This is a genomic window from Thermoanaerobacter sp. A7A (assembly GCF_000445185.1).
In the GTDB taxonomy this organism is placed as follows: Bacteria; Bacillota; Thermoanaerobacteria; order Thermoanaerobacterales; family Thermoanaerobacteraceae; genus Thermoanaerobacter.
The window spans coordinates 1-57,671 of the sequence record NZ_AVAF01000093.1; the positions used below are offsets into that span (position 1 = coordinate 1).

General features: G+C 33.1%; 69 protein-coding genes, 1 pseudogene and 1 riboswitch (1 of these 71 running past the window's edge). All 70 genes and pseudogenes read right to left on the reverse strand.

From position 1 onward, the window contains the following. Nucleotides 1–89: 89 nt before the first annotated feature. On the reverse strand, nt 90–446 hold the full coding sequence (gene spoVAE, locus M663_RS0105730; protein WP_003867997.1) for a stage V sporulation protein AE: 357 nt from the start codon (nt 444–446) through the stop codon (nt 90–92). Between the two features lie 10 nt (nt 447–456). Beyond that, nucleotides 457–1,470, reverse strand: a complete 1,014-nt coding sequence (gene spoVAD / locus M663_RS0105735; protein ID WP_029688273.1) for a stage V sporulation protein AD — start codon at nt 1,468–1,470, stop codon at nt 457–459. A 15-nt stretch (nt 1,471–1,485) separates the two neighbouring features. Next, nucleotides 1,486–1,932, reverse strand: coding sequence for a stage V sporulation protein AC (gene spoVAC, locus M663_RS0105740; protein WP_029688274.1), 447 nt, complete (start codon nt 1,930–1,932; stop codon nt 1,486–1,488). Nucleotides 1,933–1,984: 52 nt separating this feature from the next. Further along, nucleotides 1,985–2,344, reverse strand: coding sequence for a dodecin family protein (locus M663_RS15840; protein ID WP_004396317.1), 360 nt, complete (start codon nt 2,342–2,344; stop codon nt 1,985–1,987). Between the two features lie 61 nt (nt 2,345–2,405). Further along, nucleotides 2,406–3,146, reverse strand: coding sequence for an RNA polymerase sporulation sigma factor SigF (gene sigF / locus M663_RS0105750; RefSeq protein WP_003870636.1), 741 nt, complete (start codon nt 3,144–3,146; stop codon nt 2,406–2,408). Between the two features lie 9 nt (nt 3,147–3,155). Then, a complete protein-coding gene (gene spoIIAB, locus M663_RS0105755) occupies nt 3,156–3,587 on the reverse strand; it encodes an anti-sigma F factor (protein ID WP_003870635.1) in 432 nt (143 codons plus the stop codon). Between the two features lie 13 nt (nt 3,588–3,600). Continuing rightward, nucleotides 3,601–3,936, reverse strand: a complete 336-nt coding sequence (gene spoIIAA, locus M663_RS0105760) for an anti-sigma F factor antagonist (RefSeq protein WP_004396318.1) — start codon at nt 3,934–3,936, stop codon at nt 3,601–3,603. Between the two features lie 115 nt (nt 3,937–4,051). Next, on the reverse strand, nt 4,052–5,197 hold the full coding sequence (locus tag M663_RS0105765) for a D-alanyl-D-alanine carboxypeptidase family protein (RefSeq protein ID WP_029688275.1): 1,146 nt from the start codon (nt 5,195–5,197) through the stop codon (nt 4,052–4,054). A 64-nt stretch (nt 5,198–5,261) separates the two neighbouring features. After that, nucleotides 5,262–6,134, reverse strand: a complete 873-nt coding sequence (locus M663_RS0105770; protein WP_003871247.1) for a site-specific tyrosine recombinase — start codon at nt 6,132–6,134, stop codon at nt 5,262–5,264. An 82-nt stretch (nt 6,135–6,216) separates the two neighbouring features. Next, on the reverse strand, nt 6,217–6,840 hold the full coding sequence (gene spoIIM, locus M663_RS0105775) for a stage II sporulation protein M (protein WP_003871246.1): 624 nt from the start codon (nt 6,838–6,840) through the stop codon (nt 6,217–6,219). Nucleotides 6,841–6,907: 67 nt separating this feature from the next. Continuing rightward, on the reverse strand, nt 6,908–8,080 hold the full coding sequence (locus tag M663_RS0105780; protein WP_029688276.1) for an endonuclease Q family protein: 1,173 nt from the start codon (nt 8,078–8,080) through the stop codon (nt 6,908–6,910). Next, on the reverse strand, nt 8,077–8,616 hold the full coding sequence (locus M663_RS0105785; RefSeq protein WP_029688277.1) for an NUDIX hydrolase: 540 nt from the start codon (nt 8,614–8,616) through the stop codon (nt 8,077–8,079). The genes M663_RS0105780 and M663_RS0105785 overlap by 4 nt, the downstream gene beginning before the upstream one ends. Before the next feature lie 174 nt (nt 8,617–8,790). Continuing rightward, the gene (locus M663_RS0105795) at nt 8,791–9,867 is read right to left on the reverse strand and encodes a DUF3866 family protein (RefSeq protein ID WP_029688278.1); all 1,077 of its coding nucleotides are present in this window, start codon (nt 9,865–9,867) and stop codon (nt 8,791–8,793) included. A 1-nt stretch (nt 9,868) separates the two neighbouring features. Beyond that, nucleotides 9,869–10,681, reverse strand: a complete 813-nt coding sequence (locus M663_RS0105800) for a UDP-N-acetylmuramyl pentapeptide phosphotransferase (protein ID WP_029688279.1) — start codon at nt 10,679–10,681, stop codon at nt 9,869–9,871. Between the two features lie 11 nt (nt 10,682–10,692). Further along, nucleotides 10,693–11,379, reverse strand: coding sequence for a glycosyltransferase family 2 protein (locus M663_RS0105805; protein ID WP_029688280.1), 687 nt, complete (start codon nt 11,377–11,379; stop codon nt 10,693–10,695). 10 nt (nt 11,380–11,389) lie between these two features. Beyond that, entirely contained in the window at nt 11,390–12,316 is a 927-nt protein-coding gene (locus tag M663_RS0105810) for a copper transporter (RefSeq protein WP_003871239.1), read from the reverse strand. A gap of 12 nt (nt 12,317–12,328) precedes the next feature. After that, on the reverse strand, nt 12,329–13,450 hold the full coding sequence (gene steA, locus M663_RS0105815; protein ID WP_003871238.1) for a putative cytokinetic ring protein SteA: 1,122 nt from the start codon (nt 13,448–13,450) through the stop codon (nt 12,329–12,331). 238 nt (nt 13,451–13,688) lie between these two features. Beyond that, complete coding sequence (spo0A, locus tag M663_RS0105820; RefSeq protein ID WP_003868016.1) at nt 13,689–14,471, reverse strand: sporulation transcription factor Spo0A; 783 nt, start codon at nt 14,469–14,471, stop codon at nt 13,689–13,691. Between the two features lie 85 nt (nt 14,472–14,556). Next, complete coding sequence (gene spoIVB / locus M663_RS0105825) at nt 14,557–15,870, reverse strand: SpoIVB peptidase (protein WP_029688281.1); 1,314 nt, start codon at nt 15,868–15,870, stop codon at nt 14,557–14,559. 118 nt (nt 15,871–15,988) lie between these two features. Next, nucleotides 15,989–17,689 carry a DNA repair protein RecN gene (gene recN, locus M663_RS0105830; protein ID WP_029688282.1) on the reverse strand — a complete coding sequence of 567 codons (1,701 nt, stop codon included), beginning with the start codon at nt 17,687–17,689 and terminating at the stop codon, nt 15,989–15,991. A 17-nt stretch (nt 17,690–17,706) separates the two neighbouring features. After that, a complete protein-coding gene (locus M663_RS0105835; protein WP_003868019.1) occupies nt 17,707–18,162 on the reverse strand; it encodes an arginine repressor in 456 nt (151 codons plus the stop codon). Between the two features lie 25 nt (nt 18,163–18,187). Continuing rightward, nucleotides 18,188–19,039, reverse strand: coding sequence for an NAD(+)/NADH kinase (locus M663_RS0105840; protein WP_003868020.1), 852 nt, complete (start codon nt 19,037–19,039; stop codon nt 18,188–18,190). 57 nt (nt 19,040–19,096) lie between these two features. Further along, entirely contained in the window at nt 19,097–19,897 is an 801-nt protein-coding gene (locus tag M663_RS0105845; protein WP_029688283.1) for a TlyA family RNA methyltransferase, read from the reverse strand. Nucleotides 19,898–19,899: 2 nt separating this feature from the next. Continuing rightward, on the reverse strand, nt 19,900–21,762 hold the full coding sequence (gene dxs, locus M663_RS0105850) for a 1-deoxy-D-xylulose-5-phosphate synthase (RefSeq protein ID WP_029688284.1): 1,863 nt from the start codon (nt 21,760–21,762) through the stop codon (nt 19,900–19,902). Nucleotides 21,763–21,772: 10 nt separating this feature from the next. Next, nucleotides 21,773–22,372, reverse strand: a complete 600-nt coding sequence (locus M663_RS0105855) for a hypothetical protein (RefSeq protein WP_029688285.1) — start codon at nt 22,370–22,372, stop codon at nt 21,773–21,775. A gap of 755 nt (nt 22,373–23,127) precedes the next feature. After that, entirely contained in the window at nt 23,128–24,012 is an 885-nt protein-coding gene (locus M663_RS0105860) for a polyprenyl synthetase family protein (protein ID WP_029688286.1), read from the reverse strand. Next, nucleotides 24,005–24,232, reverse strand: a complete 228-nt coding sequence (gene xseB, locus M663_RS0105865) for an exodeoxyribonuclease VII small subunit (RefSeq protein WP_003868778.1) — start codon at nt 24,230–24,232, stop codon at nt 24,005–24,007. Before xseB ends, M663_RS0105860 begins: the two co-directional genes overlap by 8 nt. Further along, nucleotides 24,225–25,430 carry an exodeoxyribonuclease VII large subunit gene (gene xseA, locus M663_RS0105870; protein WP_029688287.1) on the reverse strand — a complete coding sequence of 402 codons (1,206 nt, stop codon included), beginning with the start codon at nt 25,428–25,430 and terminating at the stop codon, nt 24,225–24,227. Before xseA ends, xseB begins: the two co-directional genes overlap by 8 nt. Further along, on the reverse strand, nt 25,411–26,244 hold the full coding sequence (locus M663_RS0105875; protein WP_003868780.1) for a bifunctional 5,10-methylenetetrahydrofolate dehydrogenase/5,10-methenyltetrahydrofolate cyclohydrolase: 834 nt from the start codon (nt 26,242–26,244) through the stop codon (nt 25,411–25,413). The genes xseA and M663_RS0105875 overlap by 20 nt, the downstream gene beginning before the upstream one ends. After that, complete coding sequence (nusB, locus tag M663_RS0105880; protein ID WP_003868781.1) at nt 26,234–26,656, reverse strand: transcription antitermination factor NusB; 423 nt, start codon at nt 26,654–26,656, stop codon at nt 26,234–26,236. Before nusB ends, M663_RS0105875 begins: the two co-directional genes overlap by 11 nt. A 98-nt stretch (nt 26,657–26,754) precedes the next feature. Then, nucleotides 26,755–27,162, reverse strand: coding sequence for an Asp23/Gls24 family envelope stress response protein (locus M663_RS0105885; RefSeq protein WP_029688288.1), 408 nt, complete (start codon nt 27,160–27,162; stop codon nt 26,755–26,757). 101 nt (nt 27,163–27,263) lie between these two features. Continuing rightward, nucleotides 27,264–27,809 carry a SpoIIIAH-like family protein gene (locus M663_RS0105890; RefSeq protein ID WP_003868783.1) on the reverse strand — a complete coding sequence of 182 codons (546 nt, stop codon included), beginning with the start codon at nt 27,807–27,809 and terminating at the stop codon, nt 27,264–27,266. Nucleotides 27,810–27,827: 18 nt separating this feature from the next. Next, entirely contained in the window at nt 27,828–28,409 is a 582-nt protein-coding gene (gene spoIIIAG, locus M663_RS0105895) for a stage III sporulation protein AG (protein WP_003868784.1), read from the reverse strand. Nucleotides 28,410–28,428: 19 nt separating this feature from the next. After that, on the reverse strand, nt 28,429–28,995 hold the full coding sequence (gene spoIIIAF / locus M663_RS0105900) for a stage III sporulation protein AF (protein WP_003868785.1): 567 nt from the start codon (nt 28,993–28,995) through the stop codon (nt 28,429–28,431). 8 nt (nt 28,996–29,003) lie between these two features. After that, on the reverse strand, nt 29,004–30,161 hold the full coding sequence (spoIIIAE, locus tag M663_RS0105905) for a stage III sporulation protein AE (RefSeq protein ID WP_029688289.1): 1,158 nt from the start codon (nt 30,159–30,161) through the stop codon (nt 29,004–29,006). An 11-nt stretch (nt 30,162–30,172) separates the two neighbouring features. Next, on the reverse strand, nt 30,173–30,559 hold the full coding sequence (spoIIIAD, locus tag M663_RS0105910) for a stage III sporulation protein AD (RefSeq protein ID WP_003868787.1): 387 nt from the start codon (nt 30,557–30,559) through the stop codon (nt 30,173–30,175). Nucleotides 30,560–30,567: 8 nt separating this feature from the next. Next, nucleotides 30,568–30,765 carry a stage III sporulation protein AC gene (spoIIIAC, locus tag M663_RS0105915; RefSeq protein WP_003868788.1) on the reverse strand — a complete coding sequence of 66 codons (198 nt, stop codon included), beginning with the start codon at nt 30,763–30,765 and terminating at the stop codon, nt 30,568–30,570. Nucleotides 30,766–30,777: 12 nt separating this feature from the next. Further along, on the reverse strand, nt 30,778–31,290 hold the full coding sequence (spoIIIAB, locus tag M663_RS0105920; protein ID WP_003869831.1) for a stage III sporulation protein SpoIIIAB: 513 nt from the start codon (nt 31,288–31,290) through the stop codon (nt 30,778–30,780). Beyond that, entirely contained in the window at nt 31,287–32,285 is a 999-nt protein-coding gene (gene spoIIIAA / locus M663_RS0105925; protein ID WP_029688290.1) for a stage III sporulation protein AA, read from the reverse strand. Before spoIIIAA ends, spoIIIAB begins: the two co-directional genes overlap by 4 nt. A 96-nt stretch (nt 32,286–32,381) precedes the next feature. Further along, nucleotides 32,382–32,843, reverse strand: coding sequence for a CD1247 N-terminal domain-containing protein (locus M663_RS0105930; RefSeq protein WP_003868440.1), 462 nt, complete (start codon nt 32,841–32,843; stop codon nt 32,382–32,384). A 48-nt stretch (nt 32,844–32,891) separates the two neighbouring features. After that, entirely contained in the window at nt 32,892–33,449 is a 558-nt protein-coding gene (gene efp / locus M663_RS0105935; protein ID WP_009052330.1) for an elongation factor P, read from the reverse strand. An 18-nt stretch (nt 33,450–33,467) separates the two neighbouring features. Continuing rightward, nucleotides 33,468–34,532, reverse strand: a complete 1,065-nt coding sequence (locus tag M663_RS0105940) for an aminopeptidase P family protein (RefSeq protein ID WP_009052329.1) — start codon at nt 34,530–34,532, stop codon at nt 33,468–33,470. Nucleotides 34,533–34,536: 4 nt separating this feature from the next. Then, nucleotides 34,537–34,983, reverse strand: coding sequence for a type II 3-dehydroquinate dehydratase (aroQ, locus tag M663_RS0105945; protein WP_009052328.1), 447 nt, complete (start codon nt 34,981–34,983; stop codon nt 34,537–34,539). Between the two features lie 29 nt (nt 34,984–35,012). Further along, nucleotides 35,013–36,257, reverse strand: a complete 1,245-nt coding sequence (locus M663_RS0105950) for a glutamate-5-semialdehyde dehydrogenase (protein ID WP_029688291.1) — start codon at nt 36,255–36,257, stop codon at nt 35,013–35,015. Beyond that, on the reverse strand, nt 36,247–37,365 hold the full coding sequence (gene proB / locus M663_RS0105955) for a glutamate 5-kinase (protein WP_029688292.1): 1,119 nt from the start codon (nt 37,363–37,365) through the stop codon (nt 36,247–36,249). Before proB ends, M663_RS0105950 begins: the two co-directional genes overlap by 11 nt. Further along, a complete protein-coding gene (locus tag M663_RS0105960) occupies nt 37,362–38,240 on the reverse strand; it encodes a TIM barrel protein (protein ID WP_009052325.1) in 879 nt (292 codons plus the stop codon). Before M663_RS0105960 ends, proB begins: the two co-directional genes overlap by 4 nt. Further along, on the reverse strand, nt 38,237–38,752 hold the full coding sequence (locus M663_RS0105965) for a shikimate kinase (RefSeq protein ID WP_009052324.1): 516 nt from the start codon (nt 38,750–38,752) through the stop codon (nt 38,237–38,239). The genes M663_RS0105960 and M663_RS0105965 overlap by 4 nt, the downstream gene beginning before the upstream one ends. 13 nt (nt 38,753–38,765) lie before the next feature. Next, nucleotides 38,766–39,530, reverse strand: a pseudogene (pilO, locus tag M663_RS0105970) (type 4a pilus biogenesis protein PilO). Further along, entirely contained in the window at nt 39,531–40,064 is a 534-nt protein-coding gene (locus M663_RS0105975) for a PilN domain-containing protein (protein WP_029688294.1), read from the reverse strand. 1 nt (nt 40,065) lies between these two features. Then, nucleotides 40,066–41,025: a type IV pilus assembly protein PilM gene (pilM, locus tag M663_RS0105980; protein ID WP_029688295.1), complete on the reverse strand. Its 960-nt coding sequence runs from the start codon at nt 41,023–41,025 to the stop codon at nt 40,066–40,068. 10 nt (nt 41,026–41,035) lie between these two features. After that, nucleotides 41,036–41,296 carry a late competence development ComFB family protein gene (locus M663_RS0105985; protein WP_003869819.1) on the reverse strand — a complete coding sequence of 87 codons (261 nt, stop codon included), beginning with the start codon at nt 41,294–41,296 and terminating at the stop codon, nt 41,036–41,038. A gap of 19 nt (nt 41,297–41,315) precedes the next feature. Continuing rightward, entirely contained in the window at nt 41,316–41,975 is a 660-nt protein-coding gene (locus M663_RS0105990; RefSeq protein ID WP_029688296.1) for a pilus assembly PilX N-terminal domain-containing protein, read from the reverse strand. After that, complete coding sequence (locus M663_RS0105995; protein ID WP_029688297.1) at nt 41,965–42,474, reverse strand: prepilin-type N-terminal cleavage/methylation domain-containing protein; 510 nt, start codon at nt 42,472–42,474, stop codon at nt 41,965–41,967. The genes M663_RS0105990 and M663_RS0105995 overlap by 11 nt, the downstream gene beginning before the upstream one ends. Nucleotides 42,475–42,557: 83 nt before the next feature. Continuing rightward, nucleotides 42,558–42,950, reverse strand: coding sequence for a prepilin-type N-terminal cleavage/methylation domain-containing protein (locus M663_RS0106000; RefSeq protein WP_029688298.1), 393 nt, complete (start codon nt 42,948–42,950; stop codon nt 42,558–42,560). A gap of 10 nt (nt 42,951–42,960) precedes the next feature. Further along, the gene (locus M663_RS0106005; RefSeq protein WP_009052320.1) at nt 42,961–43,419 is read right to left on the reverse strand and encodes a prepilin-type N-terminal cleavage/methylation domain-containing protein; all 459 of its coding nucleotides are present in this window, start codon (nt 43,417–43,419) and stop codon (nt 42,961–42,963) included. 4 nt (nt 43,420–43,423) lie between these two features. Further along, on the reverse strand, nt 43,424–44,182 hold the full coding sequence (locus M663_RS0106010) for an A24 family peptidase (protein ID WP_029688299.1): 759 nt from the start codon (nt 44,180–44,182) through the stop codon (nt 43,424–43,426). 80 nt (nt 44,183–44,262) lie between these two features. Next, the gene (locus M663_RS0106015; protein WP_029688300.1) at nt 44,263–44,616 is read right to left on the reverse strand and encodes a prepilin-type N-terminal cleavage/methylation domain-containing protein; all 354 of its coding nucleotides are present in this window, start codon (nt 44,614–44,616) and stop codon (nt 44,263–44,265) included. Nucleotides 44,617–44,640: 24 nt separating this feature from the next. Beyond that, the gene (locus M663_RS0106020; protein ID WP_029688301.1) at nt 44,641–45,852 is read right to left on the reverse strand and encodes a type II secretion system F family protein; all 1,212 of its coding nucleotides are present in this window, start codon (nt 45,850–45,852) and stop codon (nt 44,641–44,643) included. A 10-nt stretch (nt 45,853–45,862) separates the two neighbouring features. Further along, entirely contained in the window at nt 45,863–46,912 is a 1,050-nt protein-coding gene (locus M663_RS0106025; protein ID WP_012269299.1) for a type IV pilus twitching motility protein PilT, read from the reverse strand. A 5-nt stretch (nt 46,913–46,917) separates the two neighbouring features. After that, nucleotides 46,918–48,594 carry a type II secretion system ATPase GspE gene (gene gspE, locus M663_RS0106030; RefSeq protein ID WP_029688302.1) on the reverse strand — a complete coding sequence of 559 codons (1,677 nt, stop codon included), beginning with the start codon at nt 48,592–48,594 and terminating at the stop codon, nt 46,918–46,920. Between the two features lie 26 nt (nt 48,595–48,620). Beyond that, a riboswitch (cyclic di-GMP riboswitch) is annotated at nt 48,621–48,703 on the reverse strand. A 3-nt stretch (nt 48,704–48,706) separates the two neighbouring features. Beyond that, nucleotides 48,707–49,561, reverse strand: coding sequence for a shikimate dehydrogenase (gene aroE / locus M663_RS0106035; RefSeq protein ID WP_029688303.1), 855 nt, complete (start codon nt 49,559–49,561; stop codon nt 48,707–48,709). Then, complete coding sequence (locus M663_RS0106040; RefSeq protein ID WP_009052315.1) at nt 49,551–50,051, reverse strand: YqeG family HAD IIIA-type phosphatase; 501 nt, start codon at nt 50,049–50,051, stop codon at nt 49,551–49,553. Before M663_RS0106040 ends, aroE begins: the two co-directional genes overlap by 11 nt. 63 nt (nt 50,052–50,114) lie before the next feature. After that, nucleotides 50,115–50,810, reverse strand: coding sequence for an RNA polymerase sporulation sigma factor SigK (gene sigK, locus M663_RS0106045; protein WP_004396450.1), 696 nt, complete (start codon nt 50,808–50,810; stop codon nt 50,115–50,117). 68 nt (nt 50,811–50,878) lie between these two features. Further along, the gene (locus tag M663_RS0106050) at nt 50,879–52,486 is read right to left on the reverse strand and encodes a penicillin-binding transpeptidase domain-containing protein (protein WP_029688304.1); all 1,608 of its coding nucleotides are present in this window, start codon (nt 52,484–52,486) and stop codon (nt 50,879–50,881) included. A gap of 52 nt (nt 52,487–52,538) precedes the next feature. After that, a complete protein-coding gene (locus tag M663_RS0106055; protein WP_003868465.1) occupies nt 52,539–53,756 on the reverse strand; it encodes a U32 family peptidase C-terminal domain-containing protein in 1,218 nt (405 codons plus the stop codon). 7 nt (nt 53,757–53,763) lie between these two features. After that, on the reverse strand, nt 53,764–54,402 hold the full coding sequence (locus tag M663_RS0106060; protein WP_003868466.1) for an O-methyltransferase: 639 nt from the start codon (nt 54,400–54,402) through the stop codon (nt 53,764–53,766). A gap of 12 nt (nt 54,403–54,414) precedes the next feature. Continuing rightward, nucleotides 54,415–55,470, reverse strand: a complete 1,056-nt coding sequence (gene mltG / locus M663_RS0106065; RefSeq protein WP_029688305.1) for an endolytic transglycosylase MltG — start codon at nt 55,468–55,470, stop codon at nt 54,415–54,417. Between the two features lie 84 nt (nt 55,471–55,554). Further along, entirely contained in the window at nt 55,555–56,025 is a 471-nt protein-coding gene (locus M663_RS0106070; protein ID WP_029688306.1) for a QueT transporter family protein, read from the reverse strand. Continuing rightward, nucleotides 56,026–56,355 (reverse strand): YlbF family regulator, encoded by a 330-nt coding sequence (locus tag M663_RS0106075; RefSeq protein WP_003868470.1) that lies wholly within the window; start codon nt 56,353–56,355, stop codon nt 56,026–56,028. Between the two features lie 17 nt (nt 56,356–56,372). After that, on the reverse strand, nt 56,373–57,671 hold the 3' portion of the coding sequence (locus M663_RS0106080; protein ID WP_337954491.1) for a ribonuclease J. 366 nt of this gene lie beyond the right edge of the window; only the last 1,299 of its 1,665 coding nucleotides appear in the window; its start codon lies beyond the right edge, outside the window — the gene reads right to left on this strand; it ends in the stop codon at nt 56,373–56,375.

The window sequence follows — 57,671 nt, forward strand, 5'->3', positions numbered from 1 at the left end:
TTTACCAACAAAATAATTCCTTGCTTTTTATATTATACCATAGGAAAAGATAAAAAAATAAGTATAAGTTAAAATTCATTAACCTATACTTATTTCTTAGTCTTTGAATTAAAAATTAAAGAAAAAATGTACCCAAAAAATACTGCAGCAGAAATTCCTCCGGCAGTGGCTGTCAATCCTCCTGTAAAAACTCCAATCAATCCATCTTTCTCAACAGCTTTTATTACACCTTGGGCAAGGGAATTTCCAAAGCCCAAAAGGGGTATTGTAGCTCCTGCACCACCTATATCTATCAATTTTTTATAAACTCCAAGGCCTCCAAGTATTGCTCCTAATGTCACATATGTTACTAATATTCTTGCAGGAGTCAATTTAGTCTTATCAATCAAAATTTGTGCAATAGCACAAATCAAACCTCCCATTAAAAACGCTTTTATATAATCCATATTGACCTCCTTATAATGTTGTCGATATTGTAATAGCATGGGCAATCCCAGGAATAGATTCCCCTTGCTGGCTGCTGGTAGGAGATAAAAGAGCTCCCGTCGCCATAAATAAAACTTTTTTATAGACTCCATTTTGTATTTGAGATAACAGCCATCCATTCAAAACCACTGCAGAACAAGCCGCACCGCTGCCACCAGAGTGAACGTCTTGTGATTCATCAAAAATTTCTATTCCACAATCTTTATACTTACTCTCTATATCATAGCCCTCTTTATATAATAACTCTAAAAGTATGTCTCTCCCTACTCTTCCCATGTCTCCCGTCATAATAAGGTCATAGTCTTCTATTGTAAAACCTGTATCTGTAAAATGAGTGATAATTGTATCTGCTGCAGCAGGTGCCATTGCCGCTCCCATGTTATTGGCATCCTTCATCCCCAAATCTACAACTTTGCCAGTAGTAGCATGGGTAATATAAGGGCCTTCTCCTGTGGAGGCTAAAATTGTAGCTCCTGCACCTGTCACCGTCCACTGTGAAGTAAAAGGCCTTTGAATGCCTTGTTCTAAAGGATATCTAAACTGTCTTTCTGCAGTAGAAAAATGGCTGGAAGTTGCCGCTATTATATAGTCAGCATAGCCTCCATCAATAAGCATAGCCCCTAAAGTCAATCCCTCTGTCATAGTAGAACAAGCACCATACAATCCGAAATGTGGCACATTCAGTTGTCGCGCAGCAAAATTTGCACTTATAATTTGATTTAACAAATCACCACCTAATAGGTAATCAATTTCTGAAATCTTGAGATTGGCCTTTTTTAATGCTAAATTTACAGCATCTTGAAACATTTTTGACTCTGCTTTTTCCCAACTTTTTTCTCCATAAGTATCGTCTACTAAAATCATATCAAAATAATCTCTTAAAGGTCCTTCTCCTTCTTTAGGTCCTACAATAGTGCCTCCAGCTATTATAGAAGGAGGATTTTTAAACTTAACAGTTTGTGTGCCTAATTTTTTTTTTGCCATATCTAACTTCCCCTTTTACTTTAAAAAATAATATATCGAACCTATAATAATTGAAGTACTGACCCCATATACAATAACAGGTCCTGCAATTGTAAACATCTTTGCTGCCGCCCCAAAAACAAAACCTTCCCTTTTAAACTCCATTGCCGGTGACACAATAGAATTTGCAAAACCTGATATTGGCACTATAGAACCTGCCCCTGCAAACTTCCCTATATCGTCATAGACCCCAATTCCAGTTAAAAAAGCCCCAAGAAATACCATAGTAATTGATACAAGAGTATTGGCATCTTGCATAGAATAACCTCTTGATAGGTAAAAATTTAAAAAGAACTGCCCTATGTCGCTTATCAATCCTCCTACTACAAAAGCCATCACTACGTTTTTAAGCAAAGCAGGTTTAGGCTCATATTTCTGTGCTATGTTTTTATATTCTTGCTCTTTTTTTACATCTCTTTCCATTAATTTCACCCTTCCTTATGACAAGAGCACCATAGACGGTGCTCCTTTATTTTCAACCTAATTCTTTATCTGCTCTATAAGCTATTTGTATATTAGCTTTATATTCTACTATTTTACCGTTTTTTACATTTGCTGTTTGATTGACAACTTCAATTCCTGATATATTGTCAATAGACTTAGCTGCCTCTTCTACAGCTTTGTGTATTGCATCTTCCCAGCTCACTGTTGAATCCCCTACAACATTTAATACTTTCACAACTGCCATACAATTTCCTCCTCCCTTATATACCAAATCAGCACTGTCAGGTATTTTTTTATTGGTTTTATGCATATAAAAATAGTTAACAGCAAAAATTAGCAATATTGCCACGATTATAATTAACATCTTTTTCATTTTCATTTCACCAGCCATTATTAGTATGTGAAGATAAGCAAAATTAATTCAAAAAAAGTGTAGTATTTGTGTTAAAATACTACACTTCTTCCAATTCTTTTCTTAGTTTTTGTAAAACTTTTTTCTCAATTCTAGATACTTGCACTTGGGAAATTCCTAAAACACTTGCCACCTCCATCTGCGTCATATCCTTGAAATATCTCAAAAATATTATTTGTTTTTCTCGTGGTTTAAGTTTATTTATAACCATCTGTAAAGCTAATTTATCGTCTATATCAACTTCTTTTTCCTCTTCACTCACCATTTCAATTAAAAGCCTGTCATCTTCGTCATGAGTTGCGTTGTCATATAATGACTCAGCAGTAGCAGCCGATTCAAAAGCCATAGCAATTTCTTCAGGACTTACATTTAATCTTTCAGCAATTTCATTAATAGTTGGCTCTCTATTTAATTCATTGCTTAAAATCTCTTTAACATAAAAAGCTTTTGTAGAAAGCTCCTTTAAAGAACGACTCACTTTTATTAATCCATCATCTCTTAGAAATCTCTTAATTTCTCCCATTATTATAGGTACTGCATAGGTTGACAATTTTACATTGTAAGATTCATCAAATTTTTGAATTGCCTTTACAAAACCTATACAACCTATTTGATACAAATCCTCCAATTCATACCCTCTATTAGAAAACTTTTTAACAATACTCCAAATAAGGCCACTATTTTCTAAAATTAATTTTTCCAAGCTTTCTTTATCATTTTTTTGTGCCGCTCTTATCAATTCCAAATTCTCATCACTTTTTTCAAAATTCCCTTCTTTCATAAAGTCACCTCATTTATCAGACCTTATATACTTTGTCATTCGGACAAGAGTTCCCTTTCCTGGAGTTGATTCAACTTCTAATTCATCCATAAAGGTCTGCATGACAGTAAAACCCATTCCTGCTCGCTCTTCTTCTAAGCGAGTAGTAAAAAGAGGTTGCATAGCTTTCTCAATATCGTCAATCCCTTTTCCCTCATCTATGACTTCAATTGTTATTTTGTTACCTGAAATAAAAGCTTTAATAGTAATGATGCCGATTTTATTCTCATATCCGTGAATTATGCAGTTAGTAACTGCTTCTGAAACAGCAGTTTTTATATCTGCAATTTCCTCAATTGTCGGATCTAGTTGAGCAGCAAAAGCTGCAACAACAGTCCTTGCAAAAGACTCATTTTGCGACTTACTTAAAAATTTTAACTCCATCATGTTTGTGTATTCCATGATAATCCCCCTTCTATATTTCCTTTAAGGCTTCTTCAATGTCATTATAACATTTAATTATACGCAACAATCCAGAAACTTCAATAATTTTATGTAATTGATTATTGGCATTTACTATAGCTACCTTACCATTATTCTCTTTGATTTTTTTATATCTTCCTATTATAACGCCAATTCCTGAACTATCCATAAAATTTACATTTTTAAAATCAAAAATTAAATTTTTACACGACTTTTTTTCATACTCGTCATCAATAACACTTTTTATGCTCTCCGCCACATGATGGTCTAACTCACCTTCAATTTTTACTATCAAAGCATCCCCTTTTTTTGCAAATTTTACTCTCATTTTATCAACCTCCCCCTATTATATTCGATGTAAATTTTAAAATTCCTCCTTTTTTGTGATATTTTTCTAAAAAATATAAAAAAGCACTAAACGACTGTTTAGTGCTTAAAGTAAATTACTGATATTTTAGCCAACCAATAAAAACTTTATTGAGATTTTCAAAAAAGTTCGCTTTTTCTACTGTTTCCTGAGGATATATGTTAAATGTCTTTATAATCTTGCCATCCTGTGTTATTTTTACAGTGCCTATTGGGACCTCTTTGGCCAGAGGAGCTAATACAGCATTCTTTAGCTCCACCTCTGTTTTTATATTTTTACCTTCTCCTTTTTTAATCAGTATATACTCATCATCGCGGCACAAAACACTAACAGCCTGCTTTTTTCCTTTAAAAACTTTGACGTTGCCAAAACTTTGCCCCTTTGAAGCTACTTTTACACTTTCATAATTAGCAAATCCGTAATCTAATAACTTAGCCGCTTCACTAAACCTCGTCTCAGAATCAGGTGCTCCAAATACCACCGCTATTAGCCTTGTATCTCCCCTTTTAGCTGTTGCTGCCATACAATAAAGTGCTTCCGAAGTAGATCCTGTTTTAATACCATCTGCTCCTTTATAGCGCCATAATAATTTATTAGTATTTATGAGACTAAATTTTCCATTTCTTAAAGAATCTAATTTATTGGTTAGATATTTAAATATGCTCTCGTGTTTTACTAATTCCCTTGAAATCATTGCAATATCATATACGCTTGTCAAGTGCCCTTCCTCAGGTAGTCCAGTTGCATTTTTAAAAGTAGTATTTTTTGCTCCCAATTCCTTAGCCCTTTTATTCATCATTTCAACAAAATTTTCCTCTGTACCCGCAATATACTCAGCTAAAGCAACAGAAGCATCATTTGCCGAATTCATCGCTATAGCCTTCATTAAATCATCTACTGTCATTTCCTCTCCTACTTCTAAATATATTTGTGTACCTCCCATATCAAAGGCATGTTTACTTGTGACAACTTTATCTGTTATTTTAATTTTACCAGAATCTATTGCTTCAATCGCCAGTAAAAGAGTCATTACTTTGGTAACACTGGCAGGCGGCAAGGGCTTATGGCTATCTTTTTCATAAAGAATTTGTCCAGTATTAGTCTCTATCAAAATAGCAGATTTTGACTTTAAATTTAAAGTATCAGCATATACTGTGCCATTTAAGACAAAAGAAATAGCTAGTATCACACTCACTAATAATGTTAAAAGCCTTTTAAACATAAAATCACCCTCCTCATCACTATTTATTTTGCGCTGGAGGGTGAATATTATACTTTTTATATTTTTAAGCACGAGGGTGAAATTTATTATAAACTTCTTTTATTTTTGATTTTGAAATTAAAGAAAGTAAATTTGTATTTAAATCTGTTTGATAACCTAACATTTCTTGAACAGCTCGAATATCTGCACCATTTTGAAGCATATGCTGCGCAAAAGATTGTCTTAGCGTATTTGGAGTAACAGGAAAGCCAGGATTAATTTTATCAGTGTATTCTCTTATTATTTTCCAACATCCTTGTCTTGTAAGTTTTTGCCCTCGCAAATTTAAAAAAAGAGTATTTTCTCCATTTTTTGCTTTTCTTCCTTTTTCAATGTAATTTTTTAAGGCCTCAATTGCATGAGAGCCTATTGGAATAACTCTTTCTTTATTAGAGCGAATAACTACATAGCCATAAGAGAGATTCACATCTTCTAATTTTAAAGAAATAACTTCGGAGACTTTAAGTCCTGTAGCATAAAGTAATTCAATAAGAGCTTTATCTCTAAGTCCTTTTTCATCATCACCAAAATCTAGTGAAAGTAACATATCTACCTGTTCAACTGTTAAAGTAGTAGGCGGCTTTTTTTCTACTTTCGGGGTATTAATCATGTACGTTGGGTCTTCTTCTATTTTCTTTTTCATAAATAAATAATGATAAAAGGCTTTAAGAGAAGAAAGATTTCGAGAAACAGTTGCTTGTGATTTGCCTTTTTTCTTCAAATAGTAAAGATAATTTAATATTGTCGATTTTTTGACATTATAACAGTTTATTCCGATTTCTTCGAGATAATTTAAAAACTGGTTTATGTCTCTGTTATAAGATTCAAGAGTGTTTTTTGACAGTTTTTTGTTCTTTGTTAAAAAATCCAAAAACTCCCCAACCACATTATTTAACATATTCTTTACCCCTACAATTCTTGAATTTTATAATAAATCCATTAATTATAAATATTCAACATAAATCGTCATTTTCCTTCTTTTATGGTGAAAAAATCGGTAAAAGTAATATATAAGGTGAAAGATAAGATTCTATCAAGCAGCCTATTAATATAACTAAAAACCCTGCATATACCATAAAAGTATAAGATACGAATTGTGATACTAATTCTTCTAAATAAAATTTGCGATTTTTCAAAAGATATAAAGAAAAATTAATAGCCGTTACAGATATAAACAAGATTCCTAATAAGATAAAAATATTTTGAGGCAAAATTCCCATCAATACGAGTAGTATCCCTTTTGTTTCAAATTCTTTTATCAAAACTCCAATAGAAAATCCTAAAATAAAACCTCTTATCCCCACAAGCAAAAATATAAAAGGAATCCCTATAATTGTAGCCCCTAAAATCCATAAAACAAAAACAGTGACAAAATTATTTAGAAGGGATTGTTTAAAAATTTGGGCAGAATTCAAGTCTACAGATTTTGCAATTTGATAAAATTTCGAAATATATCCTATTATTTGCTCCATCTGTATGTCAGTGAGGTTATTAACAGTAAAAGATCCTGCTGCTATTCCTATCATTAAAGACATTACAGCCAACACATACAATAAAAAATTATTTTTAATATGCAAATAAAGATTTCCTTTTAAAAACTTCAAGAATATTGCCCCCTATTTTTTATAAAGCTAATTTAAATTTATGATTCAAAAGGGGACAATATTCCTTTTAAGTTATAGTAACTTTGCCGTATATTCCTCCTCCTCCCGCTGAAACATCCAATTTCCCTTCTCTTCCTCTCAAAATATTTAATGCCTTTGAAGTTCCTATCACTTTCTCTAATTCTTCATAAGGTACATGATGCAAAGCATACAATTCACTTCCAAAGTAATTCACCAATTTTTCGATAGTCTTACCTCCAATATTAGGAATAAATTCTAAGGGAATTTGATAGACATATAAAGGTCTAAAAGGAGGATGTTTTGTATCATAATCTTTAATTTCCTCTATTCTGTCCTTTACACCTAAAACTATATTTGAACTTCCACATTTTAAGCATTTTTTTACAGGAGGTCCTTCCTTCGCAATATAGCCACAATCCAAGCAAAAAGTTCTGTGGTATTTCCCTAATTTAGGATTTAAGCCATAATTTTTTACAATTTCTCTTCCCTTTTCTCTTTTTATAGCCAACAAAATCTCCTCAAAATTTGCCTCTTTTATATCAAAAACATTAAACTCTCTGCCTATTTTTTCTAAAGAATGGGCATCTGAATTGGAAAGAAAAGTTTTATTTTGTAACTCCTCAATCTGATCAGCCATATCAGAGTCCGCGCTAAGGCCTAACTCTACTCCATAAATATATTGATAAAAATCTTTAAAGACATATTTAAGCCTATCAGTAGAACTGCCATAATAACTTTTAAAGGGAGTAAAAACATGGGCGGGAATCACAACCCCGCTGTATTTTTCTGCGATTTCAACAACTTGCACACTTGTAAGATTTACTCGTTGAGAGCTTAGATTTATATTTTTAATGTATTTAGAAATTTCTTGAGAAAACAAAGAAATACTCTCAATATCTCTAAAATAACATGTTAAATGAGGAGAACCCTTTTCCTCTTTGCCAATTTCTATTTCACTGCCTAAAATCAAAGTAACTTTATTTTTATACCTAAATCCTCCTTCTTCAAGGGAGAATAATATTCCTTCTTGTATATATTCTTTTAGCTCCTCCAAAATAAGAGGAGAAGCACCATCTACAATGCCAACTATATCAATTCCCTTTAATATACTTTTTTCCAATATATTTAAAACAGTTAAATTTTTTGAGGCCGCAATTTTTACAGGAGCTCCTTTTATACTCCTTGCAACATGAACATGCAAATCTCCGTAAAATCTCATAAACTACTCCTCATTTTTAAATAATATAAAATTCCAATTATCGTTTTAGAATCTTTTATTTGATTTTGTAAAATCATTTCCCACAATTCCTCTGGAGTATATTCATATACTTCTAAAAATTCATCCTCATCAGGTTGAGCAGTGTATTTTTTTAAATCTTTTGCAAAATACAAATACATTTTTTCATTAGAAAAACCGGGAGTAGTATAAAAAGTAATCAACTGCTTTATAAAACCTGCTTCATAACCTGTCTCTTCTAATAACTCTCTTTTAGCACAAATCAAAGGGTCTTCACCCTTTTCTAATTTTCCTGCAGGTATTTCTAATAAAGACTCCTCTGCAGGTTTTCTATACTGTTTGACTAATAAAATCTTTCCTTTTTCATTAACTGCTACTATGGATACACCGCCAGGATGCTCAACTATTTCTCGCGTAGTAACTTTTCCATTAGGCAGTTTTACCTCATCTACTCTTAAATTTATTATTTTCCCTTCAAAAATCTTGTTGGTGTTAACTGTAACTTCTTTTTGTTCCAAAATTCATCTTCCTTTCTATGTATAATTTTAGCAATAAATATATACTATAGAAATGAGGTGAGAAAAATGATTATAGTGGGAAACACTCTTTATTATGCTGGAAAATTTTCCACACTATTATTTTTATTAAAGAAACTAAATAAAAAATACAAAACTTTAGGAGAAGTAATTAAATCAGCTTTCCAATAATTTAAAAGACACATAAAGGGCTGCAGCTCCACAAGCATTAAAAAAGTCTGGCTCCTTTTCATAACCTCTTCCCATTGTTGACAAGTTAAAGTCAGCTTCTTCTATGTATTTTCTTATAATTTCAGCTTCAATAAATTCTATTTTATATCGCGAAAATACAGGATTTGAATTTATCTGCTCCTTTATTATTTTTTCTTTTTCTTCTTCCATTGTAGGAAAAGTCAAAACACAGGAACTGTTACACAGCTCTAAAACAGTTATAGTATGGTGACTAATCCCTTGATGTCTCTGCCTTTTATCATTAAACCCAATTCTTGGGATAAGTACAGGCTTACCTCCTAATTTATTTGTAGCATCTATTATATGGGCTTGTTCTACCCCTGAAAACCCATATTTGGTGCCTGTGCCTACTATTCCCGGTCCCATCGCTACTATAACAACATCTGTTTTTAACACTTCCTTTGCACCTATCAAAGCAGTATAAATATTTACACACTCATAATCTCCTCCAAAAGCATGTCCAATTGTAACTGTTTTATCTATTATTCCCCTCTTTTTAAGCTCAAAAACTGTATTGCTGAAACTAATAGGCAGACATCCTCCATCTGTCATCACATATGTAATTTTAAGGTCAGGATTTGTACTTTTTAGCACTAGGGCTACAGGCGCTACCATACTGTGAAGTTCTCCAACTATTACAGGTAAATCTTCTAAACTTTCAAACTCTTCAAAAGCAGTATGATAAGGACTGTTTTGCTCCTCCATAGTCAACATATTTATCTGAAAAGGCGTGTATCTCAATTTCATAATATGCCCATTTCCCACAGCATCGTATTCAGAGTATTTGAGATTTACAACTATAAAGTCATAGCCACCTGTCCCAAGATTTAAAAGGCGAGCAGTTCGGTTTACATAAACTTTATCTCCTACTTCTATTTTACCAGTTATATCGTCATAATTTAAAGCTAACGCCTTTTCTCCCTCTGACTCAACTTCCACAACAGTTATACCTTCTCTTTGTGCAACAATTTTACTTACTTTAGCTAAATAAACGCTAATCACATTATCTTTCTCCTTTTCTTCCTAACATATCGAGGTAATTTAAAAATTTATTTTTTTCGATTAAAGCAGTTAAAGAATATTTTTCTGCAAAAATATGTAATAAAATTAGCAATGCCAATATTATCAACTTGCCATATAAATCAAAAATAAGAATACTGCTTATTCCCAAAGACATTCCTAAAACATTTGATCCAGTGTCCCCCATCATCACATTTGCTTTTAAATCTTCTGGAAAATACACTAAAAGAATCATAGTCAGCAAGACTAAGAAATGGGGATGGGTTTTCCCGATTATTAGAAAAATTAAAGAAATAACCAAAAAAGTTTTTCCGCATCTTCCAGGTCGCAAGTCTACAAGGTTTAAAAAATTCGTAAAAAGTGCAATTATCAAGGTATTTATTATCAATTCCTCTATATTATTTTTTCCAACATTAAAACTCACATAAAAAGCAATTAAAATTCCTGATAAAGCCTTTAAACTGCCTGTAGTAGGCTTTCCTTTTAAAAGCATAGTTATATGACCCTTTAGCCCTCTTACACTTCTGTCTCCTAATACATCATCTATAAAACCGACAAAAGAAATCAGTGATAAGCTCAATAAAATTACCTCTTGATATTCTATTCTAACTCCAAATAAATTGAGAAGTACAATTGACACAAATAAAGCAGGAACAAATACAATACCACCACAAACAGGTATCATAACTTTTTTATAGTTTTCCTTCAAACACAAAGGCTTGTTAATAATGCTATAAAAAAGCTTTTTTGTTATAACTGTCATTATTAAAGGAATTAATATTTTAGTCCAAAACACTATCTCACCTGCTATTCTTTAATATTCTTTGAAAACAACTTATACACTAATACTTTTAGTATATCCCAAAACTGCTTACCTCTGTGCAGGAAGCCTTTCAAGTTTCTCCCTGTAACAGAGTGCGTCATATTCACTTCTACTTCTTTTATTTTATACCCTTTCTTTAATATATCTATTGTCATACCAACTTCTATTCCAAAACCTTTATAAAAAGTTTTTAAACTCTCTAAAACCTCTTTTTTAAAAGCCCTTTGACCTGACAAGACAGATTCAATTTCATATCCTGTAAAGTATTTTACTCCTTTTCTGGCTAAAGTTTTAACAAAGCCAAATCCAGCTTTTATATTTGTCTTTGGAAATTTAGCAATTGTAACATCTGCTTCTCCCTCAAGAACAGGCAATATAAGTTTTTTGACTTCTCGTGACGAAAGACCTACATCTGCATCTAAAAAAACTATCACATCATTTTTTGCATATTTCAAGCCTTCTTTTAAAGCTGTCCCTTTGCCAACATTTCTCTTCATATTGACTATTTTAGCTCCTGCTTTTCTTGCCTTTTCAGCAGTACTATCAGTTGAGCCATCATTTATTACGATGACTTCATCAACTTCTTCAACATCTTTTAATCCCTTTATGGTATCAATTATTCTTTCTTCTTCATTGTAAGCAGGTATCAGCACACTAACTTTTTTCTTCATCTATCTACCCTCACTTTTTAGAATTAGCAGAGGAATTATGTGTAGAATTGTCAGTATTCATAAAAGAATCTGGCATTAAGCTCATTGCACTTTGCTTAATTCCATAATTGCCTTCTTTACCCTCCATTACCATTATAAGCGACGTCTGCCCTATTATATCCTCCACATTATCTATTGTGGAAATATGCTGTTTTTTATACGCATCAATATAGGAATATTTAGTATCACTTTGTTCAACACCTACAATAGGAACATTAAGTAGCTTCACTTGTTTTATAATGGGAATATCTATAGAAGCTACATTATTATCTTTATTATTACTTCCTCCAGCTATAATTACAAAATCTGTATTACCTGGAATCCCTGTAAAATCTATATAACCATTTGTCTTTAAATAATTAATAAGGTCCACATCCTGACCTGTTACAATTGCATTAGCTAATTTTGAAACTACAAATTCATTCAAATGCTTTTCGTCTACTGTAACTCCATATTTATTAGAAAGGAAGTTTATTAAATTTTGCACTTCCAATTCATCGCCAGTATCAAAACTGTCTTTTATAACAGTAATCGACTCAATAGTAGCTCCTGCCTTTAAAAGAGCATTTCTCATGCCAGAATATATAAACTCATTTGTAGTTTCAATAATCGCTACTTTCACTCCCGTTAATCTATCAGCTACTAACTCAGGAAAAATAATTTGATGATATTGATTGTAATACCCTATCTGTTTATTTAACTCTTGAACAGTGTTTTTTAAATTATTATTTTCTGTTTGTAAATCCTTAAACTTTTGTTCTAACTCGTTTATAATTGCAGTTTGTTGCTCTGAAAAAACTTTTTGGCCATCTAACATAAAACCTATAAAAATTCCAATTCCTAAAGCAATAAAAATAGAAGCAATTGTCAAAACATAGTATTTAATATTTATATTCATAGAAAGTCCTCCTCAAAATCCGATTAAAAGGCGAATTCTAAGTTGTAATAGTTTCAATAGCTGCTGCATAGGTGGTGAAAAATACGCTATTACTCCAAGAGGAATCAATGCTGCCAGTATAATGCTAAATATATAAGAAATTTTAAAAGTTTCTCTGTACAGCTTATTTACTCCTTTGGCATCGATTAATTTTTCTCCTACTTTTAATCGCACTAAAAAAGTGCTTGACATTCCTTTTCTCCCTTTTTCCAGAAAATCAATCATGCTGGAATGGGTCCCTACAGCCACAATTAAGTCAGCACCTTTTTCAAAAGCCAAAAGCATAGCTATATCTTCACTTGTACCTGGAGCCTTAAAAATTTCCGCTTTAAGGCCTAATGCCGTTACTCTTTCCAAGCCCGGCGCTCTTCCGTCGGGATAGGCATGAACAATAATTTCCTTAGCCTTTTTTAAAGCCTCATCGCTTACACTGTCCATATCTCCAATGACTATGTCAGGAACAAGGCCAAACTCTAAAAGAGCATCTGCCCCTCCATCTACCCCTATTAAAATCGGTTTTACATCGTTAATATACTGTTTTATTGTAAACAAATCTTCTTTGTAATCCTTTCCTCTAACAACCACAAGAGCATGTCTATTTTTAAAACGAGTTTTAGTATTAGGTAATTCAACACCACCCAAAATAAAATATTTTTCTTTTTTTGCATATTCCAATGTATTTTCAATAAATTTATCTAATTCAACACCTATGTTTTCGCGACTTTCCTGCAATTTATAGTTTATAACGTCCTTTGTAAGAAGTTTCCCGCTTTTTATAAACACACCATCTTTATATATTTCATTATCTATTATAGTGATTTTGTCATTTTCTTTCAACAAATCAAAAATATCCTTCCCAACATCGTCAATAATTGGAATTCCAGCCTCACATAAAATAGAAGGCCCCATGTTAGGATATCTGCCACTTATAGACTTATCAGCATTTATGACTGCCAAAACTTTTTTTTCAACTAAGGATTCAGCAGCCACTTCATCTATATCTCTATGGTCAATTATAGCTATTTCTCCAGAATTTAGTCTTTTTACTAAATTTTTAGTTCTTTTATCCATTTTAATTGTACCTGTTATTTGCATACAAGCTTCCTCCATAAAGTAACATCCCATTGTTTATTATTATAGCATAAAAAATTTTTACATGAAATAAAAAGTCAACATGTCAATCACATAAAATATGCCCTCTATTTGTTTTTTTAACAAACAGAGGACATAACTTATTTGTCGCCGTGAAAATTCAATATTTATCGCCCTATTTTATGTTTGTTGCCCTTTTGAAATGGGAGGTTAAAAAAGAGAAAGCAGGTATCTACCCCTTTTACCCCGCTTTCATCCCCAACCTCAATTTATCAGCAATAAGCGCAATGAATTCAGAATTTGTCGGTTTACCTTTTTCGTCATTTATAGTATATCCAAAAAGTTCATTTAAAACCTCTGTTTTGCCCCTGCTCCACGCAACTTCTATTGCATGCCTTATAGCTCTTTCTACTCTGCTAGGAGTAGTATTGTACTTTTCAGCAATTTTAGGATATAACATTTTAGTTACAGAATTTAAATATTCCATATTGCTAATAACAAGAGAAATAGCATCTCTTAGATACATATAGCCTTTTATATGAGCTGGTACTCCTACCTCATGAATAATTTCTGTAATCATTGCTTCAAGGTCATAATTTTTCTTCGCTTTTACCACAGGAAAAACAGTCTTTGATACTACATTTAATTCTGGTTCCATAAGCTCAGAAATCCTTTTTGACAACATAGCTAAATCAAAAGGTTTTAAAATATAATAATCTGCTCCTAATGCAATAGCCCGTTGAGTTATTTTTTCTTGGCCTACTGCAGATAAAACTAAAATTTTAGGCTTTTTTAATTGTTCTTCATTTATCTTTTCCAAAACACCAATGCCATCTAAATAGGGCATTATAATATCTAAAATTAACAAATCTGGCGATTGATTTTTAATGAGTTCAATCGCTTGGTTGCCATCATTGGCAACACCTACCACTTCAATATTTTCTTGAGTAGATAAATACTCAGCTAAAATAGTAGCAAACTCTTTGTTATCATCTGCTATTCCTACTCTAATCTTCTTAACCAATTATTTAACCTCCCATTGCTAATATTAGTATATAATATTTATTCTACATAATATTTGAATTTCCTTCTTTTTCCCTTAAAAATTTTTAGTTATTTGTAAAAACCTGCTTATTATTAAGCAGCGTATTCATTTCATTAATCATCCATTCTGCATAAACAGCATATCCTTTTGTAGGGTCATTCACAAAAACATGAGTAACTGCTCCTACCAGTTTTCCATCTTGTATAATAGGACTACCACTCATACCCTGTATTATGCCTCCAGTCTTTTTTAATAAATTCTTGTCAACAATTTTAATTATCATACTTTTAGGGCTAGGAGTTTCTTGATACACTTTTTTGATAATTTCAATATCAAATTGCTGTATACCTGTATTATCAATGGTAGCCAATATTTTAGCTGGCCCTTCTTTTATTTGGCTTTGATATGCTATAGGAATTTCTCCATACAAATCGTTCTTAAAGTCTTCATACATATTCCCGTAAATTCCAAATTCAGTGTTTTTTAATATATTACCTATTGTATCAACTTCTTCTAAAAAAATCCCTTTTAATTCCCCGGGTTTACTTCTTCTTCCATGGTCAATAGAAGTAATTCGAGAATTCATAATTTCTCCATTTTCTACTGATAACATGTGACCAGTATCTATATCAGTTATAGCATGACCTAAAGCTCCATACATCTTACTAGCAGGATAATAAAAGGTTAAAGTACCTATACCAGCAGTGTGGTCTCTCACCCAAAGACCTATTCTGTATTGTTTATCCTCTTTTGACTTTATAGGATAAATAGTAGTATAAAAAATATTATTTTTTCTGTTTATTTTTAATTTTAAAGCTTTCCCTTGTAATTCATTTGCAATGTTAGTGATATCTTCTGCTTGCTTTATTTCTATGCCGTTGACTTCTAATATTATATCTCCTATCTGTATTTTCCCTTGCTTATAAGGACTATAAATTTTACCGTCCTCACCCATTATATCTGAATAGCCTACTACTAATGCTCCCTTGGTATTTAAATTAACCCCTATCGCTTGGCCGCCCGGTACTACTTTTATTGTCGGAACGATGTCAACACTGATATACTTTATAGGAAATATTCCAAAGAGCTTAAAATCCAAATTTACTGTGCCAGTGTTTACTGCTTCTATAGTAATAGGTTCTTTCAAATTTAAAACATTTTTATCTTCTGTATCATTAATTTTTAAAAAACCTTTTTTATCAGCTTGAAAACTTACTTTTATTGGTATATTAAAGTTATAATTAACTTTTTCTCCTTGAAAAAATTTAAAACTTGAGGGAGTTTTCGCTATATCTTGTATAGGAGTAAAATAATTTGCAAATACTAAAAAAAAGCTTAAGAATATAAAAAGTAACAATTTTACTGTATTTTTTGTCATCTTCTCACTTCCTTTTTTGCAGCTTATTTAATCTAAAATTAACTTAACCTTTTTTAAAGCTTTATATACTGTCAATATATTATCCGATAGTAAAAGGAAGTGAGATTAAACTAAAATATTAAATTTTGCTTTTAAATTGAGATGCAATATCTAATAATTCTTTTGAATGTTCTAAAGTAGTCTGAGTGACACGCGATCCTCCCATAATACGAGCTAATTCATTTATTTTGCCTTGATAGTCAAGTTTTTCCATATTTATATAAGTTCTTTCATTTTTTGTAATTTTGGAAATTCGATAATGTGTATCTGCCATAGAGGCAATTTGAGGTAGGTGAGTAACACAAATCAATTGATGTTTTTTAGAAAGATATGCCATTTTTTCAGCTACTAATTGGGCAGTTTTCCCGCTTATTCCTGTATCAACTTCGTCGAAAATCAAAGTGGAAATTCCATCTGCGGAAGCGAGAATAGTTTTTAACGCCAGCATAATTCTCGAAAGCTCGCCACCAGAAGCAATTTTAGATAAAGGCTTCAAAGGTTCTCCTCTATTTGTAGAAATTAAAAATTCAATTTTATCAAATCCTGTTTCAGTAGGTTCTTCCATTTTTTCTATATTCACTTTAAAATAAGCATTTGGCATATTAAGTTCAACTAAAATTTGATTTATATTTTTTTCTATATTATCTGCTATTTGCTTCCTTTTGAAATGTAATGCTTCACCAACTTCTAAAATTTTTTCCCATAACTTTTGCTGCTTAAGCTTCAATTCTTGTTGCTTTTCTTCAAAATTTAATATATTCTCTAATTCTCTTTTTTTATTTTCTTTAAATTCTAAAATATGCTGTATTGTAGGTCCATATTTTCTTTTCAAGGAATTTATTTGATCTAATCGTATTTCTATTTCCTCTAAACTTTGCTGATTAAAATCTAAGCCATTCAAGTAATCCCGTACCTGTAAGGCACAATCCTCTAATTCATAGAGAATATTCTCCAGCTTATCTTTTAAGTTTTTTAGCTTTTCATCTATAGAAAGGGCTGTTTCTAAATTTTTTATTACAACATGTAAATTATCTAAAACAGAAAAGCCTCCACTACCTTCATACAAAATTTTGTAACTAGAATTCATAGCGGTAAATAATTTTTCGAAATTCATAAGCAAATTTCTTTTTTCTAACAACTGTGTTTCCTCTTCTACACTCAAATTCGCCTTTTCAATCTCTTCAATTTGATACTTCAAAAGGTCAATTATTTCATTCTTTTCTTTTTCATCTTTAAAAAAACTTGAAATCTCTTTTTGTATCTTTCTATATTCTTCTAACACCTCCTTAAATCTTTCTTTTAAACTTTTAAACTTTTGGTCACCAAAATTATCTAAAATAGAAAGATGTTTTGTATTGTCTAAAAGAAACTGATGCTCATGTTGACCTAAAATATCTACCAAGAAAGCACCTATTTTACTCAAAAAAGAAAGAGGCACTATTCTGCCATTTATCCTACAATAACTTCTTCCACTGCTTGTAATTTCTCTATTTATTATCAAAGTATCATCCTCTTCTAAATTCAAACCTACTTCTTCTAAAATTTCTACAATTTTATCCTTGTTGGAATCCACAAAAAATATTCCTTCTACGATAGCTTTTTCTTCACCAGTACGTATTATATCTCTACTGGCTCGACTACCTAAAAGCAGCAAAACCGAATCAATAACTATAGATTTCCCTGCCCCTGTCTCTCCAGTTAATACATTGAATCCTTCTTCGAATTGTAATTCTACCTTGTCAATGAGTGCAACGTTTTGGATGCTAAGTGCTAAAAGCATAGCAAAACCCCCAGAAATCACTTGACTAACTTTTTGAATTTTTCCAACAATTCTTGAAGAGCTTCTTCATTTCTCACTAAAACAAAAATGGTATTATCTCCCGCTAATGTGCCTACTATATTCTTCCAATTTAATGTGTCAATGGCCTCTGCTGCTGCAGGAGCTGTGCCTGATAACGTTTTTATGACTATGATATTTCCGGCATAATCAACGCTCACTATAGACTCAGACAATAAAGTCATTAGTCTATCTGTAATATGGCCGTCTACTTTTCCCATCGGGGCGTATTTATATCTTTTTCCATCTTCTGTTAAAACTTTTATCAGTCTCAATTCTTTTATATCTCTTGACACAGTCGCTTGAGTCACATCAATACCTTGTTTTTGAAGTTCAGCTGCTAACTCTTCCTGTGTTTCAATTTCTTTTTCAGAGATTATTTCAAGAATTTTAGCGTGTCGAGCTATTTTCATCATATTAGTCTTCACCTCTTTTTACTTTTTATCTTTCTGTAAGTTTGTCCCTCAACAAGTCAAAAAAATTGGTATTTTTTACTCTTATGAGATTGGTATATTCATTGCTCTTTTTAATGTAAATTATGTCTCTATAATCAAGTTTATATCCCTGTTGCCCATCTGTTGTTATCATTAAATCTTGATTTTCTTCGCTTATTTCCAACCTAATTACATCATCTGGTGAAACTATTATAGACCTCGAATATAAAGTATGAGGACAGATAGGTGTTATTATTATAACTTCTACTGTAGGATATACAATAGGTCCTCCTGCTGAAAGTGAATAAGCAGTTGAACCAGTAGGAGTTGCAATTATTACTCCATCTGCTAAATAAGTATCTACATAATTATTATTGACATAGGCATTTATACGAGCCATTCTTGAAAAAGCTCCTCTTGTAATGACAATGTCATTCAAAGCTCTAAAATTAATAATCTCCATATCATTTTTAACTACATTTGCCTCTAGCATCATCCTTTTTTCTACTGTATATTCTCCTTTATATATTTTATCTAAAGAAACAAACACCTCATTCATATCTACTTCTGTAAGAAATCCAAGATGACCTAAATTCACAGCAAAAATAGGCGTCCCAAAAGGTGCACAAAGCCTTGCAACATTTAAAATAGTACCATCTCCACCTAAAGCAATTATGAAATCAGATTTACTATATATATCTGTGGATTTTTTACCATATTCATCATAACCCATTTTAGAGGCAACTATTTCATTAAGATATGGTTCAGAATCATGTTCCAATAGCCATTTTACTACAGATTTTGTCACTTCTAAGTCTTTATCTTTATTGATATTTGGAATTACTCCGACTTTTTTCATTACAATCTCACCACATTTATCATATTCTACAAAAAAACAAATTTTCCTGCTAATATTTTATTTGTTCAAATTTTTAAATGCCTCTTCTACAATTTTTGTAATATCAATATTGTGTTGATTTTCGATCCACTTTTTGCTATAGATTAAATACTCTATATTGCCTTCTGCCCCTTTTATAGGAGAATAGGTAATACCTATTATACCGTAGTTAAACTTTTGAAACAAAGTCACAATTTTTTCAATCACTTCCCTATGAACAGCCGGGTCTCTCACCACGCCTTTTTTACCTACTTTCTCTCTTCCTGCTTCAAATTGAGGTTTTATTAAAGCTATCAAATCTCCCTCTGGTTTTAAAAATTTATCTGCAGAAGGTATAACAAGTTCAAGTGAAATAAAAGAAACGTCTATTGTCACCATGTCCACTGTTTCAGGCAATGTTTCTAAAAATCTTATATTAGTTTTTTCCATGTTTATGACCCGAGGGTCATTTCTTAAACTCCAATCCAATTGCCCGTATCCTACATCTACAGCATATACTTTCAAAACACCATGTTTTAAAAGGCAATCAGTAAAACCTCCTGTAGAAGCTCCAATGTCTAAGGCAATCTTGCCAGTCACATTAATATTAAACGTTTCTATCGCTTTTTGTAACTTTAGCCCACCTCTACTTACATAAGGTAAAGAATTAGTTTTTACTTCAATTGAAGAATCTATGTTGACAAACTCTCCAGCTTTTTCAATTTTCTTGCCATCAACATATACTTCTCCTGCCATAATAGAAGCTTTTGCTTTTTCTCTTGAGGAGAAAAAACCTTTTTGAACAAGCAAAACATCCAATCTTTCTTTTTTTGAAGCCATATTTACCTCATTTCCTTATATTTTTGTAGTATAGTATTTGCGATAGACTCAGCATCTAAATTGTATTTTTTAAACAAGTTTTCCACATCTCCGTGTTCAATAAATTTATCGGGAAACCCCAAACGCAAAACTGGCTTATATATTCCATTAGAATTTAAAAGCTCGAGTATAGCGCTTCCAACACCACCAGCTATGACATTGTCTTCCACTGTAACAATAAATTTAACTTTGTTTGAGATATCCAAAATCAGCTCTTCATCTAAAGGTTTAACAAATCTCAAATTGACAATAAAGGGTTGCAAATCAGAAACTTTTAAAATTTCCTTTGCTTCTAACACCTTTCCTACCATTCTTCCTAATGCAAAAATTGCTATTTCTTTTCCTTCAGTAACTAACTCTGCCTTTCCAAACTCTATACTGCATTCTCTTGTAATATCGAATTCTCCTGCTTTTCCTCTTGGATACCTTATGGCAACAGGGAACTCAAGATTTCTTGATAATTTAACCATTTCAACTAATTCATTTGCGTCTTTTGGAGACATAATCGTTATATTAGGAATTGGCCTTAAATAAGACAAATCAAAAACTCCTTGATGGGTTTCTCCATCCTCTCCTACAATTCCTGCTCTATCAATTGCAAAAACAACAGGTAATTTTTGTATACATACATCGTGTATAAGCTGGTCATAAGCTCTTTGTAAAAAGGTAGAATACACTGCAAAATAAGGTTTGTATCCTTGTACTGCCATTCCTGCTGCAAAGGTAGTAGCATGCTGCTCTGCTATTCCTACATCAAAAAATCTTTCAGGAATCAATTTTGCAAAATGAATAAGCCCTGTTCCCTCTGGCATGGCAGCAGTTATTGCAACAATTTTGTCATCTTGCAAGGCCATTTCAGTAAGAGTCTTCCCAAATACATCAGAATAAGTCGCCTGCCCCTCATTTACAAACTTACCTGTTTGTATGTCAAAAGGAGCTGCAGAATGAAATTTATCAGGAAATTTTTCTGCAAATTTGTAACCTTTGCCTTTTTTTGTGATAACATGTACTAAAATAGGTCCTTTTATTTTCTTCGCTCTTTCTAAAACCTCTATAAGGCTACCAACGTCATGTCCGTCAATAGGTCCTAAATATGTAAAACCCATCTCTTCAAAAAACATTCCTGGCACTACTAACTGTTTTACAGAATCTTTTATCCTTTCGATATATTTATGAAGGCTTTTCCCTATTGGAGGTACAATATTGAGTAAATTATCAACCTCTTGTTTTAATTTATTATAAGTAAGGTCAGTTCTAAGTTTACTTAAATACAAAGATAAACTACCTACGTTTTCCGAAATAGACATCTCATTGTGATTTAGCACGACAATCAAATCTGTTTTAGACATTCCTGCATTATTTAATGCTTCAAAAGCCATGCCACCAGTTAAAGCTCCATCCCCAATTACCGCTACAACAGAATATTTCTCGCCCTTTAAATCTCTTGCCTTGGCAATGCCCAATGCTGCAGATATAGAGGTACTACTGTGTCCTGCTCCAAATATATCATGCACACTTTCCGTTCTTTTAGTATAACCAGAAAGGCCATTGAATTTCCTCAAAGTATCAAACTGGTCTTTCCTACCTGTAAGCATTTTATGTACATAACACTGATGTCCTACATCCCAGATTATTTTGTCAACTGGCGAATTAAAAACATAATGAAGTGCAATTGTAAGTTCAACGATTCCAAGGTTTGATGCTAAATGCCCACCTGTTTTAGACACTTTTTCTATTAAAAACTGGCGTATTTCTTCACAAATCAGCGGAAAGTCCTTTTTGTCTAATTTTTTCAAGTCATAAGGGCTATCAATTTGTTCCAGCATTTAAATACCCTCACTTTCTTTTCTTCCTTTTATTATTCTTATTATTATTCTTATAATCTGGCAAAATCTTTATACCCGTGTTTTTTTCTATCCAAGCCAGCATCACAGCAACCGCATAAACAATAGACTGTCTTTTAGCTATACCTATATTTTTACCAATAGCTTTTCCTCCAATTGTAATGGCAGATAATAAACCTCCTAAAATCGCAGTATAAATAGAACCTTTGGGCCCCTCAAAAGCTAATTTTACAATTATTGCCATCAGGGCAGCACCAGAAACAATTCCAGAAATATCTCCTACTACGTCATTACAAAAATTAGCCACAATATTAGCATTTCTAAGAAGTTTTATGGCTTCCTTTGCTCCAAATACTTTTTTAGCCGCCATTGCATGAAAAGGTTCTTCTCTGCCTGAAATTATTGCTGTACCTATTATATCAAAAATTATACCAATTAACACTATAAAACCAAGAATACAAAAGGCTACAAGGAGATTGCTCTCTTTTAATGCAACATCAGAAAAAAAATTTAATATAGTGGCAAGAAAAAAGGTTATAATAGTTATATGTAAAATCCACTTATAATTCGTATTTATGTTTTTATTTTTCATAATAAAAAAAAGACCTCCTACATGTATAAAGGCAAAGTGGTAGCATATTGGGTAAACTTTGCGGCTTAGGTCCAGTAGGATTTCCCAAGCGTGCACTGAACGTCGCCGTTCAGCGGTTCCCCTTTAAGCCCGCTTTTACCTTGTCGCCAAAGGTAAGACTGGACTACCACTTAGTCCGCACCGTAATCCCCAATATGCCGCCCGGCAAGGCGCAGCCTAGGAGTTTTCCTCAACAGAGGGACTAACCCCTATCCTCTTTTGCAATTCGGGTTTCATCAGCAATAGCCAGTAATTCAAGAGCTCTTTGAATTATGGCTTACAACTGATATCCACCCGAATCACTCAAGGCAGGCTACACTGTCCGCAGCTTTATGGCCGCGAGACAGGTTCATCCTACCCCGTAGCCTGTAAAAGCCACGCAAGTAGGTCTCCGCGGAGGAAGGGTCAACGCCCACATGCCATTGTGGATCGCCCCCCCTCCTTAACTCCCAGCACCAGCCCCCAACTGGGCGTTGAAAGCCAGCACCAGGAACTTCATCGATGTGCCCTTGACGGATTTTTAGGCCCGTCTTCGGGATTAGCGCCTCTGACTAGGATACTGCACCACTTTGCCTTTCTTTTCAAGGTATATTAATTATAACATAATAAAAATGACAATATCAAACCTCTACAAAGTCTGTAGAAGGTTGCTACAGTCATTTAACTGTCAAAAAACTCATTTCTTTCAAAAAGCATTGTCAATACTCCCTTAAGCTTTAGTTTACTCTTTCAATCAAATAATTGGAAAGCTCTTTTAAAAACTCTGCTTTTTCTCCAAACCTATCTAAAATCTTTATAGCATTCTGTGTAAGCTCTACAACCATCTCTTGAGATTTTTCTAATCCAAAAATATTGACAAAAGTAAACTTGCCTTTTTCTTTATCACTACCTACTTTTTTACCCAATTTTTCCTCTTCTCCTATTACATCCAATATATCATCTTTTATTTGAAAAGCAAAACCTATTAAGCGTGCATATTCCCTTAAGGCATGAATCTCTTCTTCTGTAGCACCAGCGATGTAAGCTCCTGCGCAAACAGAGGCTTCTATCAAAGCTCCTGTCTTGTGTTCATGCATAAATTTTAATTCTTCATAAGTAAGCTCCGTATTCTGGGATAGTATATCTACAACTTGCCCACCAATAATTCCTTTACATCCTGAGGCTGTCGCAATTTCATTGGTAGCTTTCAATATTCTTTCATAATCTTCAGGATGTTCTAAAGCATGTCTTACTAACACTTCATACCCTAAATTTAAAAGCCCATCGCCAGCTAAAATTGCTATAGCTTCCCCATAAACTTTGTGATTCGTGGGCTTTCCTCTTCTTAAATCATCATTATCCATTGCTGGAAGGTCATCGTGAATCAGAGAATAAGTATGAATAAGTTCAATCGCACAAGCTACAGGAAGAGCTTTTTTTATATCTCCTCCTAAAAGCTCACAAGAAGAAAGACATAAAACTGGTCTTAACCTTTTCCCTCCCGCAAACACACTATATCTCATTGCTTCATAAATTATCTCTGGTTTTTCTTCTATATCAAGTATTCTGTGTAGTTCTTTCTCAACAAGCTGTTGTTTTTCTCTTAACTTTTCTTTAAACATCCTTTTCCTCCTCTTTAAAATCAATTTCTTCATTTTCGTTGATGAGAAGGGTTATCTTTCCTTCAACCTCACTTAACCTTTTTTCTAATCTTTTAGAAATTTCAACACCTTCTTTAAACAAGTTAAAAGACTCTTCCAACATTAAATTTCCTTTTTCTAGTGTATTTACAATTTCTTCTAATCTCATCATTTCTTCTTCAAAAGTCAATTCCTCATTCATTCTCTTTCACCTCTTGTACAATCGCTTTAGCTTTGCCATCTTTAAATAAGATTTTTATTTCATCATAAGGTTTTATATCTCTCACAGAAGAAATAACTTTTTCTTGCTTATCTAAAACAATTGTATAACCTCTTGTAAGTACTTTTAAAGGACTTAAAGAATTCAACTTTTCTGCTAAAATTAAAAAATCATTTCTTTTATGCTGGTATATAGAAAGCATTTCATTGTATAAAGAGGCTGTTAAATTTTCAACTTTATGCCTTAAAATTTCACTTTTCTTAGTGGGGCTATTAAGATACAAAGCCCTTTTAAGCCCTTCAAATTCTTTTTTCTTGCGATTTAATTCAGCAGTCATCAAGGTTAATAATTTCGTTTTTAATAAAAACAATTCTCTTTGGTAAACTTTTATGTCTGGTACTACAATTTCAGCAGCTGCAGAAGGGGTAGGAGCTCTCAAATCCGCCACAAAATCAGAAATAGTAAAGTCTGTCTCATGGCCTACAGCAGAAACAACTGGTATGCGAGATGCATAAATACATCTTGCCACTTTTTCTTCATTGAAAGGCCAAATTTCTTCTAAAGAACCTCCACCCCTTGCTAAAATAATTACATCAATGTCTTCCCTTTTGTTCAAAATTCGAAGAGCATTACATATTTCATCGGCGGCTGAGCTTCCTTGCACCAAAACAGGAACCACTAAAATGTCTACTGTTGGATTTCTCCTTCTCGAAATTGTTATTATATCTCGTATTACAGCCCCTGTTGGAGAAGTCACCACAGCAATTTTTTTAGGATGTTTAGGGATAGGTTTCTTTTTATCAGAATCAAAAAGTCCTTCTTTTTGCAGTTTCTCTTTAAGTTTATTAAAAGCAAAGTATAAAGCTCCAATTCCATCCGACTGTATACTTTGAGCGTACAGTTGATAAGTTCCATTTCTTTCATATACAGATATTCTACCTGTCACAATCACTGACATACCATCTTGCAAAGTAAAATTTAAAAGCTTTCCATATTCATTAAACATCACACATTTTAAAGAGGCTATTTCATCTTTCAAAGTAAAATATATTCCTGTGCTATGATATTTCAAATTAGAAATTTCTCCTTTAACCCGCACATTTCTCAAAATTATATCATTATCCATCATTTTTTTGATATAGTCTGTAATTTCTCTGACTTCAAGCGCCTTTAACTGCATATTTAAAAGCCTCCAGGGTATTTTTAAGTATCATAGCTGTCGTCACAGGTCCAACTCCTCCTGGAACTGGTGTTACGTAAGAACACAGGTCTTTTACACTTTCAAAGTCTGCATCTCCATATATATTATCTTGGTAAACGTTTATACCCGCATCTATAAGTATTGCTCCCTCCTTAACCATATCTCCCTTGACCAAATTCATCTTACCAGCCGCTAACACTAAAATATCCGCTTGTCTAGTATAATAAGCCAAGTCTTTTGTTTTTGAATGGCACACAGTAACCGTACAATTTTTGTCTAATAAAAGCTTAGCTACAGGTTTTCCTAAGATATTACTTCTTCCTATTACAACAGCATGTTTTCCCTCAAATTGAGTATTAATACCTTCCAGTATATGTAAAATTGCTTTAGGAGTACAAGGTACAAAAAGTGGTTTCCCTGCAAATAGCCTTCCCATATTATAATTAGATATGCAATCAACGTCTTTATAAGGGTTTATAGTATCGTAGACCAACTCAGCATTAAAGTTTTTAGGAAGGGGCATTTCTATCATTATGCCGTGAGTATTTTTATCTTCATTTAAAAACTTTAAGGTGTCAAAAAATTTTGACTCTTCACTTTCTGAAAAATAATAGATTTTAGCTTCAATCCCCACATTTTCACAGGCTTTAACTTTAGAGTTTGCGTAAACCTTTGAAGACTCATCATCTCCCGCCATCAATATCGCTAATTTGGGCTTGTAGCCAAACTTCTTTATCTCTCTTTTTACCTCTTCTCTTATCTTTTTAGAAATCTCCTTACCATCAATTATCATTTGATTCACCTTCCTCCAATCCTTCATCCCTTACAAATGCTCCCAACAAACCGTTTATAAAAGCAGGAGAATCTTCTGTGCTGTATTTTTTGGCTATTTCTACTGCTTCGTTTATAGAAATATTTACAGGAATATTCCCGTATTGCATCTCATAAATGCTGCACCTTAAAATAGCCAAATCTATTTTTGGCATGCGGTTAAGAGCCCAATTTTGAGAGTATCTTTCTATTTCCTTATCAATTTCTTCTAAATGTTCAATAGCCCCTATTACGGTATTTTCTATATACTCTTTTTGCTCGCCTGGGTCCTTTTCTTTATAAAAATTTTCAAGTATTTTGCTTATAGGTAACCTTGAAACGTCGTATTGATAAAGCATTTTTACAACCCATTCCCTAGCTTCTGTTCTGTTCATTGTCCCAACTCCTTGAATTTTACCTCTTACATATATTGTACCATAACTCTACTTAAACTAACCCTCTGTCTAACAGAGGGTTAGTTTAAGTAGATGTTTTAATTTTCCTCTTCTTTAACTTGTTGCTCTTGCTTTTTATTTTCCTTATCCATATTTACCCCTTGAACGTGAATATTAACTTCAACAACTTTTAATCCTGTCATATTTTCTACAGCATTTTTAACATTTTCTTGTACATTCCAAGCTACTTCAGGAATTCTAACACCATAATCCACAATTAAATACAAATCTATTGATACTTCTTTTTCTCCTACTTCTACCTTTACGCCCTTACCTAGATTCTTTCTTCCTAACATTTCAGAAATGCCGCTTACAACTCCCCCACTCATTCCAGCTACTCCAGGTACTTCCGTTGCCGCCAAGCCTGCGATTACACTAACTACTTCTTCAGAGATTTTAATAGTTCCTAGCTCTTGATTTTTATTTGCATTTAAATTTTCTTCCATTGATTCTTTCACCCCCTTAAAAAGCAAAAATTTTTAGAGAAAATAAATATTTGTCAAATAAATTATATCATAATTGTAGATACAAAAACAATTAAGTTTTCTTATTCCAGTCTCGTCATAATTTTTATATTATCTAATGAAACTCCTGTTTGTCTGGAGACAATATCTACAATTTGTGCCACTTCTTCTTCTGACAGTTTATCTGTCTGTACAATTACATTTACTATACCATTATCTATCATCACAACTGCATCTTGAAACCCTTTAGCTTTTATCAAATTTTCTATTATCATCTCTTGATTTGTTATTTCTGTAAGTTTTATTATTTGCCTTTGAGCTTCGTCTCTTGTCGCTTCACTGGTATTTTTATTTTCTACTATTTCTTTTAAAGCATCAATACTTCTGCTCCTATTTATTTCTCTTTCTTCTCTATAAATGGTAAATATTCCAGTGAAAACTTTATCTTTTTCTGTACTAGTTTCCTTTGCAGAAGAAGTACTTGTTTGAATAACTTGCGAATTCTGACTGTACTCATTTTTAGCAGCTTCTTCTTTTTTATTGGTATACCCATAGTTTAAAACAAAAGCAATAGCAATTAGCAAGACAAGGGATATAATCGCCACAAGCTTTTTTCCCATATAGACCATAAAAACTCCTCCCCACTTTTATTTTGAAGATATTACCTTTACTTTATAGGCAGGAATCCCCAAAGCAGTTTGAACTGCCGAAGAAAGTTCGTATCTTAATCTTGGATCTTTTGCTCCATCAGCAACTACAATCACTCCCCTTATTTCTGGCATTATTCTTTTTAATACAATAGGAGCATTTTGCCCAGAGGTATTTTGAGAGGTAACTACTCTGTTGTTTGATTCTGTTTGAATGGTTTCTCGTATTCCTCCACTACTATCTTTTTCATTTGTAGTAGTACTGGATTCTACTACATCCATTGCCGCTACTACCTCTTCATCTGAATTTAGTGTTATGAGGACCTCAACATTTCCCACCCCTTCAATTTTTGACAATATATTTTTTAAATCCTTTTCTAATTTTTGAGCATAATCTTCACTACTACTTTCTTTTTGAGCTAATACCAATTCTTTGTTATCGTTGTTATTTGAAGGGCGAGGTTTTGAAAGAGCACTCGCACCTATTAACAAAATTAAACCTATTAAAAAGATAACAGTCAAATTCTCAACCAACTTTTTATTATCTTTTAAAAGTTTATCTTTAAGTTTATCAAAATCCACTCAAGTACCTCCCTTCAATTTATTCCTCTTTTATAGTTATATTCTTTAAAGGTACATTATAGAATGCACTTATTGTTTTTTTAATCTCTTCATAGTTAAATTTTTTATCTTCTGTCGGTTTTGCTATTTTTTCTGAATCTTGAGAAACCGTTCTAGCATTTCTAAAAGATAAAGTTATTTCTTTAATTTTTCCAAACTCTTTGTCATTTAGGTCTTCTATAAAAGAAACATCTACTCCCACTCCCTCAATTTCATACAGATTTAAAAGCTTTTCTTTAATCTGTTCAATCAGCCTTTTTTTATATTCTGCCACAATTAAATTATCCCTCTGCTTTTCTGCTTCTTTTGAGATTTGCTCCATATTTATGTTTTTTAAAAAGTAATCATTTTTAAATACGTAGGCTTCTATATTTGCTCCTCCTTTTAAAAAATTTATCAAGGGATTTAAGATAGTAATCATGATTACAAACCCTATCGCAACTTTAGCATATTTTTTTAAACTGGAGGAAGGAACTAAAAGTTCTAAAACTATCGAAAGGATTGCAATATAAATTATCTGTGTTATCCAGTCTTTTAAAAACTCCATTGTTTCACCTACCTTAGCATAGTGGCAATATTAGCTGTCCCTATAATAGCTGTTATTGTAAAGAACATCATCACAGTAACAGAAGCCAATACTCCAAAAACATAAGTTAAAGAAGTTGCCACATCTGAAAGGCAATTTACTATCCTTTTGTCTGAGATTGGTTCAATCACTGCTGCTGCAAAGCGATAAATGATTATGAGAGAAAAAAGCTTTATTAAAGGTACTGCAGAAATTATCACAATTGCTATAAGCCCATAAGTGCCTACTGCTCCTTTTATCAATAATGATGCCCCTATAACTGCATCGACACTATCAGATAAAAGCCCTCCTACCAATGGCAAAAAAGCACCAACTGTATATTTTGCCGTTCTCGATATTACCCCATCTGCCATTGAAGAAGATAAACCTTGTATAGTTACTACTCCTAAAAAAATACTCAATAAAATTGAAATAGAAGCTGTAGACAAAGTCTTAAAAAAATCCCCCATTTTATTCAAGCTAAACTTTTCAGAAATATTTCCTACAATTTTTACAGCTGTCATAAGTAAAATAATAGGCAATATAAAATCCCTCATTAGATGGGCTATAAACTCAACTGTCACAATGACAACAGGGTGAAAAAACGCTGCAGAGGTAAAAGCACCTACTGAGACGAGTAAAGTTATAAGTACAGGTAGCATCGATTGCATAAAATTAACCATGCTGTCAATTGCATCTTTGCCAATTCCTAAAGCTTCTGTGAAGCTTTTAACCGCTATTACGATAAAAACTATATAAACCGCTAAAAAAGCAATCTCACTTATATTTTCATTTTCAAAGGAACCGTGTAAATTCATTAATATGCCGCCAATTACAGCCAAAATTAAAAGTTGTGTTAAAAGTCTTACAGAGGAATATAACTCTTTAAAAAACAATTTTAGTAAATTTTTAAAAATTTCCTTTATATCAAAAGATTGTTTTCCTGATATCATATCTCCTATATAAGTCTTTATATCAACGTAAGGAAGTATATTGCCATTTTTTTGATTAGCTTCTTTTACAAAGCGGTCAATCTGATAAGTATCAATGTCTTTCAATTGGTTTTCTATATCTTGTTGTCCCGTATCCGCTTTGGCAGTTGTTAATAAAGTCATAATCATTAGAATTATAAAAAGTACCTTTTTCAATCTTTTACACCTCACGGCATTATTGAAAGAATTGTTTCCATTAATGCAACAATTATAGGTATTGATAAAAAAATTATGATTACCTTTCCTGCTATCTCTATTTTGGAAGCCAAATTTTTCTCATTTGCGTCGAGACATAGCTGAACTCCAAATTCCGTTATATAAGCTATACCAATGATTTTTAAAGTTGTCATAAAATAAATATTGTCAAGTCCACTTTTTCTAGCAAGAGTATTCAAGACTTCTACAATTGCGCTGAGTTTTGGAAGAATCATCATAAAGATGATGACTCCGGCTACCAAACTTAAAATTATTGCCATTTCAGGATTTGTTTCTTTTAGAACTGTCAAAATAATCAAAACCACTATTCCTAAAATAACAATTTGAAATATTTCCATTCTATCACCTAATAAAGTTGAAATATTGTTTTTACTGCATTAAACAAATTGTTTATCATATTTATCACCATCATCAAAACCACTACTATTCCTGCCAGTGTCACCATCATTGCTTGTTCTTCTCGCCCTGAACGGATTAATACTTGATTTAATACTGTTACCAGAATGCCAATTGCCGCAATTTTAAAAATTATATCTATGTTCATTATAATCCTCCTCTATAAAAACAATATGATTATCGCCAGTCCTGCCAAAACTCCAATATTTTTGTACAGCTTTTCGTTCTTTTTACTCTCTTCTTCTGCGTTACTAAGTTGCCTTTTTAAAAGCTCAATGGCTAAATCAAAATTTTTTTCTTGATTGTATACGTCAGAATTGCCAAGTCCATACCCAAAAGACCTCAAAATTTCTACATCTTCTTTTTTAAGATAGCCATTGTCCCATTCATTTAAAGCTATCTCCCAAGCTTCTCCTGCAGTATAACCCTCATTTTGTGATAATATCATTCCTGTCTTAGAAAAAACAAATTTTATACTTTTATCTGAAGAGCGAGAAATTGCCATGAGTATTTCTCCTAAAGGAGCTTTTGAATATGTGATTTCTATTTTAAAAAGATTTAATGAAGATATCATGCTTTTAAGTATCCAACGCCTCATTTTATATTTCAAAGCAAACAAATACCCTAAACTACTGGTAGAAAAAATAACTAAAACTATTCCAAGTAATTTCATTTTTCAGTCCTTCCTCTCCTATATGGCCCTTTAAACAAAGTATTAAAATTCTCATCTAATATTTTTTCTACTGTACCTGCCCCTAAACGATTGCTTAAAATTACATAACGTTCAAAATATCTTAAAGAAATAACGTCTTTTAAAACAGGTTTTTTCATAAGGTCTTCAATGTCATTTGCATGAACTGTAGTTATAATCTTAACACCAGTATTCAGCACTTCATGAATCGCTTCTATATCCTCTTTTTTACCTATCTCATCTGTCACTACTACTTCTGGAGACATAGACCTTATAAGCATTATCATGCCATAAGCCTTAGGACATCCATCTAACACATCAGTCCTAAGTCCCACATCCATTTGAGGTATACCATTGTAACAGCCGGCAATTTCTGACCTCTCATCTACTACGCCTACTTTTTTACCTTTAAATCCCAAAAAATCTATTCCATTACTTATCCATCTTGTAATATCTCTTAAGAGAGTTGTTTTGCCACATTGAGGAGGTGATATTATTAAAATGTTATGTACACCGTTAGAAGGAGTAATTAAATATTTTAATATTTCCTCTGCCACTCCTATTATCTCTTTTGATATTCGATAATTGTATCCAGAAATATTCTTTAAAGTCTTTATATAACCATTTTCTAACACACATTTTCCAACTATACCTACTCTGTAACCACCTTTTAAAGTAATATATCCATTTCTTATTTCTTCTTCAAAAGCATAAAGAGAAGATTTAGATATTAATTGAAGAGCTTTTTCACAATCTTCAGAAGTAACAATATAGGCCAAAGAAGGTGAAAAAGAAATAGTCCCTTCTTTTGACACAAACTTTTCTTCTTTTTTTAAATAAACTGTGAGAGGTCTATTTACTCTAAGACGTATTTCTTCTACTTCTTGCAACAGGTCATCAGGAATTTTTGTAATTACCTCTCTTACTGACGGAGGAAGAGCATAAAGTACTTCCTCAAAATTTTTTCTTGTGTTCATATACCTGTCCCTCCCCTTGTAAAATTATATTTATAAGGCTAAATATTTATGAATAAAAAAAAGCCCACTAACTTTTAGTTAGTGGGCTTTTTTTTATTAATCTTCATCATCATCTACAATTTTCAAATTTTTTACTTTTAGGGTTTCATTGCAATGAGGACATACCAACTCAGCATCTTCATCTTCTAGAAGTTCTTCTTCCACACTCATCAACATATGGCAATTAGGACATTCTACCTCTACATACTCTTCATAATCCTCGTCTTCATCCTCATATTCCTCATCATCGTCATAATCATAGTCATAGTCGTCATCCTCATCCTCATAGTCCTCATCGCCATATATGTGGTTTTCAATTTCAGAAAGGTCTTCATCTATTTCTCCCACATAATCATCTAATTCGGAATGGGAAGCTTCCAGCTCATTTATAGCATCTGCAAAATCCTCTAAAGTATCTAAAATTGCCAAAATTATTTTACCTTCTTTTGTGCTGTCATCTATCCCTAAGCCGTCTGCTAACCCTCTTAAGTAGGAAACCCTTTCATTTAAGTATTCCATATTCCACATACCCTCCTTTACAAAATAGTATTTGACAAATTGCTGCGTTTATACCCTCTCTAAATATTCTCCGGTTCGAGTGTCAATTCTTATTTTGTCTCCAACGTTTATAAACAATGGGACTTGGATGACAGCACCAGTTTCTACAGTTGCCGGTTTGGAACCACCCGTTGCAGTATCTCCTCTAAATCCAGGCTCTGTTTCTACAACTTCCAGCTCAACAAAAGTAGGAGGCTCAACAGAAAAGGCTTCGCCTTTATAGAACTTTACTGTAACAACCATATTTTCCTTTATGTATTTAATTGCGTCCTCAACTTTATCATAATTTAAAGGAATTTGCTCATAAGTTTCTGTGTCCATAAAATAATAAAGTTCTCCATCATTGTACAAATACTGCATTTCTCTTCTTTCTATAACTGCTTCCTCAAACTTTTCTGTTGGGCTGAAAGTTTTCTCTATTACAGCCCCTGTCATCACATTTTTAAGTTTTGTCCTCACGAAAGCTGCACCTTTTCCTGGCTTAACATGCATAAAATCCACAACTGTAAAAACCTGTCCGTCAACCTCAATAGTTACTCCTTTTCTGAAATCACCTGCTGCTATCAAAAAAATCCCTCCATCGCTTTAGTTTAATTCAATTAAATATTTCGATGATTTAGTTAAATTTATAACACCATCTTCTTTTAATAATACCATATCTTCGATTCTTACGCCACCAAAATCGGGAATATATATACCTGGTTCTACAGTAACAATTGCTCCTTCTTTTAAAATTTCTTCTTTTTTGAAAGACAAGCTTGGCGCCTCATGAACTTCAAGCCCTACTCCATGTCCTAAAGAGTGACTAAAATACTTACCATAACCTTTTTCTTCAATGACAAACCTTGCTAACAAATCCGCCTCTTTTGAGGTAAGTCCTGCCTTTAAATTAGCTATCGCTTTTTGCTGTGCTTCTAAAACTATGTTATATATCTCTTTTTGCTTTTCATTAGCTTTTCCCATCACTATCGTTCTTGTCATATCAGAACAATAACCATTTACTTTACATCCAAAATCTATTGTGACAAAATCACCTTTTTCTATCACTTTTTCAGAGGCTTTTCCATGAGGGAGAGAGGACCTTTTACCTGATGCTACAATCGTATCAAAAGATAGGTCTTCTGCTCCTTGTTTCTTCATAAAATACTCTAATTCTAATGCTACTTCTTTTTCTGTCATTCCTACTTTAATGAAATTTAACAAATACTCAAAAGCCTTATCAGTAATATTTTGTGCTTTTTTTATGTTTTCTATTTCTTCCTCATCTTTTACCATTCTCAAAGTCTCTACCAAATTAGCCTGTGGTATTAGCTCAATCTCTAAAAACTCTTTTAATTCCCTATACTGTCCATAAGAAATACTTTCTTCAAAGGCTAATTTTTTTATCCCCAATGTTTTAATGTATTCTTTTAAAACTTCTTTTATGCCAGTTTTGTGCTCGATAACTTCAAAATCTTTAACTTCCTTTTGAGCTTGCTCAGTATATCTTCCATCTGTAATAAAAATAGCTTTATCGTGGGTCACAAGAGCTACGCTGTCATCTCCAGTAAAGCCAGTAATATATGTAACATTGACAAATTTGTAAATCACAAAAGCCTCTATATCTCTTTTCTTCATCAAATTTCTCAAATTTTGTAATCTTTTATTCATGAATTTACCCCCCAATTGAATCCTCTAAAAGCTTAACTGCATTGAGGGCAAGGACATAACTATAAGGTCCAAACCCCGTTATCACACCTTTGCATTTAGATGCAGTAACAGAGGTCTTTCTGTAATCCTCCCTTCCAAAAATATTTGAAATATGAACTTCTATTACTGGAACTGACACAGCTGCAATAGCATCCATAATAGCTAAACTGTAATGAGTGTAAGCTGCAGGATTTATAATTATAGCATCGAAATTGTTTTCTGCAGAATGAATAAGATTAATTATTTCTCCTTCACTATTAGATTGCTGAATCTTGACAGCTATATCTAATTTTGCAGCCTCTCTTTTTATCAGATTATTTATTTCTTCGTAATTTATATCTCCATATACCTCTTTTTCTCTTTTACCTGTCAGATTTACATTAGGGCCATGAATTATCAAAACTCTTTTCATAATCTCACCTCACTTTACTATAATACACCTTATTTCCTTATTTGTCCACTACCTAAAATTACATATTTGTAGGTGGTAAGCTCCTCAAGTCCCATTGGCCCTCTCGCATGCATTTTTTGTGTACTTATTCCTATCTCTGCCCCAAAACCAAATTCTCCTCCATCTGTAAAGCGAGTAGAAGCATTTACATACACAGCAGCCGAATCTACAGATTTTAAAAACATCATGGCATTTTCATAATTTTCTGTAATAATGCTTTCAGAATGGCCTGTGGAATACTTTGAAATATGATCTAAGGCTTCTTCTATGCCATCTACAACTTTTACAGCCAGTATAAGGTCTAAATATTCCGTTTCCCAATCCTTATCTGTAGCCTCTTTAACTTGAGGACATATTTCTTTTGTAATTTGACACCCTCTTATTTCTACTCCCAAAGAAGTCAATTCTTCTACCATTAAAGGCAAAAACTCTTTTGCAATAGATTTGTGAACTAAAACTGTCTCTACTGCATTACATACCCCTGGCCTTTGAACTTTTGCATTCACAATGATGTCTTTTGCTATATTAAACTTAGCTGTTTCATCAACAAAAATATGACAATTGCCTACTCCTGTCTCTATTACAGGCACTGTAGAATTTTCAATGACATTTTTTATAAGACTGGCTCCACCTCGAGGAATAATGAGGTCAATTAGACCGTTTAACTTCATCATACGGTTTACTTCTTCTCTATCAGTATTTTCTATAAGCTGTATTGCCCCTTCAGGAATACCAGCCTCATAGGCAGCTTCAGCAAGAATAGAAGAAATTGCTATATTGGAATTGATCGCATCACTTCCTCCCCTTAAAATCACAGCATTTCCCGATTTCAAACATAGGCCTGCCGCATCAGCTGTCACATTCGGGCGAGATTCATAAATTATACCTATTACTCCAATTGGCACTCTCATTTTGCCAATTTGAAGTCCATTTGGTCTTTTCCACATCTTTTCTATACTTCCTACAGGGTCAGGAAGAGCAGAAATCTCTCTTAATCCTTTTGCCATAGCTTCGACTCTTTTTTCATCAAGTTTTAGTCTATCAATAAGAGAAGCTTTTATATTCCTTTTTTCAGCCTCCACAACATCCTTTTTATTAGCCTCAAGTATTTTTCCCATATCTTTTATTAAAGCATCTGCCATGTGATTCAAAGCTAAATTCTTTGTATTTTCATCTAACACAGCCATTCTTCTGGCCGCAGCTTTTGCCTGTTTTGCCTTTACTTCAACTTCCAAACTTCTCACCTCTTTCAAGTATTACGAGATTATCCCTATGAATCACTTCATCATAATACTTATAACCTAGTATTTTTTCTATATTATGAGTTTTACAACCTTTTATCTTTTCAACTTCTTCTGAAGAATAATTAATAAGTCCTCTGGCAATCTCTTTTTCTTGATGGTCAACTACTGCAACACAGTCTCCTACATCATAATCTCCTTCAGTTTTTACAACTCCACTTGGTAATAGACTTTTCCCATGCTTTATAATAGCTTTCGCTGCTCCTTCATCAATAAAAAGTCTTCCGCTCACTTTCGCATTAAAAGCAATCCAAACTTTCCTGCTACTTATTGGCTTTTTCATAGGCAAAAATGTAGTGCCAATTTTTTCGCCATTTGCTATCCGATTTAATACATTGTCAATTTTCCCATTCGCTATAATCATCTTAACTCCTGAATTCCAACATATCTTTGCTGCCTGAATCTTTGTATACATTCCCCCAGTTCCTCTTTTTGTCCCAGCACTACCAGCAATTTTAAACAATTCATCTGAAAACTCTTCTACGACTTCTATAATTTTTGCCTCTTTATAAATTCGAGGGTCTTTATCATAAAGCCCATCAATGTCAGTTAAAATTATTAAAATATCAGCCTCAACTAAACTAGCAAGCAGCGCCGCTAAAGTGTCATTGTCTCCAATTTTAATTTCATCAACAGTTACTGTATCATTTTCATTTATTATTGGCACAACACCCCATTTGAGCAGGTTTGACAAGGTATAACTGACATTTAAATATCTTCTTCTATCGCTAAAATCTTCCTTAGTCAAAAGAACTTGCGCAGTAATTTTGCCATATTCATTAAAAAACTTTTCATAAATTTCAATTAAAAGCCCTTGCCCTATAGCCGCTAAGGATTGCTTTTCTGGGATGGTTTTAGGTTTTTCCTTTAAATTTAATTTTCCCATTCCCGCCCCAATTGCCCCAGAAGTTACTAATACTACTTCCTCTCCTCTGTTTAATAAATTAGCAATTTGCCTTACTAACTTCTCCATTATTTCTAAATTCAATTTACCATTTTCATATGTCAAAGTGCTTGTACCAACTTTTACTACAATTCTCATACTTTCGACATCCTTTTTGCAATATTTAGATATATCTCTTTTAGTTTTAAAGCATCTTCTGCCATAGTTCCTCTCGATTCACATATGACAATAGGCTCCATCTTTCTTTCATAGAAAAGCTGTGCCAAAGGCTCAAATTCTGGCCCGTATTGAGTGTCTTTCAGTGTCCAATGCCTTTTTTCTCCCTGATCTGTGTATTCAATTCTACTAAAATGGACGTGTATCTTTTTCGCCCTTTCTTTTCCCAAATACCTTTCAATAATATCCAAAACCTCTGCATAATCTTCTATAGACTTAAACCTTCCATTATCTCTTGCATGTAAATGGGCAAAGTCTATAGTGGGAATAATTCTCTTATCCACATTGCACAGCTCCAATACTTCTTCTAAAGTACCCAATTGGTTTTTCTTTCCCATTGTCTCTGGACATAGGGTTATGTCAGTAAGTCCTTTGTCCTCTATCTCTTTTAAAATTTCCTTTAAAAGTTTTTTTGCTCTCTCTAAAGCCTCTTTTCTCGTCCCTTCTGCTCCCGAACCAGGATGAAAAGTTACCCTTTTAGCCCCCATCCATTTTCCTGCAATTAAACTATCTATTAAGTATCTCTTGGAATTCTCCATTTTGGTTTTATCCGTAGTAGCTAAGTTTATGTAATAAGGAGCATGAACAGTAATAGTTATGTTGAATTTTTGTGCCCCTTCCTTAAGCTCCTTAGCCATCTTTTCGCTAATTTTTATTCCCCTTGAAAAAGAATATTCATACGCATCAAGCCCCATGTTATGGAGCCATTCAGGCATTTCTAAAGAAGATTTATGCCCTTCTTTGTAGAAACTATCAGAATTCCCAGATGGTCCAAATTTTATAGCCAATCCTCTCATCCTTTCTTAAGTCTAATGTAAGCCTTTATAACTTCCTCTGCTACTTCATCTATTGTCATATCGGATACATCAATAGTATAGTCGGCAAACCTATAAAAAGGCTCTCTTTCTTTTAGAAGCTGTCTTATTTTCTCTTCTGGATTATCCACCATAAGAAGAGGCCTGTCTTTATTCTTTCCTATATTCCTCAATATAATTTCTGGCCTGGCTACAAAGCAAATGACTACACCATTTTTTCTTAATTGTACAATATTTGAGGGGTTTAATACAACTCCCCCTCCTGTAGCTATGACAAAATTTTTTAATCGGGCTGCTTTTTTAACCGCTGCTTTTTCTAATTTTCTAAAATAATTTTCTCCATATTTTTCAAAAATATCTGAAACAGTCATATTTGCCATTTTTTCAATCATTTTATCCGTATCTATAAAACCAAAGGACATGGTGGTAGCTACTTTTTTGCCAACAGTAGTTTTCCCGGTAGCCATAAAACCCGTTAAAACGATGTTTTTCATGAATATTTCCTCCCTAAGGCAATGAAGGTATTTTCTCTTTCAAAACTTTTTCTATAGTATCATTTATTATTTTATTTACATCTATATTCTGAAGATTTTAAGGAGATTGAGAAGCAGAAGGCTGGTCTACATTATTTGATTGTTCACTTCTGGTATCATCATACAGAGACTTGAAAGGGTTACTTTTACCTTTTAAAAAATCTATCGGTATTGAAGTACCACCACTGTCTTTCATTGAATAAATAAAAATCTGTAGAGTCAAAAGAAGGTTTTGCTGATTTTGGTCTTTTTCAATAGAGAAACTTTGAATGTTACAAAGTCTCTTAGAATTTTGTATTTCCTTTAGAAAAGCTATAATCTCATCGTAATTACCTGAAACAGTAATATTTACGGGTATTGTCACAAAATCTTCTTTTTTCACATTACTAGTTTCTTTTTGACTTTGATCTTGGTTTTCAAAAGTTAAGCTTTTTGTCTTTACACCTGTATCATTGACCATTTGTTGTAAATTAAAAAGAAAAATTTCTATATCCCTTTCTTCTGGTAAAATCATGCTTAATTCCTTTAGTTGAGTTTGTTGCTTGTCTAAACCTTCTCTTGAATTTTTATTGTTTAAAGCAGTTACTTGTTCTAAAATTTGTCTTTTATTTTTTAATTCAATAGATAAATTTCGTATTTCTAAAATTTTGGGAGTTAAATAATATTGATAATAAAGTGCAAAAAATCCGAGTATGACAGCAAAGTAAATTAATACTCTTTCTCTTCTTGTAAGCTTCATCTATGATACCACCTTGATTTTTACTTGTAAAACATATTTTAGAAGGCCTTTATCTGTCAAATCCACCGATATCACTTTCACATCTTCTACATAACTTATACTTCTTAGGTTAAGCATAAAAGCTGCTATATCAGATTCTGAAAGTGCTTGTCCATCTATTTCCAAAATATTTTTCTCATATTTCAAAGAATCAATAGATACTTTTTCAGGTATATTTGAGGCTAAATCTTCTAATATATTTACCGCATCCAGCTTTTGGCTTTGCAATTTTTCTATTAAGCTTTTCTTCTTTTCTATATAAGCGGATAAATCTTTTACATTTTGCTGCAACTGAGAAATGTCTTTAAATTTACCTAATTCATTATCTGCGTATTTTAAGTCTTGATACAATTTATTGATATATACCAGTGGAAAAGCTATTAAGGCAAAAATAACGGTGGTTAAAACAAACACAAAAAAAAGACGGGATATTTGTTTTTTTCTTCGCATTTTTTGTTCCTTTAGTTCAGCTGGTATGAGGTTTATATCCTTCAACCTATTCCCCCCTTAAAAGGCATCCATAAACAGGTAAAAAGTATAAATAATCTTCTGCTTCTGTCACAAAAGTAGGTATCCTAAAATAATCTTCCACGTATTCTCTCAATCCTAAAAGTTTAGAAGTACCACCTAACATGATAATTTTTTGTATATTTTTATGATATGTGGCATAATAAAAATCAAATATTCTGCTTAGCTGTTGAAACACTTCCGAAAAGGATAAAAGTATAGTATCTTCTATATCCTTATAGTTTTCTTCTCCAATAAATTTTTTTGCCCTTTTATATTCTTCTGCTGCTTGAAAATCTATATTAAAGGCATTCGCAATTATTTGTGTAATTTTATTTCCACCAAACTCTATGCTCCTACTAAAAATGTAATTTCCGTTATCAATCACCGTCACATTGGTAACAACTGCCCCTATATCTACAATTGACACTATTCCTTCAGCTAAATTCACCTTTTTACAAGCTTTATAAATTGAATTGCTATAAATATCAATGGCTTCTAATTTTAATTTTAACATCTCTGCTAATTTAACATATTTTTCTATTATATCCTTAGGAGAAGAGGCAATCAGTACTCTAATCATTTTATCTTTCTCCGCAATATTAGGTAAATATCTATAATCTATTACATAATTTTCATAATCAGGAATGTATTGCTCAATCTCATAGTATAAGGCCTTTTCGACTTCCTCTTCTTTCATTAGTGGCAATTCTAAATCCCTTATTATATTATTTGAGCTGGAAATAGTAAAACACACTTGTTTTTCTTTGATATTGTTCCTTTTCAAAGTCTCATTAATTACATCTGCCAATGAATTTATATCAATAATTTTACCATTAGTTATCACATTAGAAGGCGTATTTATCATTAACCTTTTACCAAAGAATTTATTCTTTTTTTCTCCAATTAATAATTTTGTATTAAAATTTCCTATTTCAATTCCAAGCATTTTTTACCTCCTAATGGCGCTTATTGTTATTCACTTTAATAGCAGCCATTGTTATAGCTTTTATTATGTCTACCTCAAATTGCCTGACTAACTCATTTGTCTTTACATATAGTTCTCCTTCTTCTGATACAACATATTTTGGAGGTAAATTGTTAAGTGCTAAAGCTTTTATGTCCATTCTACACCTGTCGCATTTACAAACGTCTAAATCTTTCAAAACCTTATCCATCATTTGGTCAACAGCGTCTTCCATGTAATTTTTAAGATGCATAAAAACCCTCTCCTTATTTTTATTGTGTTTGTGGAATTGAATCAATTATCCACTTATCTACTATAGGTGGAGACTGTGATGCATTACCACTAAGAATCACCTTATAATTCGCACTCTTATCATCACCCATCTTCGTAATATTTACATTAATATTAAATGTAATCTCCGCATAACCGTAACGTACGATTTTGTTCATCCTACCTTCCGTCCATGCACGTACTTTATAGGTTAAAACTTGAGTTCCTTCATTTTCAAAAGCTTTAATTGAAGGAGGAACCATTTCTATACTGTCAATTTTATACTCTTGTCCTGAATCACCCAGTGAAATCCACTCCCCTACTGGGATGTCAAGTCCAAATGACTCCTTTAATAAATTTTTGGCATCTTGTTTATACTGAATTTTAGTTGTATTTTTATTTTCAACTACATTTATCCAAAATTTACCTTTCCCTTTTCCTTTACCTTTCCCTTGATAAGCATCTAATAAAGCTATGTTAAATTCATTTTTTACTCGTTCAAGGCCAGCTTCTGCTGCATAAGTGGCTGATATAGAATTTGCATAAGCATGAGAAATTTTGTAATTGGTAATAGTTACTTCTAAGATTGCTACAGCTAAAACTGTGAGAATCAAAATTACCATTAAAGTAAAAATTAAGGCAGAACCTCTCTCATCGAACATTTATATCACTCTTTCTTAAAAAAACGTCTGTAGAAAGAGAAAATCTGTTTGATCCATTACCATCACTTTGTCCAATTATTTGGATATTTATCATGTTGTTAGGTTTTTTAGTCACCTTAAAATCATAAATATTGACAGCTAATTGAAGCTTACTACCTCTACTGTCCGTGTCAGATTCTTTGATATGGGTATAAAGAATAAGATTTTCTAGCGTTATTGTATAATCACGATACCCTCTATCTGTTAATACTTTTTTTATCGATAGACCACAGCCATTATTAATAATCTCGACTTTAGAAGGCCCTTTTTCTAATAAAGATACAATATAATTCATAGCAAACCTAACATTTTGTTCCACGTCTACGCTATTTTGTGTACTTGAAAATGACTTGTACCCCGAATAATATAAAGATGAATAAACCCCTATCACAATCCCCAATATTGCCAGTGTCACAATAAGTTCAATGAGGGTAAAACCCTCTTCTTTTCTCACCACCATTTTAACCACCATAGCCAAAATTTTTGTTTTGGTAATCTCATTCCAGCCCAATGTAGCTACCACAAAACCTAAAAATAAAGTAGTCAAGGCATTTCTAGAGTAGCATAAGAAGTTATATTTGTTCTAGGCGCCACAACATAAAGGGTATACATAGGAGTGTTTGAACCAATTTTCCCTACTTTGATCTGATATTGAGAGAGTTCTCCTGTAGAAGTTTGCTGTTCAACATAGGCTATAAAACCTTCCTCTTTATACTTAGTTATTATTTCATCAAGGTTTGATACATTTCCCGCTTTTATGTTTTCTGCAATTGTCTGCGCAATAGTAGCTTCTTTTGTCCTTATCCTAGAATCAGCAGAAGTAATAACAGATTGACTAAAAATACCTAAAAGAGGTATTGCCACTATTGCAAACATAGCTATTGAGACAAGAACCTCTATTAAAGTCATGCCTCTATTATCTTTTAAAATCTTCATAAAATCACTCCTAATAGTTCCTCCCACTTATCATAATGCGCCCTGTTACCACTGCCACACTTATGTAAATTTCGCTTCCTTTATCATTTTTTAAAGTTATTGTACAAGCTCCAATAGGAGTTCCCATCTGATTAAAGTATATTTCTACTTTTCCGCCATCTTTTTTACTTATTTTAATTCCCTCAGGTAAATTTTTTATCTTAATATTTTCATTGTCATCTTTTCTCTTTATGTAATACCTCGTCTTAGTGTCATCGCTTTCAAAACGTAAAATTTCTCCTTCAAAAATACTTTTTTGCTGTATGTACCTTAAGTCATTTACAACCTCACGTGCAATAAGAGTAAGCCTTATATTTGACCTTGTCGTATCAAAAAAGTCAGTCGAAGGAATGACTATAAGAACTATAATGGACAAGATAGCCAAAACTGTTACCAGCTCTATTAAAGTTAATCCTTCTTCCTTTTTCATAAGCTTAGCCTCTTATAAATTTTATATAATAATTTAACATCTCATAGCCATACAAAATCGAGATGAGCCATGCAATGGAAATGTAGGGTGCAAAAGGAATGTAATCTTTTCTTCCTTTAATTTTCAAAGCTACTAATATAACGCCACCCAATGCTCCAATGATTACAGAAAGAAAAAGTACTAAAATTGTAAGCTTCCACCCTATAAAAAATCCAATTAAGGCCATAAGTTTTATGTCTCCTCCTCCCATCTCTCCTCCTGAAATTAAGGAGATGAGAAGGAGAATACCCCCACCCAAGACCAATCCCATTATGTAATCTATAAAGCCATAATTGTACATCAAAACTCTAAATATTATTCCACCTATAAAGCCTACTAAAATGATTTTATTTGGCACAATCCTGTGTTCTATATCAATAAAACTTACAGCTATCAAAATAGAAGCCAAAAACATGTAAGAAAAAGCTTTAAAATCTAAACCGAATTTATAGTAAATTATCAAAAACACAATTCCTGTCAATAGTTCCACAATAGGGTACCTTATTGAAATCTTTTCTCCACAATACCTACATCTTCCTTTAAGTAGAATATAACTCAATATAGGTATTAAATCAATAGTTTTTAATTCATGTTCACATATAGGACAATGAGAAGGGGGATAGACTATTGATTCTTTTCTTGGCACTCTGTGTATGACCACATTTAAAAAACTTCCTATAATTGTGCCGAATAAAAATATGAATATGTAAAGTAGTATTTCCATAATGACCTCCTAAAAAAATAATAGGGAGGGCACAAAAATGTGCCCGTTAATATTCATTAAACACCTTTTATTTTAATATTTTATGGATAAAGCTGTGTATCTCCAACCTTAACTGTAGCTTTTCCATCGTCACTCATTTCAAGTGTGAACTGGCCACCATCAGCAGGTTGTGGAACTTTATTTAAATATCCTGCATCAACTAAATCTTTTATGTTATCGGTGGTGTTCCCTGTCTCTATATAATACCTCTCAGCCGCTTGTCCTATAATTTGTGCATTTGCTATATCAGCATTCTCTTTTGCTGTTTTTAATGAAGTTGTCACCCTTGGCACAGCTATTGCTGCCAGTATCCCTAAAATTGCAATGACAACAATCAATTCAATTAGTGTAAAACCTCTCTCATCCTTGTTTAATGCTTTTACAAACCATTCCATCCTTTTTCACCCCCTTTCCCAATATCACTGACCTATGAAATTGTATAACTCAAACAGCGGCATGACAATTGAAATAACTATAAATCCTACCACTGTCGCCAGCATAACAATTATTAATGGCTCTAGAAGAGTTGTCATTTGTGAGACAGCTGTATCCACTTCTCCGTCATAAAAATCAGCAGTTTTATTTAATATGCTGTCCAATGAACCTGAACTTTCACCAATACTTATCATCTGAATCACCATTGGCGGGAAAATGCCAATTCTTTTTAAAGGTTCTGAAAGGGGTAAGCCTTTTTTTATATCCTCTTGAGCTTTCCCAAGACCTTCTGCTACTACCGTATTACCCACAACTTTTTCTACTACTTCCATTGCCTTCATAAGCGGTACACCAGCACTTATCAATGTTCCTAAAGTCCTTGTAAACCTGGAAATTAAAATCTTTTTGTTTAGAGGGCCAAAGATTGGCATGTTTAAAAGCATTCTGTCATAAATGCGCCTTCCTTCAGGTGTCTTCAAAAAACTCGAAATCGAATAAGAAATCACCAAAATTACTCCTGTGTAAAAGTACCAATATTGAGATATAGAACTGCTTATAGCAATAAGTATTCGAGTGGGAAGAGGCAACTGGATTCCAGCATTTTTAAACATACCTACAAAAATAGGTAAAACATTTGTCAAAAGAAAAATAACAACTAATACAGCTACAACAGATACAATAAGAGGATAAGTCAAAGCAGACTTTATTTTCTGATTTAATTCATTCTCTTTTTCATAGTGTTCTGCCATTTCATTCATCACTTTATCTAAAGTACCGCTTACTTCCCCCACTTCCACCATATTATATAAAAGCATAGGAAAAACATCACTGTGCCTTTTCATAGCATCAGAAAGAGTCCTTCCTTTTTGAACTTCTTCGTACACCTCTCTCAAAGCATTTTTCAGTCTTTTATTCTCCACTTGTTCTCTCATAGTAACCAAAGAGGTCACTATAGGAATCCCTGCATTTATCAGAGTGGCAAACTGCCGACAGAAGACCGCAATATCTTTTACTTTGACCTTTTTAAAAGAACTAAAATCGAGTATGTCTTGTTTGACTATCTCTTCTTGTATGTCGATTATATAATAATTTCTCTGTTTTAAAATGTCAATACACTGAGATTTTGAGTCAACTTCCAAAGTCCCTGTAACGAGATTTCCTCCCATATCCCTTGCCCTATAAGCATACAACGGCATATAATCACCTCTATATCATGCGAGAAAAATTCTCTTGGTCTACGCAATATGTCAAAGCATCCTCTAATGATATAACTCCTCTTTTTAACAGATGTAAAATAGACATATCCATTGTCATCATTCCAAACTTGCTACCTGTTTGAACTGCCGACTGTATCTGGAAAGTCTTCCCTTCTCTTATGAGATTTCTTATAGCAGGAGTAGCAATCATCACTTCTGTCGCAACTACTCTGCCGCTGTTGTCCTTTTTAGGTATAAGCTGTTGAGAAATAATTCCCTCTAAAACATTTGAAAGCTGAATTTTTATCTGCTGCTGCTGATGGGGAGGAAAAACATCAATAATCCTATCGATCGTCTTAACGGCTCCTATTGTGTGAAGAGTGGACAAAACAAGATGGCCTGTCTCAGCAGCAGTTATAGCAATTTGGATGGTTTCTAAATCCCTCATCTCTCCCACTAATATAACATCCGGGTCCTCCCTTAAAGCAGCCCTTAAAGCTGAAGCGTAAGATGCCGCATCATGCCCAATCTCTCTTTGATTTACTATGCTTTTGTTGTGTTTATGTAAATATTCTATAGGGTCTTCCAATGTGAGAATATGACAAGTCCTTTTAGAGTTTATCCAATCCACCATCGCAGCCAGTGTAGTAGATTTACCACTGCCAGTAGGTCCTGTTACCAATATAAGCCCTCTTGCCTTTAAAGCTAAGTCTTTAAGTATTGGAGGAAGTCCCAATTCCTCTATTGTAGGTATTCTCAAAGCTACAGACCTTATTGCAAGGCTATAACTTCCCCTTTGTTTGTATACATTTATTCTAAACCTTCCTAATCCTGTAACTGAATAGGACAAATCAATATCTCCATTTTGTTCTAACTTTTTCAATTGCTCACTTGTCAATAAATCCTTAACTATTTCTTCAGTCTGCCCAGGGGTAAAAGGCTCCCCTTCTAATTTTTCTAAATAGCCATTAATTCTAAGAACTGGAGGTACTCCAACCGTTATATGCAAGTCTGAAGCTTTTCTTTCAACTACTAATTTTAAAAGTTCCTTTGTATCCATATCCCTCATTCCTCGTAAGTTAGTCTTATCATTTCATCAATTGTAGTTTTTCCTTGTAATACAAGTCTTTTAGCACTTTCTCGTAAAGTTTTCATGCCATTTTTTACAGCCTGAGCTCCAATAACATCAGAGGAAACCTTAGCATTTATAAGCTCTCTAATATCAGAAGTAACAGTCATTATCTCATATATAGGAATTCTTCCCCTATAGCCTGTTTTATTACAAACAGGGCACCCTCTCCCCTTGTATAAAGTAATGTCTTCATTTTCTGAAATTCCCAATAGCTCTTTTTCGCCTTTGGAAGCTTTGTAAGAAATTCTACAGTTATCACATATTTTTCTCGCCAATCTCTGAGCAATAACCCCTACTACAGAAGAAGACACAAGATAAGGCTCTATACCCATATCTATAAGCCTAGTCACCGCTCCCGCCGCATCATTTGTATGCAAAGTGGAAAGGACTAAGTGCCCTGTTATGGCAGAGCGAATAGCTATCTCAGCAGTTTCAGTATCTCTAATTTCTCCAATCATAATTATATCAGGGTCTTGCCTCAAAATTGACCTAAGAGCAGTCGCAAAGGTAAGGCCTGCCTTTTCATTAACTTGTACCTGGTTTATTCCCTCAAGGGAATACTCAACAGGGTCCTCAACAGTTATTATATTTACATTGGGTTTGTTAAGCTCTCTCAGCATTGCATAAAGAGTGGTGGTTTTCCCACTACCTGTAGGACCAGTCAAAAGCACAATGCCATTAGGCCTTTTGATAAGTTTATCAAAGAGCACCAGATCCTCTTCTTCAAAACCTAATTGCTCCTTTGTCATTATAAAATTTTCCTTGTCTAAAAGCCTCAATACCAATTTCTCTCCAAAAACAGTGGGCAACGAAGAAACTCTTATGTCAATATTTTTACCACCTGTAGTAAAATCAAATCTGCCATCTTGAGGAAGTCTTCTTTCAGCGATGTTCATATTAGCCATAATTTTTACTCTTGTCACAACAGGGGCATGGGTACTTTTTATAGTCTTCATAGCTTCTGTTAATTGTCCATCTATCCTAAATCGAATTCTAAGGTCTTTTTCAGTAGGTTCAATGTGAATATCTGAAGCCCTATTTTTTATTGCCTGCTCAATTATAGAATTTACAAAGCGTACAGCAGGCGCGTTTTGTACTTCTTCAAGAATCTCATCTGGCAGCTCTTCTTGACTTTCACTTTGAAACTCCTTTTTAAAATCCTGTACTGCTTTTTCTGCCTGTTCTCTTCCGTAAATTCTATCTATGGCTTTTAAGATACTTCCTTCAGAAGCAATTAAAGGCTTTACATTTTGTTTCGTAATGATTCTCACATCATCTAGTGCAAAAATATTCAGAGGGTCTGCCATTGCTACCAATATACCATCTTCATCTTTTTTTATAGGAATAATAGTATGTCTTTTAGCAACAGCTTCGGGAATTAATTTTGCCACATCTGGGTCAATATAGTATTTTTGCAAATCTACACGTGGAATACCTAATTGAAATTCTAAAGCCTCTAGTATTTGGCTTTCTGTAACATACCCCAATTTAATGAGAACTTTTCCTAACTTTTCTCCTGTTTTGCTCTGAACTTCTATTGCGTGCTTTAGTTGTTCTTCTGTTATAAGCCCTACCTCAACTAAAAGCTCTCCTAGCTTTTTTTTGGCCATAAAATATACCTCCAAAAATAATAAAGCCGACATAAGCCGGTTGCACTACTGTATCCGTGAGGCATAAAGTGCCCACATATAGCCTCACTTCATCTACTCTTTATAAAATATTCTACAAATTATGCGTAATTCCTTCTTTTAAATGCATGTATACCAAATTTTTGTCGAAAAATCCCCCTGTCCATAATTTGAAAGAATAATTAGCTTGATTTACCAACATAGAAAGTCCATTAGAATACTTTATTCCATTCTTTTTCGCATGTTTTAAAAGAGCAGTTTCAAAAGGATTGTAAATAAGGTCATAGACAAATTTAGCTTTTAAAACCACTCTTTCGCTAACAGGTGAATCTTCCACATTTGGATACATTCCCATGCTTGTAGTATTAACAAGCATGTCTATTTCTGGTATTTCTTCTACTTCATTTATACTACAGTAATCGCACTGAATCTTAAATTCTTTTTTAATGTACTCTGACAAATCTTTTGCTCTTTCAACACTTCTATTGGCAATTATTATCGAATCTATCCCTTTTAGAGCAAGAGCGACACAAACTGCCTTAGAAGCCCCACCAGCTCCTAAAACAACAGCTTTCCTCCCTTCAATTTTTTCTCCTACTTCTGTTAATGAGTCTATAAAGCCATAGACATCCGTATTATATCCTTTTAATATTCCTCCTTCATTGACTACAGTATTGACTGCGCCAATTTTTAATGCTTCTTCTGAGACCACATCTAGGTATTTAATTATTTTCTCTTTATGAGGTACAGTCACATTAAATCCTTTTATTCCTAAAGCTTTGGCTCCTTTTACTGCATCTTCAAGTTTTTCTGGCAAAACGTCAAAAGCAGTGTAGACACAATTTAAATTTAAAGACTTAAAAGCATAGTTATGTATTAAAGGGGATAAACTATGTTCTACAGGATGCCCTATAAGACCATACAGTTTAGTATTTGAATTAATCTCCATATCTCTCAATCCTTTTAAGTACATGTTTTTCCGCTTTTCTCATAAGTTTAGTCCATCCTAATTCCTCTTCTGATAGAGGTTTTACCAAAATAGTATATAAACCTGCTCTTTTGCCACCAAAAATATCAGTAAATATTTGATCTCCTATTAAAGCTGTTTCATTAGGCTTAGCATTTAAAATCTTTAAAGCCTTTTTAAAAGCTCCTTTTCTCGGCTTAATGGCCCAAGCTATTCCAGGTACACCAACTTTTTCTTTAAATTCATTCACTCTTCTTTTAGTGTTATTTGAAATGAGACAAATTTTAAACCCCTCTTTTTTTACTTTTTCAAGCCATTCAATAGTCATTTTATCGGGAAATTTTGATTTTTGAGGCACTAAAGTATTGTCAATATCTAAGACAAGACTGGTAATTCCTTTTTCTTTTAAAAAGTCTAAATTGATATCATAGATATTTTCCACTATAATATCAGGAATTAACTTTTTATACATATCTTCACCTCATTTAGTTAAAATTATATAATAAAAAAAAATAAACTGTCAATACAAACAGTTTTACATGGAAAGCTCTTTAAAAAGCTTATTTAAAGCCTTCTTTTCAATCCTTGAGACATAGGAACGAGATATACCAAGCATCTTTGCTATTTCTCTTTGAGTCCTCACTTTCCCATTGTACAGACCATACCTCATTTCTATAATTAACCGTTCTCTATTTTTTAAAACGCTGTTCATTTTACTGTACAACTTTTTAATTTGAAGTTTTTTCTCCACTTGCTCTGATATTTCATCTTCCTCTGTGCCAAGTACATCCATCAAAGATATCTCATTGCCCTCTTTATCTACTCCAATAGGATCCTGTAAAAAAACCTCCCCTTTCATCTTTTTTTCTGCTCTTATGGACATAAGTATCTCATTTTCTATACATCTTGCTGCGTATGTGGCAAGATGAGTACCTTTTGAAGAATCAAAAGTAGAAATTGCTTTTATAAGCCCTATTGTTCCAATAGATATCAAGTCGTCTATATCTTTACCAGTTCCACTGTATTTTTTTACTACATGGGCTACCAATCTCAAGTTCCTCTCTATTAAAATATTCCTCGCTTCCTCATCACCGTTTCTATAAGCTTCTAAATATTTTTTTTCCTCTTCTGGAGTAAGTGGATTGGGAAAAGAGTTGGTGTTTGTCAAGTAACCAAGATTTAAGATTTCCTTTACAATTGATGCCAAAATTGCAACAACAACTTCCCACATTGCCGCCACCCCTTTTTTCAACATTACACATCTATTATATGAGGTTTATACAAAATGGTGCACGTACATCAATATTTCATTATTTCCTCCGCTATTTCTTTAAAAAGAGGGGCAGCTTTAGTTCCTCCAGTATCTCCATTTTTTACAAAAATCGAAATTGCATATTTAGGCTTATCAAAAGGAACAAAACCTGTAAACCAAGCATGATATATATTTAGCTCCTTGCTAACTTCAGCAGAACCTGTTTTACCAGCACTGCCATAGGTAATCTCAGCCCTTTTTCCTGTCCCTTCTGGGTCAATAACCACTTCTCTCATCATTTCTTTTAAAATTTTGGCTGTTTTTTCGCTTATCACTCTGTAAGACTTTTTCTGAGACAATTTTTCAATTTCTTTCCCTTCTTCATCAACTATTGCAGTCACTAAACGTGGAACATTTCTAACACCGTTATTAGCAATTGTCGCTGCGATATCAGCTGCTTGAAGAGGCGTCATCAGCACATCTCCTTGCCCTATTGACAAATTCCCAATACCTGCTCCATAAGTATCAGACAATTTAGGCAATCTCCCTATTTGCTCAGGTATTGGCAGACCATCATCACTTTCTATTCCAAATTTTCTCGCCATCTCCAAAATATTTTTGGTCCCTGTTATTTGCCCAATCTTTATAAAAGTAGTATTGCAGGAAACTGCAAAACCTTTTACCATGTTTATTACTCCATGACTTTCTCCTTTGTAATCGTGAAATACTATTCCATTTATATCATAACTACCACTGCAATAAAAAGTATCCTGTAAATTCACTTTATTATATTCTAACGCTGCAGCAGCTATTACAATTTTAAAAATAGAGCCAGGTGGATACATTGAGACAGCTTTGTTTATAAATTCTTCGTTAGAGCTATTTAAATAAGCTTGAATATTATTTTGGTCAAAATTAGGCCTACTTGCCATTGCAAGTATATCACCTGTTTTTATATCTAATACCACTGCTGCTCCATCTACCATATTCTTGTCAAGAACATTCTCTACTGCCTTTTGTATGTGATAATCAAGAGTAGTTTTTACCCCCAAAACTTCTTTTCCAGAAGTTTTTAACCTTACTCCTAACCCTTTTATATAATCAGTATTATTCCCATCAGTAAACACTGCAATGCTATCTTCCCTTTTGCTATTTAAAATTCCATCAAAAGCATCTTCTAAACCCATTTTTTTATCTCCTATATACCCTATTACATGTTTTGCTAAAGAATTTTGCGAATACCTTTGAGGCAAAGCTAACTTAAAAATGCCTATAGGTAATTTGTTGTTTAAATTAAATTTAACTTCATATTTCACATAATCTTTTGCACTTCGAAGGGATTTTAGCACATCCTCATAGTCTACTGCAGCAATTTCACTTATAACCTTAGCGGCTTTTTCTTTGTCAGTTAACATTTTAGGTATAGCAAATATATATTCTTTGTATTCTCTATCCGTAAAAGGAATCATATTCCTGTCGTATATTTCTCCTCTTCTCTCCAAAATTTTAAAGCTTCTAATTTTTTGTTCCACTGCTTTTTGAGAATAAAAATCTCCTTTGATTACCTGAATGTAAAAAAGCCTAAAAATCAATGTTAACATTAAAATTGACAAAACTACCCTCAAAAAAACAATCCTATAATTTCTATTTTCCATAAAACTTTGCTCCTTTCAGGAAAAAGTATTCCCAAAAGGAGCAAGTTTTAACCTAATTTTTAATTTCTCGACGCAGTATAAAAAATTCTTCTACAGGATACTTTACAGGAATTTTCACTATCATTTGAGGATGGGGAGCTACTTCAATCTCATTTCCTTCTTCATCCCACATTTTTTCAATTTGCTGCTCAAACTCTACTTTAGGACCCATAATCTCAATTTTATCTCCCACAAACATCCTGTTTCTTTGCTCTACAACAGCAATTTCTGTATTGGGGTCATATTCTTTTACAATTCCTACAAAATCATGAGTCCGTATATATTTTGAAGACTCATAATTTTGAGCGTCAGGACCTGGCTTGCCAAAATAAAACCCTGTGGTAAATCCTCTGTGACTTGCTTTAGAAACCTCTTCAAGAAGTTTTTTGTCAAAAACATAATCTTTTCCTTTTTCAAGGTAATCGTCAATCGCCTTTCTGTAAGCCCGTGTCACTACAGCAACATAGTAGGCACTTTTGTTTCTTCCCTCAATTTTAAAACTTGTAACTCCAGCCTCAACAAGTTCTGGAATGTACTCTATCATGCATAGGTCTTTAGAATTCATAATATATGTGCCCCTTTCATCTTCGAAAATGGGCATATACTCTCCTGGCCTTTTTTCTTCTACAAGATAATATTTCCACCGGCAAGGTTGTGCACATTCACCTTTATTAGAATCTCTTCCTGTAAGGTAATTGCTTAAAAGGCACCTTCCTGAGTAAGAAATGCACATAGCCCCGTGGACAAATGCCTCTAATTCTAAAGTTTTTGGTGTCTTCTCTCTTATCTCTTTTATCTCTTTTAAAGATAGTTCCCTTGCCAAAATTATTCTTTTTGCACCTAAATTATGCCAAAACAGAGCACTTTTATAATTCACATTATTTGCTTGCGTACTTATATGAACATCTACTTCAGGAGCTACTTCTTTTACAATAGAAAAAATCCCTGGGTCAGAAAGAATAATAGCATCTATGCCAAGGTCAACGACTGATTTAATGTATTCAGGCAATCCTTCCAAATCCTCATTGTGGGGAAAGATATTTATAGTAATATATGCTTTTTTTCCACTTTTCCTCACATATTTTATTGCTTCTTTTATCTCTTCAAGAGTCAAACCAACAGAAGCCCTTAAACTATAGTGTTTCCCTCCAAAATATACCGCATCTGCTCCGTAATTTATAGCTATTTTTAATCTTTCCAAATCTCCAACTGGTGCCAAAAGCTCTAACATGATTATTCTATTCCTCCTTAAAACTTAAAGCCAATCCGTCTCCTAAAGGCAAAATTACCGTGTACAAAGTTTTATCTTGATATAATATTTCTATAAATTCTCTCATTCTGTACACAATAGTTCTTCTCTTATGTTTTACATTTTTCTCATTTACAACATATCCCTTATACAAAATATTGTCCCACAAGATTACGCCCTCTTTGCTTAAAAGTCTTTTCAGTTCTTTGTAAAATTCTATATATTGCCCTTTCGCCGCATCTACAAAAATCAAATCGTACATCTTAGTTAAATTTGGAAGAACTTGCTGTGCTTCTCCACAAATAAGCTCGATTCTATCTTCTACTTTTGCTTTCTTAAAATTTTCTTTAGCTATTTCAGCCAAATTTATATCCCTTTCAATAGTGACTACACTAACTTCTGAATAAGCTTTTGCCATTATTATAGTAGAATAGCCAATAGCAGTACCTATCTCTAATATATTGTTAGGCTTTTTTAGCTTCACAATAAAACTTAAAAAATCAGCAACTTCCGGTTTTGCAATAGGGATATAATTTTCGTAGGCATATTTCTCCATCTCATCTAAAGGATATCCAAATTTATGAGCTATCCCTCTTATAAATTTCATATCATTTGGAGTTTTTTCCATAACTCAACCCTTTCATTTAGTATTATTATTTTCAATTGCTTCAATTTCTTTCTGAGCTTTTAAATGCTCTTCATAAGTTATACTAAAAATATGGGACCCATCTTTCTTTGCAACATAATAGTAAAAGTCATGCTTTGTTGGGAAAAGAGCTGCTTCAATCGATTTAAGTCCAGGATTACAAATGGGACCTATAGGAAGTCCATAGTGTTGGTAGGTATTGTAAGGGGAATCTACCTCCAAATCTTTGTACAAAAGCTTATCCTTGTGTTCCCCTAATGCGTATTGTACAGTAGCATCTATTTGTAGTTTCATATGTTTTTTCAAACGGTTGTATATAACACCTGCAATTAGAGGTCTGTCCTTATCTACCACAGCCTCTTTTTCTATCAGAGAAGCTATTATCACAATTTGATCTGGTGTCATTCCTACATATTTTGCATTATCCTTTATAGTACTATTATAAACTTGTTGAAACCTTTTAAGCATAATATTTATTATTTCTTTTTCGCCAGCCTCTATAGGTATTTGATAAGTATCGGGAAAAAGATACCCTTCTAATCTACTTGGTCTATCTTTAGGTATGTCTTTTAAAAAATCGTAGTTAAAAGTATCTTTTTGTGCAACTTCTAAAAATTTATCTTTATTTACTAAGCCTAATTGCGATAACTTATTGGCTATATCCTTAACAGAATAACCTTCCGGAATTGTCACTTTTATTGTATCCTTTTGTGCTTTACCTGCAAATATTTTTTCTATTATTTGATCAGTAGTCATGTTAGGGCTTAAAAGATATTTTCCTGCTTGTAATTTTCCATCAGCACCTAAAACTTTTGCTCTCCATATAAAAAACCACTCATTCTTAATTAAATTATTCTCCTTTAACACCTTAGCTATTTGCACGGTAGAATACCCTTTTGGAATATTTATAATCTTTTGAGGCACATCACTTTTTGTAGTTACTGGTTGAAAAAAGCTTTGATAGTATACAAAAGCAGAGAAAAACAAAAAAATTATAGTCGTTATTACCACAGCAAATCTACTTTTTCTTTTGTATTCGACATTATTCATTACATTTCTCTCCCTTGGGTAGGTATACCTAAATTATATAATTAATTAAAAATAAAAACAAGTAAGCCTTCCGCTTACCTGTTTTTATAAAGAATACTTATCTTTTAATCTTTTGTATACTGCAATCACTACATACCCAAATACACCTGTCACAATAGCTTCACTTAAAGCAATATACAAAACTACAAGATAATAGGGCATTTTCGTGAAATAACTTACCCATATTGAAACAATAAGAGCATTTAATATTATAGGAGGCAATATACCTTTGTAAAAAGTTTTAGTCTTTGATGTAAGGTACGCAGCAAGTAATGTCACTAAACTTCCACCCAAAATATCGAGAAGTCCAAAGGGGCTTCCTATATTGGCTAATAAACATCCTATAAAAACCCCCCATATTGCTGCCGGCTCTACCATGGGTAATACAACTAAAGATTCAGATATTCTAAATTGAATAGGGCCATAAGAAACACTGCCCAAAAGAATAGTAACAACAAAGTAAATGGCTGCAATGGCTCCTGCTTTTACAATGTACTTAGTATCTATTGTTTTCATCTACTTCATCTCCATTGGTTCCATGATTATTTTTAGTATATCATCCATTATCTTGCCAAGAGCGTATTCTAAAGACAAGTAAGAACTTATCTCAGGATTAAGATTCAATATCTCCCATAGCTTTTCTAACACTTCTTTTTCTTTAGGATCCACTTTTTCACCCGACAACTCTTTAGCTTGAATCTCTAATTGCTTTTTTCTAAAATCCTCTAACATTTTCTTATTTTGCTCATTTTCATTTATTTTTTGATACGCCCCTTTAAAAGCTTTGTATTCTGGCAACTGTCTTATAGCATTAGCCAGTTCATAAGCTTTGTCGTAGACGTTCATATTTAAGCTCCTCCTGGTTAAATTTCCATTATGATTGGCAATATCATAGGATTTCTCTTAGTTTTTTCATATAAGAAACTGCTTAAATCATCTTTTATCATTGATTTTATAGTAGCCCATTCGCTAATTCCCTCTTTCTTACACTTTGATAACACATCTCTGACAACATTTTTGGATTCCTCCATTAAATCCTCTGATTCTCTCACATATACAAATCCTCTGGAAATTATGTCGGGACCCGCTATAATTCCTCCCGTTTCTTTAGAAATAGTAACCACTACTACTAACAAACCATCTTGAGCCAAATGTTTTCTATCTCTTAAAACAATATTTCCTACGTCTCCAACACCCAAGCCATCTACTAACACTTTCCCTGCTGTTACTGTTCCTGCAATTCTTCCAGAATTTTTTGTAAACTCTAATACTGTCCCATTATCTACTACAAAGATATTTTGTGGAGGCATTCCTAAAGTCTCTGCAAGCTTAGCATGCTGAACTAAATGTCTGTATTCTCCATGAACAGGAATGAAAAATTTAGGTTTTATTAATGTATGAAGTAGCTTAATCTCTTCTTGACAGGCGTGACCCGATACGTGAATATCTGCCAATGCTTCATAAATTACATTGGCACCTTTTTTAAATAATTGGTTGATGACGCGAGAAATAAGTTTTTCATTTCCCGGAATAGCAGAAGCAGAAATTATCACTGTATCTCCCGGTACAATCTCTACTTTTTTATGCTCAGAAGAAGCCATTCTGGTAAGAGCTGACATAGGTTCCCCTTGGCTGCCTGTCGTTATAATGACAACTTTATCATGAGGCAATTTATTGGCTTCATCAATATCAATCAAAAGGCCATCAGGAACAATTAAATAGCCTAATTCCATCGCTACATTAACTACATTTAACATGCTTCTGCCTGAAATAGCAACCTTTCTTCCATACTTGTGCGCAGAATCTATAATTTGTTGAACTCTGTGGATATTAGAAGCAAAAGTTGCCACTATGATTCGTTGTTCTGCTTTTCTAAATATACTGTCAAAAGTCTCTCCCACTGTCCTTTCTGACATGGTATAACCCGGTCTTTCAATATTGGTACTATCACATAGCATTACTAGTACCCCTTTTTCCCCTAACTGGGCAAAGCGGTGTAAGTCTGGTATTTCTCCCCCTATAGGGGTAAAGTCTACTTTGAAATCCCCCGAGTGGAAAACCGTCCCAACAGGAGTATGAATAGCTAAAGCCGCAGAATCTGCAATGCTATGAGAGGTTCTTATAAACTCCACTTTAAACTGACCAATTTCGACAATCTCTCT

Coding starts and splice junctions, on each gene's coding strand:
- xseB (WP_003868778.1), bottom strand. CDS start 24,232: ATGAATGAGGAATTGACTTTTGAAGAAGAAATGATGAGATTAGAAGAA.
- M663_RS0105990 (WP_029688296.1), bottom strand. CDS start 41,975: ATGTTCGATGAGAGAGGTTCTGCCTTAATTTTTACTTTAATGGTAATT.
- M663_RS0105860 (WP_029688286.1), bottom strand. CDS start 24,012: ATGTTTAAAGAAAAGTTAAGAGAAAAACAACAGCTTGTTGAGAAAGAA.
- M663_RS0106070 (WP_029688306.1), bottom strand. CDS start 56,025: ATGAAAACAATAGATACTAAGTACATTGTAAAAGCAGGAGCCATTGCA.
- spoIIIAF (WP_003868785.1), bottom strand. CDS start 28,995: ATGGAGTTTTTAAAAGACTGGATAACACAGATAATTTATATTGCAATC.
- M663_RS0105810 (WP_003871239.1), bottom strand. CDS start 12,316: ATGAATATAAATATTAAATACTATGTTTTGACAATTGCTTCTATTTTT.
- steA (WP_003871238.1), bottom strand. CDS start 13,450: ATGCAAATAACAGGTACAATTAAAATGGATAAAAGAACTAAAAATTTA.
- M663_RS0106025 (WP_012269299.1), bottom strand. CDS start 46,912: ATGGATACAAAGGAACTTTTAAAATTAGTAGTTGAAAGAAAAGCTTCA.
- sigF (WP_003870636.1), bottom strand. CDS start 3,146: ATGAAAGAAGGGAATTTTGAAAAAAGTGATGAGAATTTGGAATTGATA.
- spoIIIAD (WP_003868787.1), bottom strand. CDS start 30,559: ATGGAAATATTTCAAATTGTTATTTTAGGAATAGTGGTTTTGATTATT.
- mltG (WP_029688305.1), bottom strand. CDS start 55,470: ATGAATAATGTCGAATACAAAAGAAAAAGTAGATTTGCTGTGGTAATA.
- pilM (WP_029688295.1), bottom strand. CDS start 41,025: ATGCTTGGAATTGAAATAGGAAATTTTAATACAAAATTATTAATTGGA.
- M663_RS0106010 (WP_029688299.1), bottom strand. CDS start 44,182: ATGGAAATACTACTTTACATATTCATATTTTTATTCGGCACAATTATA.
- xseA (WP_029688287.1), bottom strand. CDS start 25,430: ATGCAGTTAAAGGCGCTTGAAGTCAGAGAAATTACAGACTATATCAAA.
- M663_RS0105890 (WP_003868783.1), bottom strand. CDS start 27,809: ATGGTCTATATGGGAAAAAAGCTTGTGGCGATTATATCCCTTGTCTTG.
- M663_RS0105855 (WP_029688285.1), bottom strand. CDS start 22,372: ATGAAAAATAAAAACATAAATACGAATTATAAGTGGATTTTACATATA.
- M663_RS0106055 (WP_003868465.1), bottom strand. CDS start 53,756: ATGTTAGAGCTTTTGGCACCAGTTGGAGATTTGGAAAGATTAAAAATA.
- M663_RS0105835 (WP_003868019.1), bottom strand. CDS start 18,162: ATGATGAAAATAGCTCGACACGCTAAAATTCTTGAAATAATCTCTGAA.
- M663_RS0105960 (WP_009052325.1), bottom strand. CDS start 38,240: ATGAGAGGATTGGCTATAAAATTTGGACCATCTGGGAATTCTGATAGT.
- proB (WP_029688292.1), bottom strand. CDS start 37,365: ATGAGAATTGTAGTAAAAGTTGGTACAAGCACTTTGACATATGAAAAT.
- spoIVB (WP_029688281.1), bottom strand. CDS start 15,870: ATGACAAAAAATACAGTAAAATTGTTACTTTTTATATTCTTAAGCTTT.
- M663_RS0105875 (WP_003868780.1), bottom strand. CDS start 26,244: ATGATAATTGATGGTAAGGAGATTTCTAAAAAGATAAGAGAAGAGGTA.
- M663_RS0105770 (WP_003871247.1), bottom strand. CDS start 6,134: ATGTTAAATAATGTGGTTGGGGAGTTTTTGGATTTTTTAACAAAGAAC.
- spoVAE (WP_003867997.1), bottom strand. CDS start 446: ATGGATTATATAAAAGCGTTTTTAATGGGAGGTTTGATTTGTGCTATT.
- sigK (WP_004396450.1), bottom strand. CDS start 50,810: ATGTGGGAAGTTGTTGTTGCAATTTTGGCATCAATTGTAAAGGAAATC.
- M663_RS0105940 (WP_009052329.1), bottom strand. CDS start 34,532: ATGAATAAAAGATTACAAAATTTGAGAAATTTGATGAAGAAAAGAGAT.
- M663_RS0106000 (WP_029688298.1), bottom strand. CDS start 42,950: ATGAAGATTTTAAAAGATAATAGAGGCATGACTTTAATAGAGGTTCTT.
- spoIIAB (WP_003870635.1), bottom strand. CDS start 3,587: ATGGAATACACAAACATGATGGAGTTAAAATTTTTAAGTAAGTCGCAA.
- recN (WP_029688282.1), bottom strand. CDS start 17,689: ATGCTTTTAGCACTTAGCATCCAAAACGTTGCACTCATTGACAAGGTA.
- M663_RS0106020 (WP_029688301.1), bottom strand. CDS start 45,852: ATGCCGTTGTATGCTTATAGGGCAAGGGATATGGGAGGAAATCTCGTT.
- M663_RS0105930 (WP_003868440.1), bottom strand. CDS start 32,843: ATGGAATACTTAAATGAAAGGGTTTCCTACTTAAGAGGGTTAGCAGAC.
- M663_RS0105845 (WP_029688283.1), bottom strand. CDS start 19,897: ATGGCTTCAAAAAAAGAAAGATTGGATGTTTTGCTTGTTCAAAAAGGT.
- M663_RS0105995 (WP_029688297.1), bottom strand. CDS start 42,474: ATGGTGGTGAGAAAAGAAGAGGGTTTTACCCTCATTGAACTTATTGTG.
- M663_RS0106050 (WP_029688304.1), bottom strand. CDS start 52,486: ATGGAAAATAGAAATTATAGGATTGTTTTTTTGAGGGTAGTTTTGTCA.
- gspE (WP_029688302.1), bottom strand. CDS start 48,594: ATGGCCAAAAAAAAGCTAGGAGAGCTTTTAGTTGAGGTAGGGCTTATA.
- aroE (WP_029688303.1), bottom strand. CDS start 49,561: ATGGAGATTAATTCAAATACTAAACTGTATGGTCTTATAGGGCATCCT.
- dxs (WP_029688284.1), bottom strand. CDS start 21,762: ATGCTGGAACAAATTGATAGCCCTTATGACTTGAAAAAATTAGACAAA.
- M663_RS0105985 (WP_003869819.1), bottom strand. CDS start 41,296: ATGCATCTTAAAAATTACATGGAAGACGCTGTTGACCAAATGATGGAT.
- M663_RS0105780 (WP_029688276.1), bottom strand. CDS start 8,080: ATGAGATTTTACGGAGATTTGCATGTTCATGTTGCAAGGAGTATAAAA.
- nusB (WP_003868781.1), bottom strand. CDS start 26,656: ATGAACAGAACAGAAGCTAGGGAATGGGTTGTAAAAATGCTTTATCAA.
- aroQ (WP_009052328.1), bottom strand. CDS start 34,983: ATGAAAAGAGTTTTGATAATTCATGGCCCTAATGTAAATCTGACAGGT.
- spoVAC (WP_029688274.1), bottom strand. CDS start 1,932: ATGGAAAGAGATGTAAAAAAAGAGCAAGAATATAAAAACATAGCACAG.
- M663_RS0106040 (WP_009052315.1), bottom strand. CDS start 50,051: ATGTATAAAAAGTTAATTCCTGATATTATAGTGGAAAATATCTATGAT.
- M663_RS15840 (WP_004396317.1), bottom strand. CDS start 2,344: ATGGCTGGTGAAATGAAAATGAAAAAGATGTTAATTATAATCGTGGCA.
- M663_RS0105885 (WP_029688288.1), bottom strand. CDS start 27,162: ATGGAAGAAAATTTAAATGCAAATAAAAATCAAGAGCTAGGAACTATT.
- M663_RS0105840 (WP_003868020.1), bottom strand. CDS start 19,039: ATGAAAAAAGTCGGAGTAATTCCAAATATCAATAAAGATAAAGACTTA.
- spoIIIAA (WP_029688290.1), bottom strand. CDS start 32,285: ATGAACACAAGAAAAAATTTTGAGGAAGTACTTTATGCTCTTCCTCCG.
- M663_RS0106015 (WP_029688300.1), bottom strand. CDS start 44,616: ATGGAATGGTTTGTAAAAGCATTAAACAAGGATGAGAGAGGTTTTACA.
- spoIIAA (WP_004396318.1), bottom strand. CDS start 3,936: ATGAGAGTAAAATTTGCAAAAAAAGGGGATGCTTTGATAGTAAAAATT.
- spoIIIAC (WP_003868788.1), bottom strand. CDS start 30,765: ATGAACATAGATATAATTTTTAAAATTGCGGCAATTGGCATTCTGGTA.
- spoVAD (WP_029688273.1), bottom strand. CDS start 1,470: ATGGCAAAAAAAAAATTAGGCACACAAACTGTTAAGTTTAAAAATCCT.
- M663_RS0105805 (WP_029688280.1), bottom strand. CDS start 11,379: ATGAAGAAAAAAGTTAGTGTGCTGATACCTGCTTACAATGAAGAAGAA.
- M663_RS0106005 (WP_009052320.1), bottom strand. CDS start 43,419: ATGAAAAAGGAAGAAGGATTAACTTTAATAGAGCTGGTAACAGTTTTG.
- spoIIIAB (WP_003869831.1), bottom strand. CDS start 31,290: ATGAAATTACTTGGAATAGTTTTAGTTATTTTTTCTACCAGTAGTTTA.
- M663_RS0106075 (WP_003868470.1), bottom strand. CDS start 56,355: ATGAACGTCTACGACAAAGCTTATGAACTGGCTAATGCTATAAGACAG.
- M663_RS0106060 (WP_003868466.1), bottom strand. CDS start 54,402: ATGGAAAAAACTCCAAATGATATGAAATTTATAAGAGGGATAGCTCAT.
- M663_RS0105765 (WP_029688275.1), bottom strand. CDS start 5,197: ATGTTTAAAAGGCTTTTAACATTATTAGTGAGTGTGATACTAGCTATT.
- M663_RS0105965 (WP_009052324.1), bottom strand. CDS start 38,752: ATGAAAAACATCGTTTTAACGGGTTTTATGGCTACCGGGAAAACTACT.